At 38.6% G+C, this 57,671-nt stretch carries 52 protein-coding genes (2 of these 52 cut by a window edge); all 52 read left to right on the forward strand.

The genetic code is table 11. The features are described from left to right. Positions 1 to 1,551, forward strand: partial view of a flagellar biosynthesis protein FlhA gene (gene flhA / locus ACQ5H4_RS05235; protein ID WP_430773919.1) — the 3' portion only. The gene continues 486 nt to the left of window position 1, outside the view; 1,551 of the gene's 2,037 nt are visible here — the last part of the coding sequence; the start codon falls outside the window, past its left edge; the stop codon is at positions 1,549 to 1,551. Next, entirely contained in the window at positions 1,548 to 2,762 is a 1,215-nt protein-coding gene (gene flhF, locus ACQ5H4_RS05240) for a flagellar biosynthesis GTPase FlhF (RefSeq protein WP_430773920.1), read from the forward strand. The genes flhA and flhF overlap by 4 nt, the downstream gene beginning before the upstream one ends. A gap of 3 nt (positions 2,763 to 2,765) precedes the next feature. Further along, positions 2,766 to 3,629 (forward strand): MinD/ParA family protein, encoded by an 864-nt coding sequence (locus tag ACQ5H4_RS05245; RefSeq protein WP_430773921.1) that lies wholly within the window; start codon positions 2,766 to 2,768, stop codon positions 3,627 to 3,629. A gap of 9 nt (positions 3,630 to 3,638) precedes the next feature. After that, positions 3,639 to 4,718, forward strand: a complete 1,080-nt coding sequence (locus ACQ5H4_RS05250; RefSeq protein WP_430773922.1) for a protein-glutamate methylesterase/protein-glutamine glutaminase — start codon at positions 3,639 to 3,641, stop codon at positions 4,716 to 4,718. A 19-nt stretch (positions 4,719 to 4,737) separates the two neighbouring features. Beyond that, complete coding sequence (locus tag ACQ5H4_RS05255) at positions 4,738 to 6,783, forward strand: chemotaxis protein CheW (protein ID WP_430773923.1); 2,046 nt, start codon at positions 4,738 to 4,740, stop codon at positions 6,781 to 6,783. A gap of 45 nt (positions 6,784 to 6,828) precedes the next feature. Further along, positions 6,829 to 7,299: a chemotaxis protein CheW gene (locus ACQ5H4_RS05260; RefSeq protein WP_430773924.1), complete on the forward strand. Its 471-nt coding sequence runs from the start codon at positions 6,829 to 6,831 to the stop codon at positions 7,297 to 7,299. Between the two features lie 4 nt (positions 7,300 to 7,303). Beyond that, positions 7,304 to 7,945, forward strand: a complete 642-nt coding sequence (locus ACQ5H4_RS05265) for a chemotaxis protein CheC (RefSeq protein ID WP_430773925.1) — start codon at positions 7,304 to 7,306, stop codon at positions 7,943 to 7,945. Continuing rightward, positions 7,938 to 8,435, forward strand: a complete 498-nt coding sequence (locus ACQ5H4_RS05270; protein ID WP_430773926.1) for a chemotaxis protein CheD — start codon at positions 7,938 to 7,940, stop codon at positions 8,433 to 8,435. The genes ACQ5H4_RS05265 and ACQ5H4_RS05270 overlap by 8 nt, the downstream gene beginning before the upstream one ends. A gap of 157 nt (positions 8,436 to 8,592) precedes the next feature. Next, entirely contained in the window at positions 8,593 to 9,354 is a 762-nt protein-coding gene (locus ACQ5H4_RS05275) for a FliA/WhiG family RNA polymerase sigma factor (RefSeq protein ID WP_430773927.1), read from the forward strand. 51 nt (positions 9,355 to 9,405) lie between these two features. Next, positions 9,406 to 9,714, forward strand: a complete 309-nt coding sequence (locus ACQ5H4_RS05280; protein WP_430773928.1) for a hypothetical protein — start codon at positions 9,406 to 9,408, stop codon at positions 9,712 to 9,714. Positions 9,715 to 9,723: 9 nt separating this feature from the next. Continuing rightward, positions 9,724 to 10,341, forward strand: a complete 618-nt coding sequence (locus ACQ5H4_RS05285) for an RNA polymerase sigma factor (RefSeq protein ID WP_430773929.1) — start codon at positions 9,724 to 9,726, stop codon at positions 10,339 to 10,341. Between the two features lie 146 nt (positions 10,342 to 10,487). Beyond that, positions 10,488 to 11,186 carry a 30S ribosomal protein S2 gene (gene rpsB / locus ACQ5H4_RS05290; RefSeq protein WP_430773930.1) on the forward strand — a complete coding sequence of 233 codons (699 nt, stop codon included), beginning with the start codon at positions 10,488 to 10,490 and terminating at the stop codon, positions 11,184 to 11,186. A 150-nt stretch (positions 11,187 to 11,336) separates the two neighbouring features. Continuing rightward, positions 11,337 to 12,221 (forward strand): translation elongation factor Ts, encoded by an 885-nt coding sequence (tsf, locus tag ACQ5H4_RS05295; protein ID WP_430773931.1) that lies wholly within the window; start codon positions 11,337 to 11,339, stop codon positions 12,219 to 12,221. 80 nt (positions 12,222 to 12,301) lie between these two features. Further along, the gene (gene pyrH, locus ACQ5H4_RS05300; RefSeq protein ID WP_251515674.1) at positions 12,302 to 13,027 is read left to right on the forward strand and encodes a UMP kinase; all 726 of its coding nucleotides are present in this window, start codon (positions 12,302 to 12,304) and stop codon (positions 13,025 to 13,027) included. Continuing rightward, positions 13,027 to 13,584, forward strand: coding sequence for a ribosome recycling factor (frr, locus tag ACQ5H4_RS05305; RefSeq protein ID WP_430773932.1), 558 nt, complete (start codon positions 13,027 to 13,029; stop codon positions 13,582 to 13,584). The genes pyrH and frr overlap by 1 nt, the downstream gene beginning before the upstream one ends. Before the next feature lie 282 nt (positions 13,585 to 13,866). Further along, complete coding sequence (gene uppS / locus ACQ5H4_RS05310) at positions 13,867 to 14,640, forward strand: undecaprenyl pyrophosphate synthase (protein WP_430773933.1); 774 nt, start codon at positions 13,867 to 13,869, stop codon at positions 14,638 to 14,640. A gap of 21 nt (positions 14,641 to 14,661) precedes the next feature. After that, positions 14,662 to 15,453 (forward strand): phosphatidate cytidylyltransferase, encoded by a 792-nt coding sequence (locus ACQ5H4_RS05315; RefSeq protein WP_430773934.1) that lies wholly within the window; start codon positions 14,662 to 14,664, stop codon positions 15,451 to 15,453. Positions 15,454 to 15,509: 56 nt separating this feature from the next. Continuing rightward, positions 15,510 to 16,652 carry a 1-deoxy-D-xylulose-5-phosphate reductoisomerase gene (gene dxr, locus ACQ5H4_RS05320; protein WP_430773935.1) on the forward strand — a complete coding sequence of 381 codons (1,143 nt, stop codon included), beginning with the start codon at positions 15,510 to 15,512 and terminating at the stop codon, positions 16,650 to 16,652. A gap of 16 nt (positions 16,653 to 16,668) precedes the next feature. Then, positions 16,669 to 17,928, forward strand: coding sequence for an RIP metalloprotease RseP (gene rseP, locus ACQ5H4_RS05325; protein WP_430773936.1), 1,260 nt, complete (start codon positions 16,669 to 16,671; stop codon positions 17,926 to 17,928). A 100-nt stretch (positions 17,929 to 18,028) separates the two neighbouring features. Then, positions 18,029 to 19,726: a proline--tRNA ligase gene (locus tag ACQ5H4_RS05330; RefSeq protein WP_430773937.1), complete on the forward strand. Its 1,698-nt coding sequence runs from the start codon at positions 18,029 to 18,031 to the stop codon at positions 19,724 to 19,726. A 142-nt stretch (positions 19,727 to 19,868) separates the two neighbouring features. Further along, positions 19,869 to 24,185, forward strand: a complete 4,317-nt coding sequence (locus tag ACQ5H4_RS05335; RefSeq protein WP_430773938.1) for a PolC-type DNA polymerase III — start codon at positions 19,869 to 19,871, stop codon at positions 24,183 to 24,185. A 194-nt stretch (positions 24,186 to 24,379) separates the two neighbouring features. Then, positions 24,380 to 24,850, forward strand: coding sequence for a ribosome maturation factor RimP (rimP, locus tag ACQ5H4_RS05340; RefSeq protein WP_430773939.1), 471 nt, complete (start codon positions 24,380 to 24,382; stop codon positions 24,848 to 24,850). A 56-nt stretch (positions 24,851 to 24,906) separates the two neighbouring features. Beyond that, on the forward strand, positions 24,907 to 26,049 hold the full coding sequence (gene nusA, locus ACQ5H4_RS05345) for a transcription termination factor NusA (RefSeq protein WP_430773940.1): 1,143 nt from the start codon (positions 24,907 to 24,909) through the stop codon (positions 26,047 to 26,049). Between the two features lie 11 nt (positions 26,050 to 26,060). Next, positions 26,061 to 26,339 carry an RNase P modulator RnpM gene (rnpM, locus tag ACQ5H4_RS05350; RefSeq protein ID WP_430773941.1) on the forward strand — a complete coding sequence of 93 codons (279 nt, stop codon included), beginning with the start codon at positions 26,061 to 26,063 and terminating at the stop codon, positions 26,337 to 26,339. Positions 26,340 to 26,347: 8 nt separating this feature from the next. After that, a complete protein-coding gene (locus ACQ5H4_RS05355; RefSeq protein ID WP_119707577.1) occupies positions 26,348 to 26,650 on the forward strand; it encodes a YlxQ family RNA-binding protein in 303 nt (100 codons plus the stop codon). Between the two features lie 19 nt (positions 26,651 to 26,669). Next, entirely contained in the window at positions 26,670 to 28,880 is a 2,211-nt protein-coding gene (gene infB, locus ACQ5H4_RS05360; RefSeq protein ID WP_430773942.1) for a translation initiation factor IF-2, read from the forward strand. Further along, complete coding sequence (locus tag ACQ5H4_RS05365) at positions 28,877 to 29,158, forward strand: DUF503 domain-containing protein (protein WP_430773943.1); 282 nt, start codon at positions 28,877 to 28,879, stop codon at positions 29,156 to 29,158. The genes infB and ACQ5H4_RS05365 overlap by 4 nt, the downstream gene beginning before the upstream one ends. A 135-nt stretch (positions 29,159 to 29,293) precedes the next feature. After that, positions 29,294 to 29,665, forward strand: a complete 372-nt coding sequence (gene rbfA, locus ACQ5H4_RS05370) for a 30S ribosome-binding factor RbfA (protein ID WP_119707580.1) — start codon at positions 29,294 to 29,296, stop codon at positions 29,663 to 29,665. Between the two features lie 62 nt (positions 29,666 to 29,727). Then, positions 29,728 to 30,645: a tRNA pseudouridine(55) synthase TruB gene (gene truB, locus ACQ5H4_RS05375; protein ID WP_430773945.1), complete on the forward strand. Its 918-nt coding sequence runs from the start codon at positions 29,728 to 29,730 to the stop codon at positions 30,643 to 30,645. Positions 30,646 to 30,670: 25 nt separating this feature from the next. After that, complete coding sequence (gene ribF / locus ACQ5H4_RS05380; protein WP_430773946.1) at positions 30,671 to 31,636, forward strand: bifunctional riboflavin kinase/FAD synthetase; 966 nt, start codon at positions 30,671 to 30,673, stop codon at positions 31,634 to 31,636. Positions 31,637 to 31,740: 104 nt separating this feature from the next. Then, the gene (rpsO, locus tag ACQ5H4_RS05385; RefSeq protein ID WP_160545560.1) at positions 31,741 to 32,010 is read left to right on the forward strand and encodes a 30S ribosomal protein S15; all 270 of its coding nucleotides are present in this window, start codon (positions 31,741 to 31,743) and stop codon (positions 32,008 to 32,010) included. Between the two features lie 201 nt (positions 32,011 to 32,211). Then, positions 32,212 to 34,338 carry a polyribonucleotide nucleotidyltransferase gene (gene pnp, locus ACQ5H4_RS05390; protein WP_430773947.1) on the forward strand — a complete coding sequence of 709 codons (2,127 nt, stop codon included), beginning with the start codon at positions 32,212 to 32,214 and terminating at the stop codon, positions 34,336 to 34,338. 152 nt (positions 34,339 to 34,490) lie between these two features. Then, the gene (locus ACQ5H4_RS05395) at positions 34,491 to 35,459 is read left to right on the forward strand and encodes a polysaccharide deacetylase family protein (RefSeq protein ID WP_430773948.1); all 969 of its coding nucleotides are present in this window, start codon (positions 34,491 to 34,493) and stop codon (positions 35,457 to 35,459) included. Between the two features lie 68 nt (positions 35,460 to 35,527). Next, the gene (locus tag ACQ5H4_RS05400) at positions 35,528 to 36,763 is read left to right on the forward strand and encodes a M16 family metallopeptidase (RefSeq protein ID WP_430773949.1); all 1,236 of its coding nucleotides are present in this window, start codon (positions 35,528 to 35,530) and stop codon (positions 36,761 to 36,763) included. 118 nt (positions 36,764 to 36,881) lie between these two features. Beyond that, positions 36,882 to 37,121 (forward strand): YlmC/YmxH family sporulation protein, encoded by a 240-nt coding sequence (locus ACQ5H4_RS05405; protein WP_430774056.1) that lies wholly within the window; start codon positions 36,882 to 36,884, stop codon positions 37,119 to 37,121. Positions 37,122 to 37,263: 142 nt separating this feature from the next. Beyond that, complete coding sequence (gene dpaA / locus ACQ5H4_RS05410) at positions 37,264 to 38,160, forward strand: dipicolinic acid synthetase subunit A (protein ID WP_430773950.1); 897 nt, start codon at positions 37,264 to 37,266, stop codon at positions 38,158 to 38,160. Between the two features lies 1 nt (position 38,161). After that, complete coding sequence (gene dpaB, locus ACQ5H4_RS05415; protein WP_430773951.1) at positions 38,162 to 38,761, forward strand: dipicolinate synthase subunit B; 600 nt, start codon at positions 38,162 to 38,164, stop codon at positions 38,759 to 38,761. Between the two features lie 264 nt (positions 38,762 to 39,025). Further along, positions 39,026 to 40,078, forward strand: coding sequence for an aspartate-semialdehyde dehydrogenase (asd, locus tag ACQ5H4_RS05420; RefSeq protein ID WP_430773952.1), 1,053 nt, complete (start codon positions 39,026 to 39,028; stop codon positions 40,076 to 40,078). Positions 40,079 to 40,110: 32 nt separating this feature from the next. Further along, positions 40,111 to 41,331: an aspartate kinase gene (gene dapG / locus ACQ5H4_RS05425; RefSeq protein WP_430773953.1), complete on the forward strand. Its 1,221-nt coding sequence runs from the start codon at positions 40,111 to 40,113 to the stop codon at positions 41,329 to 41,331. A gap of 40 nt (positions 41,332 to 41,371) precedes the next feature. Continuing rightward, the gene (gene dapA, locus ACQ5H4_RS05430) at positions 41,372 to 42,238 is read left to right on the forward strand and encodes a 4-hydroxy-tetrahydrodipicolinate synthase (RefSeq protein ID WP_430773954.1); all 867 of its coding nucleotides are present in this window, start codon (positions 41,372 to 41,374) and stop codon (positions 42,236 to 42,238) included. Positions 42,239 to 42,452: 214 nt separating this feature from the next. After that, positions 42,453 to 44,120, forward strand: a complete 1,668-nt coding sequence (locus ACQ5H4_RS05435) for a ribonuclease J (RefSeq protein ID WP_430773955.1) — start codon at positions 42,453 to 42,455, stop codon at positions 44,118 to 44,120. Between the two features lie 565 nt (positions 44,121 to 44,685). Next, entirely contained in the window at positions 44,686 to 45,441 is a 756-nt protein-coding gene (locus ACQ5H4_RS05440; RefSeq protein WP_430773956.1) for a ClpP family protease, read from the forward strand. Then, positions 45,438 to 45,650, forward strand: a complete 213-nt coding sequence (locus ACQ5H4_RS05445) for a YlzJ-like family protein (protein ID WP_430773957.1) — start codon at positions 45,438 to 45,440, stop codon at positions 45,648 to 45,650. The genes ACQ5H4_RS05440 and ACQ5H4_RS05445 overlap by 4 nt, the downstream gene beginning before the upstream one ends. A gap of 151 nt (positions 45,651 to 45,801) precedes the next feature. After that, on the forward strand, positions 45,802 to 48,141 hold the full coding sequence (locus ACQ5H4_RS05450) for a DNA translocase FtsK (protein ID WP_430773958.1): 2,340 nt from the start codon (positions 45,802 to 45,804) through the stop codon (positions 48,139 to 48,141). 245 nt (positions 48,142 to 48,386) lie between these two features. Then, complete coding sequence (locus ACQ5H4_RS05455; protein WP_251515624.1) at positions 48,387 to 49,112, forward strand: GntR family transcriptional regulator; 726 nt, start codon at positions 48,387 to 48,389, stop codon at positions 49,110 to 49,112. An 89-nt stretch (positions 49,113 to 49,201) separates the two neighbouring features. After that, positions 49,202 to 50,314, forward strand: coding sequence for a BMP family lipoprotein (locus ACQ5H4_RS05460; RefSeq protein WP_430773959.1), 1,113 nt, complete (start codon positions 49,202 to 49,204; stop codon positions 50,312 to 50,314). A gap of 251 nt (positions 50,315 to 50,565) precedes the next feature. Then, positions 50,566 to 52,101: an ABC transporter ATP-binding protein gene (locus ACQ5H4_RS05465; RefSeq protein ID WP_430773960.1), complete on the forward strand. Its 1,536-nt coding sequence runs from the start codon at positions 50,566 to 50,568 to the stop codon at positions 52,099 to 52,101. Beyond that, positions 52,094 to 53,140 (forward strand): ABC transporter permease, encoded by a 1,047-nt coding sequence (locus tag ACQ5H4_RS05470; RefSeq protein WP_430774057.1) that lies wholly within the window; start codon positions 52,094 to 52,096, stop codon positions 53,138 to 53,140. Before ACQ5H4_RS05465 ends, ACQ5H4_RS05470 begins: the two co-directional genes overlap by 8 nt. Continuing rightward, entirely contained in the window at positions 53,141 to 54,100 is a 960-nt protein-coding gene (locus ACQ5H4_RS05475) for an ABC transporter permease (protein ID WP_430773961.1), read from the forward strand. Between the two features lie 144 nt (positions 54,101 to 54,244). Next, positions 54,245 to 55,330: a GGDEF domain-containing protein gene (locus ACQ5H4_RS05480; RefSeq protein WP_430773962.1), complete on the forward strand. Its 1,086-nt coding sequence runs from the start codon at positions 54,245 to 54,247 to the stop codon at positions 55,328 to 55,330. Between the two features lie 157 nt (positions 55,331 to 55,487). Then, a complete protein-coding gene (gene yfmF, locus ACQ5H4_RS05485) occupies positions 55,488 to 56,765 on the forward strand; it encodes an EF-P 5-aminopentanol modification-associated protein YfmF (protein ID WP_430773963.1) in 1,278 nt (425 codons plus the stop codon). Next, positions 56,765 to 57,671 carry the 5' portion of an EF-P 5-aminopentanol modification-associated protein YfmH gene (yfmH, locus tag ACQ5H4_RS05490; protein WP_430773964.1) on the forward strand. The gene runs 386 nt beyond the window's last position, so only the first 907 of its 1,293 coding nucleotides appear in the window; the start codon lies at positions 56,765 to 56,767; the stop codon falls past the right edge of the window. The genes yfmF and yfmH overlap by 1 nt, the downstream gene beginning before the upstream one ends.

Raw genomic sequence — 57,671 nt, forward strand, 5'->3', positions numbered from 1 at the left:
CGTCGTGAAAAAGTTAGTAGGGAAGCAGATTTTTATGGAGCGATGGACGGAGCAAGTAAATTTGTTAAGGGAGATGCCATTGCAGGGATCATTATCGTAATGATCAACTTGATTTTCGGAATTGTTGTTGGTGTAACGCAACTTGGTTTACCAATAGCGGATGCTGCAAAACAATTCTCTTTACTAACGGTGGGAGATGGTATTGTTAGTCAGCTGCCTGCTTTATTAATATCAACTGCGACAGGTATTGTTGTAACAAGAGCCGCATCAGATGGGAATTTAGGAACAGATATTACCGGTCAGTTAATGGCCTATCCAAAAATGCTATATATTACCGGTGGAACAATCTTTATACTTGGCCTTTTTACACCGATAGAAGATATATTAACCATTCCAATCGCAGGACTTTTAATTTTTGGTGGGTATATGTACTCTAGAGTTCCTAAGCAGGACATCACAGAGATTCAAGAAATGGAAGAAGAAATTCAGACAGATGAAATGAAGAAGCCAGAAAGTGTCGTCAGTCTACTTAATGTAGATCCAATAGAATTTGAATTTGGTTATGGGCTTATCCCTTTAGCTGATTCAAATCAGGGCGGAGATTTACTCGACCGAATTGTTATGATCCGTAGACAGCTGGCAATCGAACTTGGTCTTGTGATACCTGTTGTGCGAATACGAGACAATATACAGCTTCAACCGAATGAGTATCGTTTAAAGATTAAGGGGAGCGAAATGGCAAGAGGTGAGCTGTTATTGGATCATTACTTGGCAATGAGCCCTGGCATTGATGACGATAGTATTGAGGGAATTGATACAGTAGAGCCTTCGTTCGGCTTACCTGCTAAATGGATTACTGAGGAAGTAAAAGAGAAAGCGGAAATTTTCGGATATACCGTCGTCGATCCCCCTTCTGTAGTATCTACTCATATTACCGAAGTAATAAAGAACAACGCACATGAATTACTGGGTCGTCAGGAAACGAAGCAGTTAATCGATCATTTAAAAGAAAGCTATCCGATTTTAGTAGAAGAGGTTACACCTAATCCTCTAACAGTTGGTGAAATCCAAAAAGTACTTGGAAAGCTTCTTCGTGAAAATGTATCGGTCAGAAACTTACCAATTATATTTGAAACACTTGCCGACTTTGGAAAGGTAACTACCGATACCGATTTATTAACTGAATACGTTCGACAAGCACTAGCGCGACAAATTACCAATCAATATCGTGCCGGTGGTCAAACGATTCGAGTGGTGACGGTATCGGGGAAAATTGAAAAGCTGATTGTCGATAACATTCAACAAACAGAGCATGGGAACTACTTAGCACTTGACCCTTCTGTATCACAATCTATTTTAGAATCACTGGCTACTCAGGTAGAACAATTATCTATTATAGAACAATCGCCAATTGTGTTATGTTCACCAGCTGTAAGAATGTACGTTAGACAATTAACAGAACGATATTTTCCACAGATACCGATTCTCTCATACAACGAGCTTGAAGCGAATGTAGAAGTACAAAGCGTTGGGGTGGTGAATATAGATTGAAAGTAAAAAAATATACAGCTCCAAATATGCCTGAGGCAATGAAGCAAATTCGAGCGGAGCTTGGAAACGATGCAGTTATATTAAATTCTAAGATTGTCACGACCGGGGGATTCTTAGGTTTTTTTACAAAGGAAAATATTGAAGTCATTGCGGCCATTGATGAAGTGATACAAGCCGAAAGAAAAATGCAATTTGAACAGCCAAAGGTAAAGGTAAAGCCTATTGTGAAGCCAGTGCCTACAATGATAAATAGAGAAGAGGTACATTTACCGAGCAGGACTGTAGAACCCTCTATCCCTAAGCCCTTACCTAACCAACCGACAAGTGAAGGGAATAAAAAGCTTGAACAGGATATGCTTGCAGAAATTGCAGGATTAAAAAAGATGCTACAAACAGTTACAGAGCAGCAACCGGATCTTCCTCTTCCTGAGCCTATTCAGAAATGTGGGCAGTTGTTGCTTGATCAGGATGTTCCAAAAGACATAAGAGATGAACTCATGTCTTCCCTTCTCCAAAAATGGTATTCAAATGGTTCGGGTGCAAACGAAAGAGAAGTAAATAAGTGGTTGCGTCAAGAATTATACGAACGTTTAAGTACTCTTTCCTTTGGTGGGATTACCTTTACAAAAAAATATATAAACCTTGTTGGACCAACGGGTGTTGGAAAGACGACAACATTAGCGAAAATTGCTGCCGAGTGCGCATTGAAGTATAAAAAAAGGGTGGCGTTAATCACTACTGATACGTATCGAATTGCAGCCATTGATCAGTTAAAAACCTATGCAAAAATTCTAAATGTCCCATTAGAGGTTTGCTATAGCCTAGAAGATTACAAGCAAGCGTGTGAAGCATTTAAGGATTACGATATTGTGTTGATTGATACCGCAGGCAGAAATTTTCGGAACCAACAATATGTTGAGGACTTAAAAAAAGTTGTTGATTTTGAACAGGATATGGAAACATTTCTTGTGTTAGCTTTAACAGCTAAACAAAAAGACATGATTGATATTTACAAACAATTTTCGTTGATAAAAATCAATAAATTTATTTTTACGAAAGCTGATGAAACTTCTACATATGGTGCCATGCTCCATATGATGAAAACGAGTCATATCGGTGTGGCCTACATTACAAACGGACAAAATGTACCTGATGATATGATTTCAGCAAATCGTGAGCAAGTAACGAATTTGATACTTGGGGTCGAATAAGCCATGAAAGATCAAGCAGAAATGTTAAGACAAAGAATTCAACAAATGAGTGGAAAGCCATCACCAAAAACCCTGGCAGTCGTTAGTGGAAAGGGTGGAGTTGGGAAATCAAATTTCTCATTAAACTTTTCCATTTCTTTAGCGAGTCGAGGATACAAGGTCCTCCTTTTTGATATGGATGTTGGAATGGGGAATATAGATATTTTGATTGGCCAATCTGCATCCAACTCGATAGTCGACTATTTTGAAGGACGTAAAACACTGTCCGAAATTGTTTCTACTGGTCCACATGGGTTACATTATGTTGCTGGTGGAACAGGTTTATCCCATTTTGTTAATATGGACAAGCTAGTTCACATGAAGTTTACAGAAGATTTGTCGAGTCTTCTTTCAGATTATGAATACATCCTTTTTGATATGGGTGCAGGTGCCACAAAAGAAACGGTGCCTTTTATCCTCGCAGTTGATGAAATTCTAGTGGTTACAACTCCAGAACCAACGTCAATTACAGATGCATATGCGATGATGAAACATATTCATTTACATGATTCGAGTCTTCCATTTTTGCTTATCGTAAATAGAGTACATTCTGAAAGTGAAGGAATGGAAACATTTAAACGATTACGAACTGTAGTCAATCGATTTTTAAACCGTGATATTATCGAGTTCGGTATGATACCGGATGATCGGCAAGTCCATCAAGCGGTAACGAAACAGACGCCATTTATTTTTAACGAGAAAGCACCAGCTGCTAAAGCGTTACAACAAATGACCAGTCGTTTTGAGGCTAGACAATTTGAAACAATTTCTGATAAGCCTAAGACGCATTTTGTTTCAAAACTAAAGCGATTTTTGTTTGAAAGGTAGTGCTTGTTCATGAGCAAAATTAAAGTGCTTATAGTGGATGATTCGGCATTTATGAGAAAGCTCATTCAAGACTTTTTAACCGAGGATCCAAGAATGACTGTTGTCGGTTCAGCAAGAAATGGTGAAGACGCAATAAAAAAAGTAATAGAACTTGAACCTGATGTAGTAACATTGGACGTTGAAATGCCGATATTAAATGGGATTGAAGCATTAAAACGAATTATGACTGAGAAACCAACTCCAGTCGTCATGCTCTCGAGTACAACAAAACAGGGAGCCGAAAACACGATACTAGCGATTCAATATGGAGCAACTGATTTTATTACAAAGCCATCAGGTGCCATTTCTCTAGACTTGCATAAAGTGAAGGAAGAATTGGTAGAAAAGGTAGTGTCTGCAAGTAAAGCCAATATAAAGCAGCTTGTGAAGGCGGATAGTCAGGAAAAAAACACTGTAAAAAAGCATATTGATTATAGTAAAATAGAACCAAGTAAAAAGCATCAATTCAATGTTTTATCAGGAAAAAAAATAGTGTGTATAGGTACATCTACGGGTGGACCACGTGCGCTACAACAAGTGATAACGAAGCTACCGAAGACGATTGATGCCCCTGTTTTAGTAGTCCAGCATATGCCAGCTGGATTTACGAAGAGTCTGGCTGTAAGATTAGACTCCCTTTCAGAGGTTCATGTTAAAGAAGCTGAAGAAGGAGACATTATTCAAAAAGGAACAGTCTATATTGCACCAGGTGGATTTCATTTGAAACTTAAATGGGTAGGAGCAAACTTAGCTATTCATTTAGATCAATCCCCTCCAAGAAATGGTCATCGTCCCGCTGTGGATGTGATGTTTGAGTCCTGTAGTGAGCTATCTTCCCATGCGAAAATTTCCGTTATCATGACTGGGATGGGATCGGATGGTACAAAAGGACTAATCAAGTTAAAAGAGTCAGGAAATGTAGTTGCTATCGCGGAATCAGAGGAAACATCCATCGTTTTTGGAATGCCGAAAGCAGCTATAGCAACAAAGTTAGTAGATGAAATCAAAAACGTTGATAATATTGCAGAAACAATAATGAAATACGTATAACTCCAAGGAGCTGTTGGGCATGGAAATGAGCCAATATTTAGAGGTTTTTATCGAGGAAAGTAAAGAGCATCTTCAAAACTGTAATGAACGATTACTTGATCTTGAGAAAAATCCAAGTGATCTTAGCATTGTTAATGATATTTTTCGCTCAGCACACACGTTAAAAGGAATGTCAGCAACAATGGGGTATGAAGACTTAGCTAGTCTAACTCATCAAATGGAAAACGTGTTGGACGCCATCCGAAACCAAAAAATTTCTGTTACACCTGAAATTCTTGATGTTGTGTTTGAAGCTACAGATGATTTAGAGGCGATGGTATTTTCGATTGCTGATGGAGGCGACGGAAAACGTGATGTAGCTATCGTAGTGGACAAGCTTAAGTTGATTGAAAAGGGAGAAAGTCCTGCTATGTCTCAAGGGGCAAAGGAGGTAGCTGCAACATTAGCTCCAGATGCTCCTCGTGCATTAAAAGGCGAATACGATGAGTTTGAGTATACAGTACTACAACAATCAATCGAACAAGGGTTTCAAACATATGAAATAACTATTGCACTGAGAGAAGACTGCTTGTTGAAAGCTGCAAGAGTTTTTATGGTATTCGAAGTGATTGAGAAGCTAGGAGAAGTAATTAAATCGACTCCTTCGGTTGACCAGCTAGAAGAGGAACAATTTGATCAAGAGTTTACGGTAACGATTGTATCAAAAGAACCAATGTCAGATATTCAAAGCAAGGTAATGAAAGTATCAGAGGTTGATAGAGTAGATATTCACCCTATCTCCATTGAACAACTCCGTCCAACTGCGGAAACAATTTCTGAACCAATCAAACAGGAAGTAATCCATACAGAAGAACTGAAAATGGAAGAACCTGCTCAACAAGAGGAACAGAAAAAGCAAACATCGGTGAAACAGGCTAGTAATAAAACAATTCGGGTAAATATTGAAAGACTAGATATTTTAATGAATTTGTTTGAAGAACTTGTCATTGACAGAGGAAGATTAGAGCAAATCTCTAGGGATCTGAATAATTCAGAACTTCATGAAACCGTGGAGCGTATGAGCCGAATTTCTGGAGATCTTCAAAATATTATCTTAAATATGCGAATGGTACCAGTTGAGACGGTATTTAACCGTTTCCCAAGAATGGTACGACAATTAGCACGGGATTTAGGGAAAAAGATTAATTTAGAAATTATCGGTGCAGAAACGGAACTAGATCGTACCGTAATTGATGAAATCGGTGACCCGCTTGTTCACCTAATTCGAAACGCGTTAGACCATGGGGTGGAAACACCTGAGGTAAGAAGAGCGAAGGGTAAGAATGAAGAAGGAACCGTTATCTTAAAGGCTTTCCACAGTGGGAACCATGTGTTTATTGAATTATCTGATGATGGTGCTGGAATTAACCGTGATAGAGTATTAAATAAAGCATTAAAAAACGGTATTATTACTGAACAAACGGCTGCAACATTAACAGACAAGCAAGTGTATGAACTAATTTTTGCATCAGGTTTCTCAACTGCAGAAAAAATCTCCGATGTATCTGGACGAGGCGTTGGTCTTGATGTTGTGAAAAACACGATTGAAGCACTTGGTGGAACCGTGTCAATTGATTCGAAAGAAGGAGAAGGCTCTGTATTCTCCGTTCAACTTCCTCTTACTCTTTCTATTATTTCTGTAATGTTAGTAGAAATTCAGAAGGAAAAATACGCAATTCCGCTTTCTTCAATTATTGAGACAGCAATTGTTAAAAAGGAAGATATTCTGAACGCGCACAATCAAAAGGTGATTGATTTCAGAGGGAAAGTAGTCCCACTTCTATATTTAAAGGATATTTTTGAAGTTCCTGTTTTTGAAGAAGAGGATGAGTTTTTCTCCGTGATTATCGTAAGAAAAGGCGACAAAATGGCAGGGCTTGTGGTTGATTCATTTATTGGACAGCAAGAAGTAGTGTTAAAGTCGCTAGGAAACTATTTAACAAATGTATTTGCTATTTCAGGAGCAACAATTCTTGGAGACGGACAAGTGGCACTCATTGTAGATTGCAATGCACTAATTAAATAACAATTACTAGTGTGTCTAGCATGTTAGGAAAGAGGGGGAAGTCTCATGAGTGAGACATCAGTAGCAGATTTAAAGCTTATTATCTTCCAATTAAAAGGAAAAGAATATGCGATTCCAGTAAGCAAGGTTCGTTCCATTGAAAAGGTACAGCATATTACTAGAGTCCCTAGTAGCTCGCACTTTGTAAAGGGTGTGATCAATTTAAGAGGAGTTGTCACTCCTATTATAGATTTAAGAAGCCGCTTTGGAATCGAAGAGGAAGCCTATTCGGATAGTACAAGAGTTATTATTGTTACTTTAGAGGATATGGAGGTTGGCTTAATCGTAGATGCAGCCAACGACGTTCTAGATATCCAAACAGAATCCATCGAACCTCAGCCAGATGTGGTCGGAACAGAAGAGGCGAACTATATTAGTGGTGTGGTAAAGGTCGACAAGCGCTTAATGATCTTACTTGACCTTGAAATGGTCTTAAAACCAGAAGAAGTTAATGCAACTCAAGGGATTGAAGGATAATCAAATGGGGTTTATTAGCAATCTTTCTTCTATTCATTTGGACATATTAAAAGAAATAGGCAATATTGGTGCAGGCCACGCAGCGACTGCTCTTTCTAAACTATTAAATAAAAAGATAGATATGCAGGTTCCTAATGTTAAAATTGTAACTTTTGATGAAATGATGGAGCTCTCGGGTGGAGCAGATCATGTGGTTGCAGCGGTGTTTCTCCGTATTGAAGGAGAAGCACCTGGCAGTATGTTTTTTGTCCTACCTCCTGAGCAGGCAACTGTCTTCATTAAGCAGATGATTGGTGATGAAGAATTTACCTTTGATCAATTAGAAGACAATGAAATTGCTACCTCTGCCTTGCAGGAGCTTGGAAATATCTTATCTGGTTCCTATTTGTCTTCACTATCCGATTTTACTGGCCTGGCTTTGTATCCATCCGTTCCTGCATTAAGCGTTGATATGGTTGGGGCTATTATAAGCTTTGGATTGATTGAACTATCACAGGTAAGTGATTATGCGATAGTTATTGATACAGCACTTAATGAAGATGATGTTGAAATAAGTGAAAGTGTACGAGGCCACTTCTTCCTGTTGCCTGACCCGGATTCCTTTCACATTATCTTTGAATCTTTAGGAGTTAGGGATAATGGATGAAAAAGTAGAGATTATTAAGGTTGGCATAGCAGATATGAATATAGTATCTGCTCCTAACCGAATTAGAACATCTGGTCTTGGATCATGCGTGGGTGTCGTCATATATGATCAAGTTAAAGAAATTGCAGGCCTTGTTCATATTATGCTCCCCGACTCATCCCTTTCTAAAGCTGGTACAATGAATGTTGCAAAATACGGCGATACAGGGGTGAAGGAGCTGGTGAAAAGGCTCGTTCAATCAGGCGCAAGACCTTCTATGCTTAAAGCAAAAATCGCAGGTGGAGCGCAAATGTTTCAATTTAGCAACACAAGTGACATGATGAGAATTGGTCCGAGAAATGTAGAAGCGGTAAAAAGAGAGTTGGCTGAGTTAAAAATTGCTATCATGGCAGAGGATGTTGGAGGAAATAGTGGACGAACAATTGAGTTTTGTCCAAAGTCAAAAATCTTACACATTCGAACGGTTAACAAAGGCACTCAGGAATGGTAGAATGGAAAACAATGAACGATCAGCCTTTTATTGGAATGGCTGATTTTTTTTGCAACTAAAAAATCGATTATTGTTTGAAAGAAATAAGGACTGTTTATATTAAGAAAGTATTTAAACTAACGATTGATTTGAACAATGTCGTTTGGAGGAGGAAACCATGGGACAGGCACCTTCGATCGAGGAACAAAACATATGGGAAAAATGGACTTCCAAAAGAGACAGTGATGCAGGTGATTATTTAGTAAGAAAATATATGCCGCTCGTTAGCTATCATGTCCAAAGGATTTCCGTTGGTTTACCGAAGAATGTTTCACGAGATGATTTAAAGAGCTTAGGAATGATTGGTTTATACGATGCACTTGAAAAATTTGATCCAACAAGGGACTTGAAATTTGATACATATGCGTCCTTTCGTATTCGAGGAGCCATCATTGATGGATTAAGAAAGGAAGATTGGCTCTCTAGGAATACAAGAGATAAATCGAAACGAATTGAGCAAACGATTGAAAAGTTAGAACAAAAATTAATGAGAAATGTGACTTCTAAAGAAATTGCAGAAGAGTTAAATATGAGCGAGGACGATGTTCACAATACGATGAACGAGCATTTTTTTGCTAATGTATTATCAATTGATGAGCAACCCGATGGTGAGGAAAAAGACGGTGCTGGATTCTCGTTAAAGGATGAGCGTGCTGAAATACCAGAGGATACAATTATTAAAAATGAGTTAATTTCAGAGCTATCATCTATGATTTCTCATTTAAATGATAAAGAACAGCTTGTATTAAGCCTGTTTTATCAGGAAGAGCTAACATTAACTGAAATTGGCCAAGTGATGGACTTATCGACGTCAAGAATATCGCAAATACATTCCAAAGCTATATTTAAGCTAAGACAAACATTACAAAAAATCGTTTAATAGATGTTATTTTTATCTGTACATAATTAGGTTGGGAGATGGCAACCGGGTATGAGTTTAAAAGCAATAGAAATGCAAATTGCTCTTCCTAGGATGCAAGATGCTAGCAAGCTTCAAGAACAAATACAACAGCGTGGACAACAGCAAAATGAGGTTGCTGCAAACAGCGTCGCAAAAGAAGTAGAAAAAAATAGAATCTCAGTTACTAAGCATGAGCAAAAGGAACAGGTTCGCCTAAAGGATCAACAACGAGATAAGAAAGGGAACCAAGAGGGGAAGAAAAATCGGAAAAATAAAGAGAGTCAGTCAGTGAAAGAAGTTCATCCATATAAAGGAAACTTTTTTGACTTTTCCGGATAGAGGGATGATATGACGAGTGTATTTTTGTTTATCAGTATCGTATTAAATATAATTGCGTTGTTTTCCATTGTAATCTTATACCTCCGTCAGTCAAAGCTGTTTGAAGTGGAGAAGAAGCAACAAAGAATGATTGAGGAAATGGAAGATGTTATTTCAACATATTTGGCTGAAATGAAAGAAGAAAATGAAAGCTTTATTGAGAGAATGACAAAGACAGCTACCAATCAATCCAACAAGAAAGAAAAAAATAAGAAGAGAGAAGTCAGCATAGAACCAATCCTTCCGCCTATAGAGGAAGATAAGGTCCTCTTTCCAATTAAAAGTTCAAAGAGCCACGCTGTTAAAGCTTACAAGACAGGAGCAGTACAACCATTAACAGATGAAGACGTTGAGGTGCTTCTCCCAGGCTTTACTGAGGCAGAAGAGACTCTTATGGATCTCAAAGTGGAAAAGGAAGTAGAGGAAACTCTACAAGAAGTGAATGAACCAAAAGAAAAGAGCATGTTGGAAGAAGTGCTACATTTGCAAGAGCAAGGTCTGACATATGAAGAAATTGCTAAAAAGCTCCATAAAGGTCAGACAGAGATAGAACTTTTACTCAAATTTCGTCAAAATAATCAAGAATAAACTTGATTGTAACATTTGATTATGCTATATTAACACTTGGTGTTAATACACACGCTCGTGGATTTGGACAAAGGGTGCTGTTTCGACAGTTTTGTCTGAAGTTGAAATGGGCGGAGGAAAATAAAAACCATTAGGAGGAAACAAACATGTCAGTAATTTCAATGAAGCAATTACTTGAAGCTGGTGTACACTTCGGACACCAAACTCGCCGCTGGAACCCTAAGATGAAGAAATATATCTTCACTGAGCGTAACGGCATCTACATCATCGATCTTCAAAAAACAGTTAAGAAGGTTGAAGAAGCTTATAACTGGGTAAAAGAACTAGCTGGTAACGGTGGTACAGTTCTTTTCGTTGGTACAAAGAAGCAAGCTCAAGACTCTGTAAAAGAAGAAGCAATCCGTTCAGGTCAGTACTATGTTAACCAACGTTGGTTAGGTGGTACTTTAACAAACTTCGAAACAATCCAAAAGCGTATTGCACGCCTTAAAGATATCGAAAGAATGGCTGAAGATGGTACATTTGATGTACTTCCTAAGAAAGAAGTTGTTCAACTGAAGAAAGAGCAAGAGCGCTTAGAAAAGTTCTTAGGCGGAATTAAAGATATGAAGCAACTTCCTGATGCTTTATTCATTATCGACCCTCGTAAAGAGCGTATTGCAGTTGCTGAAGCACATAAATTAAACATCCCTATCGTTGGTATCGTTGATACAAACTGTGATCCAGACGAAATCGATGTAGTTATCCCTGCAAACGACGACGCTATCCGTGCTGTTAAGCTATTAACTGGTAAAATGGCAGATGCTATTTTAGAAGCGAAGCAAGGCGAAGAAGTTACAGCGTAATACGTTTTGACCTGAGGAAACACTAGTTACTAAAAGGTGATAAGAGGGACCCCCTTTATCACCTTTTTTTAAAGAATGAACACGAATCTTGACTAGCTTACTCATAGCTAGTTAACACTAAAATACATAGCTTTTAAGGAGGAAACTCACATGGCAGTAACGGCTCAAATGGTAAAAGAATTACGTGAAAGAACAGGCGCAGGTATGTTAGATTGTAAAAAAGCACTTCAAGCAACTGAAGGTGATATGGAAAAAGCAATCGACTTCTTACGTGAAAAAGGTATGGCAAGCGCTGCGAAGAAGGCAGACCGTGTAGCTGCAGAAGGAACTACTTATATCCTTACTCAAGGAAACGAAGCAGTTATTCTAGAAGTTAACTCTGAAACAGATTTCGTTGCTAAGAACGAAGGTTTCCAAGTACTAGTTAAGGAACTTGCTGAGCACGTTCTATCTAACAAACCAGCTTCAGTTGAAGAAGTAAGTGCACAAACAATGGCTAACGGTGCAACTGTTGAGTCTCACGTAAATGCAGCTATCGCGAAAATCGGTGAGAAAATTTCTCTTCGTCGTTTTGAAATCAAGACTAAAGGCGACAACGATGCATTCGGTGCTTACCTACACATGGGTGGACGTATTGGGGTGTTGACAGTATTAGAAGGAACAGCTGACGACGCTGCTGCTAAGGATGTTTCAATGCACATCGCGGCATTAAACCCTAAGTATGTATCTCGTGACGAAGTTTCTGCTGAAGAAATTGAGCGTGAGCGTCAAGTTCTTACTCAACAGGCACTTAACGAAGGCAAGCCAGAAAACATCGTAGCGAAAATGGTTGAAGGCCGCCTAAGCAAATACTTCCAAGACGTTTGTGTGAACGACCAAGCATTCGTTAAGGATCCAGATCAAAAAGTAAAAGCATTCGTAGAATCAAAAGGTGGAAAGATTCGCGAATTCGTACGTTACGAAGTAGGAGAAGGTATCGAAAAGCGCGCAGATAACTTCGCTGAAGAAGTAATGAACCAAGTTAAAGGTAACTAATTGTAATTCCTAGGGAACACACCTGTGTTCCCTATTTTTAAAGAAAGCTTAAAAGTAGCAATATACATATGGAGGTTTCTATGACCAGTCCGAAATATAAACGCGTCGTACTAAAACTAAGTGGTGAAGCACTTGCTGGTGAGCAAGGCTTCGGAATTAATCCCAAAGTGATTAAATCTGTTGCCGATCAAGTAAAGGAAATTGCAGATTTAGATGTTGAAGTAGCCGTTGTTGTTGGTGGCGGAAATATCTGGCGAGGTAAAATTGGTGAAGAGATGGGAATGGACCGTGCGAATGCAGACTATATGGGGATGCTAGCAACGGTCATGAACTCATTGGCCCTTCAAGATAGTCTTGAACAATCAGGTGTGGAAACGCGTGTACAAACTTCTATCGAGATGAGACAAGTAGCAGAACCTTATATTCGCAGACGAGCAATTCGTCATCTTGAGAAGAAGCGAGTGGTTATTTTTGCAGCAGGTACTGGAAATCCTTATTTCTCAACCGACACAACAGCTGCATTACGTGCGGCGGAAATTGAAGCAGAAGTCATCTTAATGGCGAAAAATAATGTGGATGGAGTATATTCTGCTGACCCACGTATTGATAAAACAGCGAAGAAGTATGATGAGCTTTCTTATTTAGATGTACTTAAGGAAGGATTAGCTGTCATGGATTCAACGGCTTCTTCTTTATGTATGGACAATGATATACCACTTCTTGTTTTCTCTATTATGGAGCAAGGAAATATCAAGCGTGCCGTAATGGGCGAATCAATTGGGACTATTGTGAGGGGGAAAAAATAATGCCGAAACAAATCGTTGCAAATGCGAAAGAACGTATGAATAAAGCAATCGGTGCTTACACTCGTGAACTTGCTTCAATTCGTGCAGGACGTGCGAATGCATCTATGCTCGATCGAATTACGGTCGACTATTACGGAGCACCAACTCCAATTAACCAACTTGCAGGTGTTTCTGTTCCAGAAGCGCGTATGCTTGTGATTCAACCTTATGATAAATCAATTTTAGGTGATATTGAAAAAGCCATCTTAAAATCAGATATCGGTATTACTCCTTCAAATGATGGAAGCATCATTCGTCTTGCGATACCTCAGTTAACAGAAGAGCGTCGTAAGGAATTGGTGAAGGTGGTAAAGAAAGAATCTGAAGATGCAAAAGTTGCCATCAGAAATATCCGTCGTGATGCAAATGACGACTTAAAAAAGCTTGAAAAGAATGGTGAAATTACTGAAGATGACCAACGTGGTTATTCTGATGACATTCAAAAATTAACGGACGAGTATATTATAAAGGTTGACCAGCTAACAAAAGACAAAGAGAAGGAAATTTTAGAGGTTTAATGAACCGAGAGAATACCCTCTATTTATAGGGGGTATTTCTGTTCTAATAAATTTGATTTCTTTTCCAAGTGGTGCTTTAGTTTTTTAGAGATATCTCTTCTCTTTTTTGGTATGATAAAAGCAGGCAAAATTATGTACCTGCTTTTTTCATTACGCTCATTTCTAGCTGTACAGTGTACAATCATTAAAACAAATAAATATACATTGTGACTAGAGAAGAAGCATTATTACAACTAAATGTAGTCTTTTAGCCACATGATTACATTTTGGAGGAGCCGTCTTATGTTAGAGAAAATAAAGCTTTGGAAGAGTAAACCCTCTTCTGAACTCGAGCGTCGGATAACAACAATAAAAAATCAAACCGTACCCGCTCATATTGCTATTATTATGGATGGAAATGGACGTTGGGCAAAAAAACGGGCGCTGCCTAGAGTCGCAGGTCATCATGAAGGGATGAAGGTTGTCCGTAAGATAACGAAGCTTGCAAATGAATTGGGAGTGTCCACGTTAACTTTATATGCTTTTTCAACAGAAAACTGGAAGCGACCGAAAATGGAAGTTGACTATTTGATGAAATTACCTGAGGAGTTTTTAGGAACATTTCTTCCAGAATTGATAGAGGAAAATGTCCAAGTACGTATGATGGGATATAAGGAAAGCCTTCCTGCTCATACGCTAAATGCAATTAATCGTGCGATTGAAGAGACGAAGGACAATGATGGATTAGTTCTAAATTTTGCTCTTAACTATGGAAGTAGAGCAGAAATCTTAGAAGCAGTAAAGAACGTCTTAAAAGACCACAAAAGTGGTATACTGACAGAGAATAATATAAATGAAGACGTATTTTCTAACTATTTAATGACGAGTGAATTAAGTGATCCGGATTTACTCATTCGTACGAGTGGTGAAATACGGTTAAGTAATTTTATGCTCTGGCAACTAGCTTATACAGAATTTTGGTTTACAGAAGTGCTGTGGCCAGATTTCTCAGAAGAACACTTAGTCGAAGCAATCGAAGTATTCCAAAACCGTCAAAGGCGGTTTGGGGGAGTATAATAAAGGTGTTGACACAATAAGATGAAACAAAGAATTATTTCGGCAATTATATTTGGGGCGATATTTATCCCTTTGGTAATTTTGGGTAAATTCCCCTTTGTTCTATTAGTATATGTTTTAGCAACTGTTGCACTGTATGAATTGCTAAAAATGAGAAATATCCAATTAGCCTCTATTCCGGGGCTCATTTCAATGCTTGTTCTATGGATCTTTCTAATACCGAAGCAGTTGCAAAATATATTTGGACCAATGCACTATACGAAGGTTGAATTTGCCCTTTTAGCGGTTTTACTGCTGTTAACTTACACAGTTGTCACAAAAAATCGCTTTACTTTCGATGATGTTTCCTTTTCGATAATGGCAACCTTATATATAGGAATGGGATTTTTTTATTTTATTGAAATTAGAGAAACAGCAGGGCTGATGTTTATTTTTTATTCCTTATTTATCGTTTGGGCAACAGATTCTGGTGCGTATTTTATCGGGCGAGCGATGGGTAAAAATAAGTTATGGCCTGACATAAGCCCAAATAAAACGGTTGAAGGATTTATCGGTGGCATCGTATGTGCGGTTATTGTATCTATCTTCTTTGCCTTGTTCTCTCTTGAAACAGTATCCACAATAAGGCTCCTTATTGTGACAGTTTTCTTATCTGTTTTTGGACAGGTTGGCGATCTTGTCGAATCTGCATTGAAACGACATTATAACGTTAAAGATTCAGGCAATATCATGCCTGGACATGGTGGCATCCTAGATCGATTTGATAGCTTGCTGTTCGTTTGGCCGGTCTTATATTTTATTTTGCTACCGTAATATCCTATCCGGGAATCTTTTAGAAAGGTTCTCGCTTTTGAATCGGAGTTGGAAAAATGAAATACATAAGTTTATTAGGTGCAACTGGTTCTATCGGAACACAAACTCTTGATATAATAAAAGAGCACCCTACAGAATTCGAATTGGCAGCCATGTCAGTAGGTAGAAATATTAATTTGGCAAGAAAGCTAATAGCTGAATTTCATCCTGAATTAGTATGCGTATTAAATAAAGATGACGCTAAGAGTTTGAAGCTGGAATTTCCGAAAATAAGCTTTACCTATGGGCTCGAAGGGTTAAGTGAAGTAGCGGTATATAAGAAATCTACCATTTTGGTAAATGCAGTAATGGGTAGTGTGGGTCTAGAACCTACATTGCATGCGATTGAAGCAGGAAAAGCAATTGCTTTAGCCAATAAGGAGACACTAGTGACAGCTGGTCATATCGTAATGAATGCTGTTCGTCGAAATCAAGTTGCGATATTGCCAGTAGATAGTGAGCATTCGGCTATTTTTCAAGCGCTCCAAGGAGAATTTGAAAAGAATATTGAGAAGTTGATTTTAACTGCATCGGGTGGCAGCTTCCGTCACCGTACTCGGCGGGAGTTAGAAAATGTAACAGTACAAGATGCGCTCAATCATCCAAACTGGTCCATGGGAGCCAAAATCACGATTGATTCTGCTACTATGATGAACAAAGGGTTAGAAGTTATTGAAGCGCATTGGTTGTTTGATATTCCCTATGAAAAGATTGACGTTGTGTTACATAAGGAGAGTATCATTCACTCTATGATTGAGTTTCATGATAGTAGTGTCATGGCGCAGCTAGGGACTCCAGATATGAGAGTACCGATTCAATATGCTTTAACATATCCAGATCGATTACCATTAAAAACAGCTCAAACATTAAACTTAGCGAAAGTCGGTCAACTCCATTTTGCAGATATGGACTTAGATAGATTTCGCTGCCTAAAATTTGCCTATAATGCAGGAATTGCTGGAGGGACACTTCCGACCGTTCTTAATGCGGCAAATGAAATAGCGGTTGAGGCGTTTCTAAAAGGAAAGATCACCTTTTTGCAAATTGAGGATTTAATTGAAAATGCGTTAACGAACCATCAATCAATAATGGAGCCAAGTTTAGCAGAAATTAAAGCGGTTGACGACGAGACACGCAAGTATGTGAATTCACTTCTATAAAAAAGGTGGTTATAATTTGAACACAGTCATAGCCTTTATCATTATTTTTGGGGCGCTCGTATTTTTCCATGAATTAGGGCATTTTATCTTTGCAAAACGAGCAGGTATTCTTTGTCGTGAATTTGCAATTGGTATGGGTCCAAAAGTCTTTTCTTATAAAAAAGGAGAGACACTCTATACGATTCGTTTATTGCCGATTGGCGGATATGTTCGCATGGCTGGAGAAGATCCCGAGATGGCTGAAATTAAACCAGGCTATCGTGTAGGACTAATACTGGACAAGAATGAAGTGATCGAGAAGATCATACTAAACAACAAAGAAAAGTATCCGGATGCTAGGATCATTGAAGTGGAATATGCTGATATTGAACAAAAATTACAAATAAAAGGCTATGAAGAGGGAGAAGAAGATGTTTTAAAGACCTTCTCTATTAGTCGAAATGCATATTTAGTTGAAAATGGTGCAGAAACATTGATCGCTCCATACGATCGCCAATTTGTTTCTAAAACATTGGGTCAAAGAACAATGGCCATTTTCGCTGGACCGATGATGAACTTTGTATTAGCCTTTCTTATTTTTGTTGTTATTGCTTTATGGCAAGGAGTACCGACGAATGAGCCCATCTTAGGAAAGTTAACTCCAGATGGAATGGCTATGCAATCCGGTTTACAAGAAGGGGATGTTGTTCAAAGTATCGATGGCGGTGAAATTTCTACTTGGGAAGATGTTGTAGAAATTATTCGTCAAAACCCTGAAAATGAATTAGAGTTTTTGGTTTCTAGAAACGGCGAAGAGCTTGACATTCCAGTTACACCAAAAGCCCAAGACATGGATGGAACAGAAATCGGAATCATTGGTGTATATAACCCAATGGAAAAATCTCCTGTAAAGTCTGTTACGTACGGGTTTAAAGAAGTATACTATTGGACAGTTGAAATTTTCTCTATGCTTGGAAAATTAATCGTTGGACAATTTTCAATTGATGCCCTGTCTGGTCCAGTTGGTATATATGAATCAACTGCCACTGTTGCTAAATCTGGAGTTATGTACCTAATGAAATGGGCGGGAATCTTAAGTATTAATCTTGGTATTATGAACTTGCTTCCAATTCCTGCTTTAGACGGTGGAAGATTGATGTTCTTTGCAGTAGAAGCACTGAGAGGAAAGCCGATTGATCGTCAAAAAGAAGGCATGGTTCATTTCATTGGATTTGCTCTTTTGATGCTCCTAATGCTAGTAGTTACATGGAATGATATACAAAGGATATTCCTTTAAACTGACATGAGGCTGTCCCATAAAGAGGTGTCAGACACTTCAAGGGGCAGCCTCAAAATATAAATTTATTAAAATGAATTGGTCGAAGAGGTGCTAGTAGATGAAACAGAGTATGACGCTAATCCCAACTTTAAGGGAAGTTCCAGCAGATGCCGAAATTAAAAGTCATCAGCTACTATTAAGAGCTGGTTTTGTTAGACAAAATGCTAGTGGAATTTATAGTTATTTACCAATGGCTCAGCGAGTGCTAAAAAAAATCGAGACGATTGTTCGTGAAGAGATGGACAACGCAGGTGCTGTTGAACTGCTTATGCCTGCTTTGCAACAAGCAGAGCTTTGGCAGGAATCAGGTCGCTGGTACACTTATGGACCTGAATTGATGAGATTACATGACCGCCATACAAGAGAGTTTGCTCTTGGGGCAACTCATGAGGAAGTGATTACTAGCTTAGTAAGAGACGAAGTAAAATCTTATAAGCGATTGCCGTTAACTCTATATCAAATTCAAACGAAGTTTAGAGATGAGAAAAGACCACGTTTTGGTTTACTGCGTGGAAGAGAGTTTATCATGAAGGATGCTTACTCATTCCACTCTTCTCAAGAAAGTCTTGATGAAGTATATGATCGTTTATTTACTGCATACTCTAATATTTTTAGTCGTTGTGGTTTAGACTTCCGTGCAGTTATTGCGGATTCAGGAGCAATGGGTGGAAAGGATACGCATGAGTTTATGGTGCTATCTGATGTTGGGGAAGATACCATTGCGTACTCTGACACTTCAAATTATGCGGCTAATATTGAAATGGCCCCAGTAGTGAATACGTATGAAAAATCAGATGAGTCACAAAAAGAGATGGAAAAGGTTCTGACTGAAAATAAGAAGTCAATTGAAGAAGTGGTTGGATTTTTAAATGTTGATTCATCCAAATGCATTAAATCACTCCTGTTTAAAGTAGATGACCAATATGTACTTGTGCTTGTTCGTGGCGACCACGAAGTAAACGATATTAAGTTAAAGAATTTGTATGCTGCAAGTGTCGTTGAACTAGCAACTCCAGAAGAAACGAAAGAAATCCTTGGGTGTTCTATTGGTTCATTAGGACCAGTTGGGGTAAATAAGGTAGAGATCGTTGCTGACCCAGCCGTTCAAGCAATTGTTAACGGAGTATGCGGAGCAAACGAAGAAAACCATCACTTCATCAACGTTAATGCAGAAAAAGATTTTTCGGTAACAAAGTATGCTGATATTCGCTTTATTCAAGAAGGGGATCTATCTCCAGACGGTCAAGGCAAAATTGTTTTTGCAAAGGGAATTGAAGTAGGACATGTGTTTAAGCTTGGAACTCGCTATAGTGAAGCGATGAATGCTACCTATTTAGATGAAAATGGAAAATCACAGCCAATGATTATGGGTTGCTATGGTATTGGTGTATCTAGAACGTTAGCTGCTGTGGCTGAGCAATTTAATGATGATAATGGTCTTGTATGGCCAGCTCAAATTGCACCTTTTAAAGTACATTTGATTCCAATCAACTTGAAAGATGAAGCTCAAGCGAAACTAGCTTCAGATTTATATGAACAATTAAAAGCTCAAGGCTTAGAAGTTCTTATGGACGACCGTGCTGAAAGACCAGGAGTTAAGTTCGCCGATTCAGACTTAATTGGTTTACCTGTACGTGTAACCGTTGGAAAAAAAGCAGCTGAAGGAATTGTAGAACTAAAAGTTCGCAAAACTGGTGAAATGCTAGAAGTTCACAAAGACGACCTACTACAAACAATTGCTGGCTTATTAAAATAAATGATTAATTATTCGGATCCGCTCAACACGGATCCGATTTTTTTCCCATTGATTGGTTATCTGTTAAAAGGGCTTTCAATAATTTCTTTATGATATAATAACTACTAGTTTGACTAGAGATAAAATGGAGAGGAGAGAGTTGATGAACGGATCATCTGGTAAGGAACGATTCCAACTATTGCTCCAGCAGCTACAACTAACGGATGACAGAATCATACCGTATTTTCAAGATGCTATGATTGACAAAGTATTAATTGAAAAATCTAAAAGACATTGGAGTTTTTATTTTTCGTTTGAGAAGATCTTACCTATTAACGTCTATCAAACGTTCACAAATAAATTACAAACAACCTTTTCACATATTGCCTCAATCTCCTACAACATTCAGGTAAGAGATCAGCAAGTGACTGAGGATTTGATACTAGAATATTGGAACAGTTGCATACAGCAAATTGATGGCATATCACCACCATTAATTAAGCTACTAAATGAACAAAAACCAAAAGTCCAAGGTTCAAAAATCACGATCTTTGTTGGCAATGATCTCGAAGGGTTAGCCATAAAAAGGAAATATGCAAGCTTTATTTCTGATGCTTACGGCTTTTTCGGATTTCCTCAAGTAATGATTGATACCGAGATTAACACAGAAGCCTCTACTGAACAATATGAACAATTTGTCGAGGCGAAAATGAGGGAAGACAAAGAGAGAGGTATGCAAGCAGCGATTGAGATGGATAAGCAAGAAGCAGAGAAAGAAGCTGCCGGCGGTACGGGTGAATATACCGGTCCATTAACCATTGGATTGACGATCAAAGATGATGCTGATTTTAGAAAAATCCAAGATATTATTGATGAAGAACGTAGAGTCGTTGTGGAAGGGTATATTTTTGCCGCTGAAACAAGAGAGCTACGCAGTGGGAGAACTCTACTAACCTTTAAAGTTACTGATTATACAAGCTCAATCATGGTAAAAATGTTTTCTCGTGATAAAGAGGACGCCGCTCTATTCCAAAACGTAAAAAAAGGCATGTGGGTAAAAGTAAGAGGAAGTATTCAAAACGATACATTTGTACGTGATCTAGTTATGATTGGAAACGATATTAATGAAATTAAGCCAATTGAGCGTCAGGACACTTCTTCCGAAAAGCGTGTTGAGCTTCATCTTCACACACCAATGAGTCAGATGGATGCTGTTTCACCAGTTAGTGCATTAGTATCACAAGCAAAAAAATGGGGACATAAAGCCATTGCCATAACAGACCATGCGGTAGCACAATCCTTTCCGGAAGCGTTTGGAGCAGGGAAAAAGAACGATATTAAGATTCTTTACGGAGTGGAAGTAAATCTAGTAAATGATGGTGTTCCGATTGCGTATAACGAAGCGGAGAGACTGTTGGCAGAAGACACGTATGTAGTATTTGACGTTGAAACAACTGGTTTATCAGCCGTATACAATACAATAATTGAACTTGCAGCGGTTAAGATAAAAGATGGAGAAATCATCGACCGATTTGAAGCATTCGCTAACCCGCACCATCCATTGTCTGCAACAATTATGAATTTAACGGGAATTACCGATGATATGCTAAAGGATGCTCCAGAGGTAGAAGAGGTTCTCGGAAAATTTAAAGAGTGGACAGGCGATGACATACTTGTTGCCCACAATGCATCATTTGATATGGGATTTTTGAATGTTGGTTACAAGAAGTACGGTCTTGGGCGAGCTGAAAACCCGGTCATAGATACATTAGAGCTTGCTCGTTTCTTATATCCTGACATGAAGAATCACCGTTTAAATACGTTAGCTAAGAAATTTAATATTGAGTTAACACAGCATCACCGTGCGATATACGACACAGAAGCAACTGGTTATCTGCTCTTAACGATGCTGAAGGATATAATGGAAAAAGGAATACAGTATCATAACCAACTGAATAACAATATGGGTCAAGGAAATGCCTATCAGCGAGCACGACCGTATCACTGTACGCTTTTAGCACAAAATGATGTGGGGTTAAAGAACTTATTTAAGCTTATTTCTATTTCCCATTTAAACTATTTTTATCGAGTGCCGAGAATTCCGCGCTCTGTATTACAGAAGCATCGCGAAGGAATTTTGATTGGTTCAGGCTGTGACAAAGGTGAAGTATTCGAGGGTATGATGCAAAAGGCTCCTGAAGAAGTAGAAGAGCCAGCGCGTTTCTACGATTACATCGAGGTACATCCAAAAGCGGTATATGCTCATTTATTGGAGTTAGAGCTAGTTAATGATGAAAAATCATTGGAGGATATTATATCTAATATCGTAAAACTTGGTGAAAAGCTAGAGATCCCTGTTGTTGCTACTGGAAATGTACATTACCTAAACCCAAATGATAAAATATACCGAAAAATATTAGTGAACTCACAAGGGGGAGCAAATCCGCTTAATCGTCACAATCTTCCTGATGTCCATTTCCGAACGACGAATGAAATGCTAGATGCATTTTCATTCTTAGGAAAAGAAAAAGCGCGTGAGATTGTTATTACGAATACCAACAAAATTGCTGATATGATAGATACGATCAAGCCGATTAAGGACGACTTATATACTCCAAAAATTGAAGGCGCCGATGAAGAAATGCGTAAAATGAGCTATGATATGGCAAGAAGCATTTACGGTGATGAACTTCCAGAAATTGTGGAAGCAAGACTTGAAAAAGAACTGAAGAGTATTATTGGTCACGGGTTTGCCGTTATCTATTTGATTTCACATAAACTTGTGAAAAAATCGCTTGATGATGGGTACCTAGTAGGTTCGCGTGGATCGGTTGGTTCGTCTCTTGTTGCCACGATGACTGAGATAACAGAAGTGAACCCATTACCGCCCCATTATGTTTGTCCTACATGTAAACATTCGGAATTTTTTAATGACGGTTCCGTTGGTTCAGGCTTTGACTTGGCAGATAAGGACTGTCCAAATTGCGGTAGCAAGTACAAAAAAGATGGACACGATATCCCGTTCGAGACTTTCCTAGGTTTTAAAGGTGATAAAGTTCCCGATATCGATTTGAACTTCTCGGGAGAATACCAACCACGTGCACATAACTATACGAAGGTTTTGTTTGGTGAGGATTATGTATATCGTGCTGGTACGATTGGTACGGTAGCTGATAAGACTGCGTTCGGTTATGTAAAGGCCTATCAGCAAGATAATAATCTTCAAATTCGTGGAGCCGAAATTGAGAGATTAGCCATGGGGTGTACTGGTGTAAAAAGAACAACTGGTCAGCATCCAGGCGGAATTATCGTTGTACCAGATTATATGGAAATTTATGATTTCTCGCCAATACAATTTCCAGCGGATGATAAGACCTCTGAATGGAAAACAACCCATTTCGACTTCCACTCGATTCACGATAACTTATTAAAGCTTGATATTCTAGGGCACGATGATCCTACCGTGATACGTATGCTTCAGGACTTAAGTGGAATTGATCCGAAGACCATTCCGACCGATGATCCTGAAGTAATGAAGATATTCAGTGGAACGGAAGCGCTGGGAGTCACAGAAGAACAGATTATGTGTAAAACGGGAACGCTTGGTATACCAGAGTTCGGAACGCGTTTCGTAAGACAAATGCTTGAGGATACAAAGCCGACCACTTTTTCAGAGTTGGTCCAAATTTCAGGACTTTCTCACGGGACGGACGTATGGTTAGGAAATGCGCAAGAGCTGATCCACAACAGTATCTGTAACCTGAGTGAAGTTATCGGCTGTCGTGACGACATCATGGTTTATCTAATCTATCAAGGGTTAGAGCCATCCTTTGCCTTTAAGATTATGGAGTCCGTTCGTAAAGGAAAAGGCTTAAGTGATGATATGGAAGAAGAGATGCGGAAGAATGAAGTGCCAGAATGGTATATTGATTCTTGTAAAAAGATCAAATACATGTTCCCGAAGGCCCACGCCGCTGCTTACGTTCTAATGGCCGTAAGGATTGCTTACTTCAAAGTGCATCATCCAATCCTTTATTACGCAGCTTATTTTACCGTTAGAGCGGAGGATTTTGATATTGATGCAATGGTGAAAGGTTCTTCAGCAATCCGAGCAGTAATTGAAGAAATCAATGCAAAAGGATTAGATGCATCAACCAAGGAAAAAAATACCTTAACGGTCCTTGAATTGGCATTAGAGATGAACGAGCGAGGGTTTTCTTTTGCAAAGGTCGATTTGTACCGTTCAAGTGCAACAGAATTCATCATTGATGGAAATAAGCTGATTCCTCCATTTAATTCCATTCCAGGGCTAGGTACGAATGCTGCACTTAACATCGTAAAAGCTCGTGAAGATGGAGAATTCTTATCTAAAGAAGATCTGCAGCAAAGAGGGAAGGTTTCAAAGACTATTATTGAGTATCTCGATAACCACGGATGTCTTGAAGCATTGCCTGATCAAAACCAACTTTCTTTATTTTAGAAATGGAATGAACGAAGTGGTAATCCTACCAAAACCGGTATTGCATTTGCATAAACGGTATGGTTATGGTATAGTTTTATTGGAAATACTAAGAATAACTCTCGTTTACAAGAGTGGGGCCTTCCCCGCTCTTTCGTGTTGTATGGACTCTATTTTAGGAGATTAGCTACTTTAGGTTGGTTAGGAGGAATAATATGAGCAAGGTAATTGAAGTAGTTGAACAAATCGTAGAACCAATTGTTAATGACCTCAACCTTGAATTAGTTGATATTGAATATGTAAAGGAAGGAAAAAGCTGGTTTCTTCGCATATTTATAGATAAAGAACAAGGCATTGACATTGAAGAGTGTGGAATGGTAAGTGAAAAATTAAGCGAAAAGCTTGATGAACTTGATCCTATTCCTTATAACTATTTCCTTGAAGTTTCTTCTCCTGGTGCAGAGCGTCCATTGAAGAAACAGAAGGACTATGAAAAAGCGGTTGGGAAAAATGTACATATTAAGACGTACGAGCCTATCGATGGTGAAAAGACATTTGAAGGCGTGTTAACTAACTTTACGGGAGACACCGTAACAGTCGAATTAAAGATTAAGACGAGAAAGAAAACGATTGAAATACCTTTTGAAAAGGTAGCAAGTGCTCGCCTAGCGGTTACTTTCTCATAATTCATATAACAAATTTACATGAGAGACATTTAGAGTGTTAAAGGGGGACCATTTTCATGAGCAGTGAACTATTAGATGCTCTTATTTTGCTTGAAAAGGAAAAAGGAATTTCACGTGATGTAATTATTGACGCGATTGAAGCGGCGCTTATCTCTGCCTATCGTAGAAATTTCAATCAAGCACAAAACGTTCGAATTGATCTGAATTTAGGTGTTGGAACGATGCGTGTTTTTGCTCGTAAAGAAGTCGTTGATGAAGTATTCGACCCAAGACTTGAAATTTCTTTAGAAGAAGCTAGACGAATCAATCCAAATTACGTGATTGAAGATGTGGTAGAACTTGAGGTAACACCAAAGGATTTTGGACGTATTGCTGCACAAACAGCAAAGCAAGTGGTTACACAACGTGTGCGTGAAGCAGAACGAGGAATTATTTACTCTGAATTTATCGACCGCGAAGAAGATATTATGACGGGTATTGTCCAACGTTTGGACTCGAAGTTTATCTATGTGAGCTTAGGGAAAATTGAAGCGATTCTCCCAGCCAACGAACAAATGCCTAACGAGCGTTATAAGCCACATGATCGTATCAAGGTGTTTATTACGAAAGTAGAAAAAACTACTAAAGGCCCGCAAATTTTTGTTTCAAGAACCCATCCAGGTCTTTTAAAGAGATTATTTGAGATTGAAGTTCCAGAAATTTATGATGGGACAGTTGAAATTAAATCTGTTTCTCGTGAAGCAGGTGACCGCTCAAAAATCTCTGTTCATTCTGATAATCCAGAAGTTGATCCAGTAGGTGCATGCGTAGGACCAAAAGGTGCTCGGGTTCAAGCAATTGTCAACGAGTTAAAGGGAGAAAAGATCGATATTGTTAAATGGTCGGATGATCCTTTTGTATTTGTAGCAAATGCGCTCAGCCCATCTAAGGTACTTGATGTAATCGTCAATGAACAAGACAAGGCAACAACAGTAGTTGTCCCAGATTATCAACTGTCACTTGCGATTGGTAAAAGAGGCCAAAATGCACGACTAGCGGCAAAGTTGACCGGTTGGAAAATTGATATTAAATCTGAAACAGATGCAAGAGAAGCTGGTATCTTCCCTCGTGAAGAAGGAATTCTATCGTTCGATGATGAAGAGGAAGACGCTCACGCAGATACAGATTTGCATTTAGAGTACGTAGAAGAGCAGGAGTAAGAAAGGGGTGGATGATGGTGAACACGAATAGGAAGATTCCATTAAGAAAATGTGTTGCTACCGGAGAAATGCGACCGAAGAAAGAACTTGTTCGCATCGTTCGCTCGAAGGAAGGCGAGGTCTCCATCGACTTAACCGGTAAAAAGTCGGGTCGAGGTGCCTACCTTACGAAAGAAAAAGAAGCTATTCTTTTAGCGAAGAAAAAAAATATATTATCGAATCAATTGCAAGTTCAAGTAACCGATTCTGTGTACGAAGAATTATTGGAGCTTGTTGAGAAGGAGAATTGACAATCCGAATGAAGCAAAATCAATGGATGTCATTGCTTGGCTTAGCCAATCGAGCGCGTAAAGTGATTTCTGGGGAGGAACTTTCCATTAAGGAGGTTCGCAGCAATAAAGCAAAATTAGTTTTGCTTTCAGCAGATGCATCCCAAAACACACAGAAAAAAGTGACAGATAAATGCAAATCCTATAACATTCCTTGTAAAATAGTTGAGAACCGCTTTTTACTCGGTCAAGCGATCGGAAAAGAAGCCCGTGTAGTCGTGGCCGTTCTAGATGAAGGATTTGCCAAGAAGCTAAAAACGTTGCTCGATTAATTCTAGCGGGGGTGTAAACATGAGTAAAATGCGAGTGTATGAATATGCAAAAAAACATAATGTTTCTAGTAAAGAACTCATTACAAAATTAAAAGATATGAATATCGAGGTTTCTAACCATATGACAATGATTGAAGATGATACAGTTAAAAAGCTAGATGAACAATATGCTAAGGGTGGTAAAGGAGAAAAGAAGGAAGCTCCAAAGCAGTCTCAAGAACAACAACAAAAGCCTGCTTCCGCTCAAGTACAATCAAAAACAAAGGCTAGTGCTTTTGATGAGGACGACGACCGAAATGTAGCTCCTACAAAAGTAAAAGTCAAAACAGCTCCAAAGGCAATTCAAGGGAAAAAAGGCGCCCAAGATAACCAATCAAAAGAAACAAAAGCTTTTAATGGTAAAAAGGGTAAAAACCAACAAAAAGGTCGTGTACAGCACCAGTCACAGCCACCACAGCCTCCTAAAAAGAAAGAATTACCTGCAAAAATCACCTTTACAGAATCACTTACAGTGGCTGAATTAGCTAAAAAGCTTCACCGTGAACCATCTGAAATCATTAAGAAATTGTTCTTATTAGGTGTAATGGCTACCATTAACCAATCACTTGACAAGGATGCAATTGAACTAATTGCAGCTGAATATGGTGTGGAAGTTGAAGAAGAAATCAAGATCGATGTTACTGATCTTGAAGTTTACTTCACAGAAGATGATGACGCAGAATTAGTGGAAAGACCTTCTGTTGTAACCATTATGGGTCACGTTGACCACGGAAAAACAACTTTACTTGATTCAATCCGTAACACTAAGGTAACTGCTGGAGAAGCGGGTGGTATCACTCAGCATATTGGTGCTTACCAAGTAGAAGAAAACGGAAAGAAAATTACGTTCCTTGATACGCCAGGTCACGCTGCTTTCACAACGATGCGTGCGCGTGGAGCAAAGATTACGGATATTACGATTTTAGTAGTTGCAGCAGATGACGGGGTTATGCCACAAACAATTGAAGCAATTAACCACGCAAAAGCCGCAGAGGTTCCGATTATTGTTGCTGTGAACAAAATGGATAAAGAGAGTGCAAACCCTGATCGTGTTATGCAGGAGTTAACAGAATATGGTTTAGTTCCTGAAGCATGGGGTGGAGACACGATTTTCGTTCCACTATCAGCCTTAAAAGGAGAAGGAATCGACAATTTATTAGAAATGATTCTTCTTGTTGGTGAAGTAGAAGAATATAAAGCAAATCCAGATCGTAAGGCAATCGGTACAGTTATTGAAGCCCAGCTAGATAAAGGTAGAGGTTCAGTTGCTACCCTTCTAGTTCAAAACGGTACATTACGAATTGGAGATCCGATTGTGGTAGGTACAACTTTTGGACGTGTTCGTGCAATGGTTAATGACCTTGGTCGTCGTGTGAAAGAAGCTGGCCCATCTACTCCTGTGGAAATTACAGGTTTAAATGATGTACCGCATGCAGGAGATCGCTTTGTTGTCTTTGAAGATGAGAAGACAGCTCGTCAAGTCGGTGAAGCACGTTCACAACTTGCGATTCAAGCGTCACGTTCTGAGAAAACACGAGTAAGTCTAGATAACTTATTTGAACATATGAAGCAAGGCGAAATGAAGGATATTAACCTTATTGTTAAAGCTGACGTTCAAGGTTCGGTTGAAGCACTTGCTGCTGCTCTTCAAAAGATTGAAGTTGAGGGTATAAATGTAAAGATCATCCACACAGGTGTTGGTGCGATCAATGAATCAGATATTACTTTAGCAGCTGCATCAAATGCGATCGTTATTGGATTTAACGTTCGTCCAGATAATAATGCGAAGCGCGCGGCAGAAGCGGAAGAAGTAGATGTTCGCTTGCACCGTATCATTTATAAAGTAATTGAGGAAATTGAAGCAGCGATGAAAGGGATGCTTGATCCTGAATTCGAAGAGAAGATCACCGGGCAAGCAGAAGTTCGTCAAACATTCAAAGTATCGAAGGTTGGTACGATTGCAGGATCTTATGTTACGGATGGAAAAATCGCTCGTGGCAGTGGAATTCGTGTTATTCGTGATGGGATCGTTGTATTTGAAGGTGAAATCGACGCACTTAAGCGTTTCAAGGATGATGCGAAGGAAGTATCTCAAGGGTATGAGTGCGGAATTACCATCAAAAACTACAATGATGTAAAAGAAGGGGACGTAATCGAAGCCTTCGTTATGCAAGAAGTGGAACGTAAATGATCGTTGGCTTAGCCGCCTGTGAATGCCTCATTTATGATGCCCATTCTTTAAAAGACAAAAGAGCTGTTCTTCAACGGATTATTACAAGACTGAGACAACGATATAATCTGTCTGTAGCAGAGGTTGATTATCAAGATACATGGCAGCGTACCAAAATTGCTATTGTATCAGTAGCATCCTCAAAAGTAGCCGTTGAAAGAGAACTGCAGCATGCATTAAAGTTAATTGATTCATTTCCAGAAATCGAACGCACAATATCGGACTTGGAATGGATATAATAACATAAACGAGGAGGATTTCACTCCTCCTCATATGCATGTGAATCATGCGTAAAACAAATAGATAAATCGTTCCCTATAGACAGTGCTATTTTAAAAGCATTGTTTTCTAAGGATGACAAAGAGGTGACTACCATGAGCCTTAGATCTAATCGAGTTGGAGAACAGATGAAGAAGGAACTTGGGGAAATTATTGGACGTAAAATAAAGGACCCACGTATTGGCTTTGTGACTGTTACAGATGTACAAGTAACAGGTGATCTTCAACAAGCAAAGGTGTTTATTTCTGTGTTAGGTGATGACCTTCAAAGAGAGAATACACTGAAGGGGTTAGCTAAAGCAAAAGGATTTATCCGTTCGGAAATCGGACAGAGAATTCGTCTTAGAAAAACTCCTGAAATTACATTTGAATTCGATGAATCGATTGACTATGGAAATCGAATTGAGAATCTTCTGTATCAAATTAAGGAAGAGACGAAGGAAGAACGGACCGAACGAGAAGATTGATCAAAGAGGATAGACATCATGTCTATCCTTTTTTTCTAATTGAAAGACCAGGAGGAACAGAAATGGAAGGGATTTTGCCATTATTTAAACCTAAAGGTATGACATCTCATGATTGTGTCTTTAAGCTTAGAAAAATACTGCGAATGAAGCGGATAGGACATACGGGTACTCTAGACCCTGAGGTAGATGGAGTGTTACCAATTTGCCTTGGAAGAGCAACGAAGGTTGCTGAATACATAACAGATGCAGGAAAAGTATACGAGGGGGAAGTAACGCTTGGCTTTGCTACAACCACCGAGGATGCGACGGGTGAAGTGGTTGAAAGGAAAGTCATCGATACTTTGATTACTCGCGAGCAAGTGAAAGCTGTGTTATTGGAACTAACAGGTGAGATTTCTCAAACCCCACCTATGTACTCGGCGGTCAAGGTAAATGGAAAACGTTTGTATGAGTATGCAAGAAAAGGAATTGAAGTGGAACGCCCTACAAGAAAGGTGACAATCTATTCGATTGAGCTTTTAGATGACCGTGAAGTGTTTGAAGGAGAAACTATTTCTTTTCGATTTCAGGTTGCATGTAGCAAGGGGACATATATTAGGACATTAGCCGTTATGATCGGCGAACGACTAGGTTTCCCTGCCCATATGTCTGAGTTAAGACGCACCGAGTCAGCATCCTTTTCTCTCAACGACTGTAAGACACTTTCAGAAGTAGAGGAATTGGTAAATAACGGAACAATTATTAATGCTTTATATCCCATTGAAAGAGCGCTTATTCATTTGCCGAAATATCAAATAAATGATAAATTAGTTGAGAAAGTGAAAAATGGAGCTATTCTCGAAATACCTGAAATATTACAAGATATTAAACAACCCATAGTTCTTGAAACGATGGATCATAAGGCCCTAGCTATATACATGCACCATCCTCATAAGCCTAATCTAATGAAACCAACAAAGGTACTACATATAGAGAATTAGGTTGGTAAAGAAAGGGAGAAAGCTTGTGGAAGTTTTAAATATTACACATCCTCATCAATTCTCAAAGGATATGTTTCAACCAATGGTCGTTGCTCTTGGTTATTTTGATGGGGTACATTTAGGACATAAGAGAGTTATTGATACGGCTTTGAAAAAAGCCAAGGAAAAGGGAATAAAAAGCGCAGTAATGACATTTACACCTCATCCATCAGTTGTCCTTAAAAAGGTAGATAAGGTTGAGTATATTACTCCGTTAGAAGAAAAGATCAAAATTATTTCTGAACAACAAATTGATTACTTATTTGTTGTCAATTTTACAAACGAATTTGCTAACCTACTACCACAGGAGTTTGTCGACCAATATTTAATTGAACTAGGCGCTGTTCACGTTGTTGCTGGTTTTGATTATTCTTATGGAAAGCTTGGTAAAGGGACAATGGAAACTCTACCGTTTCATTCAAGACAAGCATTCACCTTTACGGTTGTACCTAAACTCGAAAGCCATGATGAAAAAATTAGTTCAACTTTAATCAGAAATAAAATAAAAAATGGTCAACTGGACACTCTCATGGAGCTACTCGGTCGTTACTATACGACAACAGGAGTCGTTGTTCACGGTGACAAAAGAGGAAGAACGATTGGATTCCCGACAGCAAATATTGACTTAAATGAGGAATATATTATGCCACCACTAGGTGTTCACGCTGTACGTATGCATGTAAAGGGAAAATGGTACGAAGGTGTGTGTAACATCGGGTTTAAACCGACTTTTAATAAGGAAAAATCGAATAGGCCAAGTGTCGAAGTTCATATATTTGACTTTGATGATCAAATATATGGAGAGTATGTAACGATAGAATGGCATAAATACCTTCGTTCGGAACAAAAATTTTCTGGAATTGATGAACTTGTGGCGCAAATCGAGCAAGATAAACAAAATTCACTGCTTTACTTTGAAAATTCAAAGACTAAGCCTTGCAATTTGTCATAAAAAAGTGTATTCTAAGAAACGTACGAAATGAACCTTTGCTTGGCTAGTCGAGTCACCGACGCTGGCTCAGTAACAGGGGATTGAAATTATAGGAGGTGAAACGGATGGCAATCACTAAAGAACGTAAAAATGAACTTATTAATGAGTACAAAACTCATGAAAGCGACACTGGATCTCCAGAAGTTCAAATCGCTGTCCTTACTGAGGAAATCAACAACTTAAATGACCACTTACGTACTCATAAGAAGGACCACCACTCACGTCGCGGTCTTTTAAAAATGGTAGGTAGACGTCGTAACTTATTAACATACCTTCGTAACAAGGATGTTACTCGTTACCGTGAACTAATCACGAAGCTTGGCTTACGTCGCTAATCTTTAAAGCGGGATTCTTTCCCGCTTTTTTGTTAGCAATAAATTTCTATCAAAGTGCTTTTTAAGGATTTATAATTATGTACATACTATAGAATATTCGCCTATATTCTTATATTTGTTCTCCATTACGGGATAGAACAATTTATATACATGTAAATACACGTTAACATACCAAAGAGAATTGGTAGAGAGGGGTAAAAAATGGGACAAGACAAGAAAATCTATTCAATAGATTGGGCTGGTCGTAAGCTTTCTGTCGAAATTGGACAGCTTGCTAAACAAGCAAACGGTGCTGTGCTCGTTCGCTATGGCGATACAGCAGTACTTAGTACGGCTACAGCATCAAAGGAACCGAAGAAACTCGATTTCTTTCCATTAACAGTAAACTATGAGGAGCGTCTATACGCGGTAGGGAAAATTCCAGGTGGATTTATTAAACGTGAAGGACGTCCAAGTGAAAAAGCAATACTAGCTAGCCGCTTAATTGACAGACCGATTCGTCCATTGTTTGCTGATGGATTCCGTAATGAAGTTCAAGTAGTTAGTATGGTAATGAGTGTGGATCAAGACTGCTCATCTGAAATGGCAGCTATGTTTGGTTCATCACTGGCACTTTCTGTATCAGATATTCCTTTTGAAGGTCCAATTGCAGGTGTAACTGTTGGTCGTATTGAGGGTCAATTTGTTATCAATCCTTCTGTTGCAGAAACAGAAAAGAGCGACATGCACTTAGTTGTTGCTGGAACAAAAGATGCCATTAACATGGTTGAAGCTGGTGCAGAAGAAGTACCAGAAGAAACGATGCTTGAAGCGATTATGTTTGGACATGAAGAAATAAAAAGATTAATTGCATTCCAAGAAGAAATTGCTTCTGAAATTGGTAAAGAAAAAACAGAAGTTGTCTTATATCAACTCGATGCTGAACTTGAAGCGGAAATTCGTGGAATATGTGAAGCAGACATGATTAAAGCCATTCAAGTTCAAGAAAAGCACGCTCGTGAAGATGCTATCCGTGCCGTAAAGGATACGGTTATTGCAAGATATGAGGAAGAAGCAGCAGCAGACGATGATTTAAAACAAGTAAAACAAATTTTAGATAAGATGGTTAAAGGCGAAGTTCGCCGTTTAATTACAGAAGAAAAGGTTAGACCCGATGGCCGTAATCCAGAGGAAATTCGTCCACTATCATCAGAGGTTGCTTTGCTTCCTCGTACACATGGCTCTGGTCTGTTCACGCGTGGACAAACTCAAGCATTGAGTATTTGTACACTTGGTGCTTTAGGAGATGTACAAATCCTAGACGGACTAGGTATTGAAGAAGAAAAGCGTTTCATGCACCACTATAACTTCCCGAATTTCTCTGTTGGAGAAACTGGACCTATGCGTGGGCCTGGTCGTCGTGAAATTGGCCATGGTGCGTTAGGTGAGCGTGCATTAGAACCAATTATTCCTTCTGAAAAGGATTTCCCATACACGATTCGTCTTGTATCAGAAGTATTAGAATCAAACGGTTCTACCTCTCAAGCAAGTATTTGTGCAAGTACCTTGGCAATGATGGATGCTGGAGTTCCAATTAAAGCTCCAGTAGCTGGTATTGCGATGGGTCTTGTAAAATCTGGTGAGCATTACACGATCTTAACTGATATCCAAGGCATGGAAGACCATTTGGGTGATATGGACTTTAAAGTGGCTGGAACGTCAAAAGGTGTAACAGCATTACAAATGGATATAAAAATCGAAGGTTTATCAAGACAAATTCTTGAAGAAGCATTACAGCAAGCAAAGAAAGGCCGTATGCAAATTCTTGATTCCATGCTTTCGACGATTTCAACTCCGAAAGAGCAGCTTTCTATGTATGCACCAAAGATTATTACAATCTATATCAACCCTGATAAGATTCGTGATGTAATTGGACCAAGTGGAAAGCAAATCAATAAGATTATTGAAGAAACTGGTGTGAAAATTGATATCGAGCAGGATGGTACAGTCTTCATCTCATCTACTAATGAAGAAATGAACCAGAAAGCTAAGAAAATCATTGAAGACATCGTCCGTGAAGTTGAAGTTGGACAAATGTATTTAGGGAAAGTAAAACGAATTGAGAAATTCGGAGCATTTGTTGAGCTATTTAGCGGAAAAGATGGGTTAGTTCACATTTCTGAACTTGCTGAAGAAAGAGTAGGCAAAGTAGAAGATGTGTTAGCTATTGGTGATGAAATCTTAGTGAGAGTTATGGAAATTGATAAGCAAGGGCGTGTAAACTTGTCACGTAAAGTCATTCTTAAAGAACAACGTGAACAAAAAGAACAAGCCCAAAATAAAGAATAACAATGAAAAGCCAGGTCCTCCTGGCTTTTTCCATACAACACAATGGTATCGCTTACATTTAATAAGTTTCTAGCGCATAGAAAGAATTGTCTTTTGCGTGTTCTACCTTGTCCTTTCTTTACATAATGTACAAGTGAAGGAGGAGAGAAAGAATGAAGAAACTAATTACTATTTCTATAATTGGTATGCTCTCTATTATGTTGGTTAACAATCCACTTACGGATCGATACGTCCTTGGATTAAAGGTGATAAATATTCCTGCTTCGGGTCAAAAAAACGCATTGTATTTGGAGATTGAAGAAATAGCAAAAGAATACGAAAAACCAGCTCAAGATGCAAAGATTGACCCTGTTTGGAAGGCCATTCCTGGATATAATGGCTTAAAAGTCGACATTTCTGCTAGTTATGCTAAGATGAAAAAGGACGGGAAATTCGATGCGTCCAAACTCGTATACATACAGACAACACCAGCAGTTCATTTAAAGGATTTGCCCCCTACCGCCATTTATAAGGGCCACCCTGATAAGCCGATGGTTTCATTTATTATAAATGTCGCATGGGGAAATGAGTACCTTGGACCAATTTTGGAAACGTTAAAAAAGAATAATGTTCATGCAAGCTTTTTTCTTGAAGGAAGATGGGTAAAAGAAAATCCAGAACTTGCAAAAATGATTGTTGAGGCTGGTCATGAAGTTGGGAACCATTCTTATACTCATCCAGATATGAAGCAAATTTCTTCAGCTAAAATTCTAGAAGAAATTGTAAAAACAAACGAAGTGATAAAAGCTACAACGGGAGAGGAAGTTGTTTGGCTCGCTCCGCCAAGCGGAAGCTACCGTGAGGAAGTAGTGAAAATCGCATCAGAGTATAAGCTTGGGACAGTCATGTGGAGTGTTGATACAATTGATTGGCAAAAGCCAACACCAGAGCAACTTATCAACCGTGTGATGGGTAAAGTGCATAAAGGAGCTATGATTCTCATGCATCCAACCGATTCAACGGCAAAAGCTCTTGATGAGCTTATTAAACAAATTAAGCTTGAAAAATATGAAATTAATACGGTGTCTGAGTTATTGAGTGAAGAACGTATCATGAAGAAATCTGTTTTAAATGAGCAATAATAATTGATAGTCACAACAGAAACCGTATAATTATCGTAGCAATACGCTGTAGAACAGGAGGAGTTCACGTGATAAAGAGATATACATGCCAAAATGGGGTTAGAATTGTTCTAGAAAATATCCCTACAGTTCGTTCCGTCGCGATCGGAGTTTGGATCGGAACTGGCTCTCGAAATGAAACACCTGAAAATAACGGAATTTCGCATTTTCTTGAGCATATGTTCTTTAAAGGTACAAAAACAAGAACTGCTAGGGAAATTGCAGAGAGTTTTGATAGCATCGGTGGACAAGTGAACGCCTTTACATCCAAGGAATATACTTGCTATTATGCGAAGGTTCTTGATACCCATGCTAGCTTCGCTCTTGATGTATTATCTGATATGTTTTTCCACTCGACATTCGTTGCTGAGGAATTAGATAAAGAAAAGAATGTGGTATATGAAGAAATTAAAATGTATGATGACACACCTGATGACATCGTGCACGATCTTTTAAGTAAAGCAATTTATGAAAACCATTCTCTTGGGTTTCCGATACTTGGAACAGAGGATACGTTAGCAACCTTTACAGGAGACACGCTAAATCAATATATGCATGATACATACACTCCTGAAAATGTGGTAATTTCTGTTGCAGGAAATATTTCTGAAGCCTTTATTCAAGAAGTGGAGAAGTTGTTTGGTTCGTACGAAGCAGGAAAATCGAACAATCAATTCGAAAAACCTCAGTTTCATACAAACCGACTTTCAAGAAAGAAAGAAACGGAACAAGCCCATTTATGTATTGGATATGAAGGGTTACAGGTTGGAGATGAGGAAATCTATAACTTGATCACTCTAAATAATATCTTAGGTGGAAGTATGAGTAGTAGATTGTTCCAAGAAGTTCGTGAACAGCGTGGCCTTGCATATTCTGTATACTCTTATCATTCTTCGTTCCAAGATTCTGGTGTAATTACGATTTATGGTGGTACAGGTGCAAAACAGTTGGATGTATTATTTGATACGATTCAAGAAACCTTGTCAAAACTAAAGGCTGAAGGTATTACAGATAAAGAACTTCGAAATAGTAAGGAGCAGCTAAAGGGTAGCTTAATGCTTAGCCTTGAAAGCACCAATAGTCGTATGAGCCGTAACGGGAAAAACGAGCTTCTATTAGGAAGACATCGCACCCTTGATGAAATTGTTGAGCAAATAGATGCCGTTTCAAAAGATGGTGTAGATGCTATGGCTAATAAAATCTTCAATGACAAATATTCTGTGTCCTTAATTAGTCCAGACGGAGTTCTTCCAAAAAATATTTAGTTTTTAAAGCCTGAGATTTTTCTGCTCAGGCTTTTTGCTATTTTCTTTTTAAATCCTACGTATATATTTAGCTTCCCTATACTAGGATATAGAGAGGACAAAAGGGGGAGAGATGAAATTGAGACTAAGTGAATTGAGCGGAAAGGAAATTGTAGATGTCAAAAAAGCAGAAAGGCTAGGCATACTTGGTCAGACGGATTTAGAGATAAATGAAAGCAATGGCCAAATACAGGCTCTTTTAATTCCCTCGGTGAAATGGTTTGGTTTTAAAAGGCAAGGCGGAGAGGTTAGAGTTCCATGGAAGCATATAAAGACTATTGGAATGGATATGATTATCATTGATATTCAAGAAGAGTAAAGAACTGTGCGTAGGCATCAGTTCTTTTTTTATTTAGGCTTTTTCCTAGGAAAACTCACCGATTACGGAGTAAATACATAGTATGTTGGAGTAATGCAGTAAGATTTGGATTTGGATCATTTAAAAAGAAGGTGAGTGTTTCATGCTAACAGGGATGCAAATAGCAGTCATAGGCGGAGACGCAAGACAGCTCGAAATCGTCCGGAAGCTAACAGAGCTCGATGCGAAGCTCTCTTTGATTGGCTTTGAGCAACTCGACCATGCCTTTACTGGTGCAGTAAAGGAGAAATTGGATGAAGTAGTATTTTCAGATATAGATGCGATCATTTTGCCGGTAGCTGGAACGAATATGGAAGGTCAAGTAGAGACGATCTTCTCGAATGAAAAAGTAGTTTTAACTGCAGAGCATTTACAACAAACACCAGAACACTGTACGATTTATTCCGGAATTTCAAATGCATACATGAATAAAATTACGGGTGACTCCAAACGAAGACTCGTGAAATTGTTCGAACGGGATGATGTTGCTATCTATAATTCCATACCAACAGTCGAAGGTACGATTATGATGGCAATTCAGCACACCGACTTTACTATACATGGATCAACGATTATGGTGCTTGGCTTAGGGAGAGTAGGGATGAGTGTGGCACGCACATTCTCTGCTTTAGGTGCAAAAGTGAAAGTGGGAGCGAGAAAAGGAGAGCATATTGCTCGTATTATTGAAATGGCTTTAACACCATTTCACCTTGACGAACTATCTCAACAGGTGAAGGATGTTGATATTTGCATCAATACGATTCCTGATTTAATCGTCACGGCTTCCGTTATCTCAAGAATGCCTACTCATACACTGATCATTGATTTAGCATCAAAGCCTGGTGGAACCGATTTTCGATATGCTGAAAAAAGAGGAATAAAAGCTCTTTTGGCCCCAGGGCTTCCAGGTATCGTTGCTCCAAAAACAGCAGGTCAAATTTTAGCAAACGTTCTTTCTCAACTGCTGTTAGAAGATATGCAATCAAGAAAGGGGAAGTAACATGAGCTTAAAAGGAAAAAAAATCGGCTTCGGTTTAACGGGTTCTCACTGTACGTATGATGCAGTATATCCAGAAATCGAGAATCTTATCAATTCTGGTGCAGAAGTATTACCCGTGGTAACGAATACCGTGAAAAATACAACTACTCGCTTTGGAAAAGGTGAGGATTGGATTGAAAGAATTGAAAAGTTAACTGGAAATAAAGCGATTGATTCGATTGTTGGTGCCGAGCCACTAGGACCAAAGATTCCATTAGATTGTATGATCATCGCTCCACTAACTGGAAATTCAATGAGTAAATTTGCAAATGCGATGACTGATTCTCCTGTGTTAATGGCTGCAAAAGCGACGTTGCGAAATGGAAAACCGGTCGTATTAGGGATTTCCACAAATGATGCTCTTGGATTAAATGGAGTCAATTTGATGAGATTGATGGCGACAAAGAATATATATTTTATTCCGTATGGCCAAGATGACCCAGTTAAAAAACCAAATTCATTAGTCGCGCGTATGACCATGCTAGCGGATACAGTGGAAGCTGCTCTTTCTGGCCGACAAATTCAACCAGTACTCGTCGAAAGGTATAAAGATGCACAATAGGCAATAGAAGTAATATGCCCTCATCCATCTCTAGCAATAGTCTAAAAGCCGTGTTACTAGGAAAAATAGGTTCCTATGCACGGCTTAAATAAAAAATGTACTTCATTAATGCATGAATATGTTAAAATAGATGTTATTATATAGCCATGGAACAGAATGGCGGTACAAAGGACATTTATTACATGTTGATGTTTTTAATAATGCGATAAATGTTTTACTAGAATTCATATCGATCATTAGAGATATTGGAAGGGGAATAATGAAATGGCATTATCAGAAAAAGGATTTCATGTAGCTGTTGTGGGAGCAACAGGAGCAGTAGGTCAACAAATGATTCAAACTCTTGAAAATAGAGAATTCCCAATCTCAAAATTAACGTTATTATCATCACCACGTTCAGCTGGTAGTAAAGTCCTTTTTAAAGGGGTAGAACATACGGTTCAAGTAGCAAAGCCAGAGAGCTTTGAAGGGGTCGATATTGCGTTATTTAGTGCAGGTGGAAGCGTATCACTTGAACTAGCACCAGAAGCAGTTAAGCATGGTGCTATTGTTGTGGATAACACAAGTGCTTTCCGCATGGATGAAAATGTACCACTAGTTGTACCTGAAGTAAATGAAATGGACTTACATGAACATAAAGGAATTATTGCTAATCCGAATTGCTCTACGATCCAAATGGTTGTAGCATTAGAACCAATTCGTAAGCAATATGGTTTAAATAAAATTATCGTTTCAACATATCAAGCGGTTTCTGGATCTGGTGCGGCTGCGGTGGAAGAGTTGTACGAGCAAACTAAGGCAATCGTAGCTAATGAGAGTTATGAGCCAAAAATTTTGCCAGTAAAATCTGATAAAAAACATTATCAAATTGCTTTTAATGCGATTCCACAAATTGATAAGTTCCAAGAAAACGGATTTACGTATGAAGAAATGAAAATGATCAATGAAACAAAGAAAATTATGCACTTACCAGAAATCCAAGTAGCAGCTACTTGCGTTCGTTTACCAGTTGCGACAGGACACTCTGAGTCACTGTTTGTTGAAGTAGAGCAGGTGGGTGTATCTGCACAGGATGTGAAGACCTTACTAGAGAATGCACCAGGAGTCGTACTTCAAGATGACCCGGAAAATCAACTTTACCCAATGCCTGCAAATTGTGTTGGTAAAAATGATGTATTTGTTGGTCGTATTCGTAAAGATTTGGACAATGAAAAAGGTTTCCATATGTGGGTTGTTTCAGATAATCTACTTAAAGGAGCTGCGTGGAACTCTGTTCAAATCGCAGAAAGTTTAGTGAAGTTAGGTATTGTAAAATAGAAATTTAAAGCTGTAAAACTAGAGGTGTAACAATGAGAATGATTGTTCAAAAATTCGGTGGCACTTCAGTAAAAGATGAAAAAAGTCGAAATCTTGCAATTGGACATATTAAAAATGCATTAGCTGAAGGGTATAAAGTGGTGGTCGTTGTATCCGCTATGGGTAGAAAAGGGGATCCATATGCAACAGACACTCTGCTTTCCCTTATCGGCGGTGCACAAAGTCTAATTTCTAAACGTGAACAGGACTTGTTACTGTCTTGTGGGGAAGCCATTTCGAGTGTGGTCTTCTCTAACTTACTACTTGAAGCAGGTGTTAACGCAACATCGTTAACTGGTGCGCAAGCAGGTTTTCTAACTACTGATGACCATACAAATGCGAAGATTATTAAGATGAATTGTGAGCGAGTGATTGAAGAGCTCGAACAACACGATGTAGTGGTTGTTGCAGGATTTCAAGGTGCCGCTCAAAATGGTGACATTACTACGATAGGACGTGGAGGAAGTGACACGTCAGCTGCAGCACTTGGGGCAGCTTTAAAAGCAGAGGTTATCGACATATTTACAGATGTCGAAGGAATTATGACAGCAGACCCTAGAATTGCTGAAAATGCTAGACCTCTTGGGGTTGTTACGTATACTGAAGTGTGTAATCTGGCATACCAAGGTGCGAAAGTTATTCACCCAAGAGCGGTTGAAATTGCTATGCAAGCGAAGGTGCCGATTCGTATTCGTTCTACGTATTCGGATGGAGAAGGAACCCTAGTTACTTCTACTTCGAATGATCACCGCGGAAGTGATATTAAGGAACGGACAGTAACGGGAATTGCACATTTGTCACCTGTCACTCAAATTAAAGTACTGGCTAAAAAAGGTCAATATAACCTTCAGGCTGAAGTATTCAAATCAATGGCCAATGAGAAGATTAGTGTTGATTTTATTAACATTTCACCTAATGGGGTGGTTTACACCGTATCCAGTGAAATGACGGATAAGGCACTTACCGTTCTGCGTGATTTAGGTCATGAGCCTGAGTTTGAGAAAAATTGTGCCAAGGTATCTGTTGTGGGTGCAGGAATCGCAGGTGTTCCGGGAGTTACTTCAAAAATTGTATCAGCTCTTTCTGAAAATGGAATTCGTATCCTTCAATCGGCTGATAGTCATACAACGATATGGGTTCTTGTTAAGGAAGATGATTTGGTAACAGCCGTTAATTCGTTGCATGATGCCTTTAACCTTGATAAAGAGAACTAAAGATTTTTTCTAAGTGGATTAGATTTAAAGGAGTGGCAATATGGTTTTATTTGGTCGAGTCTCTACGGCGATGGTTACGCCTTTTGATAGCAAAGGGCATATTGATTTTGCAAAAACAACATTATTAATCAATCACCTGATTGAAAACGGTTCGGATTCACTAGTTATCGCTGGAACAACTGGTGAGTCTCCAACGTTATCGAAGGAAGAAAAAATCGCTTTATTTCAACATGTGGTAAAGGTTGTAGATAAGCGTGTTCCTGTTATTGCAGGAACAGGAAGCAATAACACATATGCGACCATTGAGCTAACAAAAAAAGCAGAGGAAATTGGCGTAGACGCTGTGATGATTGTTGCTCCTTATTATAATAAACCAAATCAAGAAGGATTGTATCAGCATTTTAAGGCAGCTGCTGAAGCAACCACTCTTCCTGTTATGGTGTATAATATCCCGGGTAGATCTGTTGTAAATATCTTACCAGAAACAATCATTCGCTTATCTAAAATCGATAATATTGTAGCGGTTAAAGAGGCTAGTGGTAATTTAAATGCTATGACGGCAATTATTGCTGGTACAGATGATGACTTTTTGTTATACAGTGGTGATGATGGGTTAACGATTCCAGTGCTATCTATTGGTGGGGTAGGGATTGTGTCAGTAGCATCACATGTGATCGGGAATGAGATGCAAGAAATGGTGTCAGCCTTTATAAATGGAGATATTCAAGAGGCTGCAAAGAAGCATCAACAGCTTCTGCCATTAATGGAAGGATTATTTAAAGCACCGAGCCCAACTCCTGTAAAAACAGCTCTCCAAATTAAAGGTCTTGATGTGGGGTCTGTAAGACTTCCTTTAGTCCCATTGAATGAACAAGAGAGAGCGCAGATTATCACGTTATTTAGCTAATATAAATACTAATTAGGTCAACCTCGTTGTGTGGGTTGGCCTTTTATTATGTGGGAATTTGACCGAATTTGTCGAAGTAGAGGATGTAAATACAGATTTATCCACTTCCTAATCAAACAAGTTTAATTTTGGTTGTAAAGGATTTCATCATTCAAGTATAATAATCATAACTGATCTTGGGTCGGATGAATTGACAGCATAGGAGGATTCTACTTTGAATAAGAGAAAGAATGAAAGTATTAAGCTTGTGGCTCTGGGGGGAGTCGGGGAATTCGGGAAAAACATGTATGTTATTGACGTGGACGGTGATTTATTTGTTTTAGACGCTGGGTTAATGTTTCCTGAAAATGAAATGCTAGGAATTGATATTGTTATTCCAGACATTACATATTTAATTCAAAACAAGGATCGAGTAAAAGCTATTTTTCTAACGCATGGACATGAGGACCATATTGGGGCATTATCTTATACATTAAGAGAATTACATGTTCCTGTATATGGAACGAAGCTGACACTTGCACTGGCAAAAGCAAAGTTGGACGAGCAGGAATACAGAGGGAAAACGGATTTCCGAATCATCACTTCAGATTCAATTGTGAATTTTGATACGTGTGAGGTGTCTTTCTTCAAAACAAACCATAGCATTCCTGATTCTGTCGGTATTTGTCTTCATACATCTGAAGGTGCAATTGTATATACAGGAGATTTTAAATTTGACCAGGCAGCTACAGAACTTTATAAACCTGAAATTGGAAAGATGGCCCAAATTGGGGAAGAAGGGGTTCTTTGCTTACTCTCTGATAGCACGGAAGCCGAAAAGCCAGGCTATACACCATCTGAATCAATCGTTGTAAGGGAAATGTCTGATGCTTTTTATAATGCTAAAGGTAGAATTATCGCAGCATCATTTGCATCTGACATTAATCGAATTCAACATGTGTTTGATGCTGCATATGAAAGCAGAAGAAAGATAGCTGTAGTAGGAAAAAGTCTTGAGAAGATTTTTCACATTGCCTTGGATTTACATTACTTGCAAGTTCACGACGAGCTAATTATTCCAATTGAAGAAATTGATAATTATCCTGATGATGAAATTGTGGTGTTAACAACTGGAACACAAGGTGAACCGATTGAAGCACTTCAAAAAATGGCAAAACAAATTCACCGACAAGTTAACATCAAAAAAGGCGATACGGTTCTTATTGCTGCCTCTCCTCTCAGAGGGAGTGAAGTGTTTATTTATAAAACCATTGATATGTTGTATCGTGCAGGAGCACATGTGATCTCTGGAAAGAGAATCGTGAATACCTCTAGTCATGGTAGCCAGGAAGAGTTGAAGTTTATGATCAACTTAATGAAGCCTAAGCTGTTTATTCCTGTTCATGGGGAATATCGAATGCTGAAGGCGCACAGCAAAGTGGCTGCCCAATGTGGGATTACAACAGATCGTATTTTCATTCCTGAAAGAGGAGAAGTATTAGAAATAAAAAATGAGCGATTTAAACCTGCTGGAAAAGTACCTGCTGGCAATGTACTTATCGATGGTAGCGGTGTAGGAGATGTCGGTAACATCGTCCTGAGGGATCGACGATTATTATCTCAGGATGGAATTTTAATTGTTGTTGTTACATTAAGCAGAGCAGAGAAGAAAATTACTGCAGGTCCAGAAATCATATCACGTGGCTTTGTTTATGTGAGAGAGTCAGAAAAGCTAATGGATGAATCCACACAGCTCGTTAGAAGTATTGTAGAAAGAAACACAACAAGAGAATCATTTGATTGGGGAACAATGAAGCAAAGCATGAGAGATGAACTAAATCAATTTTTATATGATAAAACAAAACGTCGACCTATGATTCTACCGATTATTATGGAAATATAAGATGAAAAAATCTAAAGGGTTCTGTTTTCGAGTACTTTCTAATTAAAATAAACAAGAAAAGACGTATGATTTGTGACATACGTCTTTTCTATATTTATTTTCCGCATCTAGGTTCAAGAGGATCCGGACTTATAGGTTGGGGATCAAGTTAAGTACCCGAGCTGATAAATAGACGGAGAATTTCCGCTTAATTAGTAATTTTAATTAAAAAAGGCTTAAATAGGCGGAGGGATTCAACTATTGGCTCTGAAAATTCGAAAATAGGCTATTTTACTTTGCATAAGCGGAAAAACTCCCCTTATAACAGTCAAACGAGGTTTCATTTTGCATCTAACAGGAAATTCTCCGCTTATCTTACTTTTAATCGATTAAGGACAAAACACCTTATTTATAAAGGAGTGAGTTTTATCTCAAAAATCCAAGAAACCCTCATTTTGATACATAAAGCTCTTCAAAAGAGAACTCTTTAGAAAAATTCGTGAGCTTTTTTCAAATTTCCATTTCTCGCATGAAAAACCATCATGGGTTTCATACTAACAATATCATGTCTGAAGGGAGATTTGGTATGGAACCAATTAAATATAATAAACCGGATGATGGAGGGGGGAACGAACAAGAAACCCCAAAGGAAGAAAAACCATCGAGTTTAATTGAAAAAATTCAACAGCTAGGACAAACGAATGTCCCACAGTTAGCACAGGATTCAAAAATACACTGCTTAACAATTGTCGGACAGATTGAAGGACATATGACCCTGCCTCCACAAAACAAAACGACAAAATACGAGCATCTCATTCCACAACTCGTAGCCATCGAGCAAAACCCTAAGATTGAGGGTCTGCTTGTTGTCCTAAATACCGTAGGTGGGGATGTGGAAGCAGGGTTAGCAATATCTGAGATGCTGGCCTCTCTGTCTAAGCCAACTGTGTCCATTGTATTAGGGGGTGGCCACTCAATTGGAGTACCGATAGCGGTCTCTTGTGATTACTCATATATTGCAGAAACAGCAACAATGACAATACATCCGATCCGTTTGACCGGTCTATTTATCGGTGTGCCTCAAACGTTTGAGTATTTAGATAAGATGCAGGATCGAGTGGTGACTTTTGTGACAAAGCACTCTAAGATTACAGAAGAGAAGTTTAAAGAATTAATGTTTGAAAAAGGAAACCTCACAAGAGACATCGGAACAAATGTCGTGGGTACGGATGCTGTAAAATACGGTTTAATTGATGAAGTTGGCGGGATTGGTCAAGCAATGAAGAAGTTAAATGAATTGATTGCGATTAACAGTGAAGGAACAGAGGGGATGGTTCAATGATCCTTTATACACTCACCCCACCAGAAATGATTTTTCCGAATGACAGTCAGGAGGTTGCCAACCAGAAAATGTACCATCTTGATGGAATTCCCTTATTGGTTGAATCTGACCCAGAAGGCGCATATCGAGTGGTTCGTGTAATGAGTAGCGACCCTGCTCATTACTTAGATGGGAGATGTACACCAGGATCAAAAATATCTTTCTTGTAATGTGTGTCTTCAGGATGGATTTATTATGCTATAATAAAGTTGTATCAGGTAGGCAGCCAACTGAGGCTGCTTTTCTTGTCTTTATCAAAGGGTTTAATACATAAAACAAACGACTAAGATAGTAGTAATAATTCAACAGTAAGGTGATAAAATGGCAAAGAAAAAAAGACGACAAACAAGAAGTAAGGATGGTTTTAAGCGAACGGTAAAATTCGAACTTATTGGACTTATACTAATTGCGTTAGCGACTATTTCCATTGCCAGACTTGGTGCAGTGGGACAAGCAGTTGTTATGTTTTTTCGTTTCTTTTCAGGTGAGTGGTATATGGTGAATTTAATTAGTTTGGCTGTTATCGGTGCGTATTTTATGTGGAAACGTGAAATTCCATCCTTTTTCCAAAGTAAATGGATAGGAATGTATTTTATTGTTTCTGCTCTATTACTTCTGAGCCATGTTACATTGTTTGAACTTCTTGCAAATGATGGGAGAACAGATAGCCCAAGTGTAATAAAAAATACTTTCGAGCTTTATTGGATGGAAGTTAGAGAGGAAACGAGTACAACCGATTTAGGCGGGGGAATGATTGGTGCACTTTTATTTGCCATGTCCTATTATTTGTTTGCGGAGGCAGGAACAAAAATTATTGCTGCTCTGTTCTTTATTATTGGATTCATTTTGCTCACCGGTAGAACATTAGGTGAGCCCCTAGGAAAAGCCATCATTGCATTTGGTCAATTTTTAAAGAATCAGCTTCATGCTTTTGGAGATGATATGAAAACTTGGAGAAAAGAACGTACAGAAAAGACTAAGAAAAAGAAGGAAGAAAAACGAAAAGATATAGAAAAAAAGGAACAAGAAGAGAGAGTCATTCCTATCTCTAGTGCAATGACACCGCCAGAAGAAGAAAGAGTCATTGAACCTATTATTTCTAGCTTCACAGAGAGAGCCTATTCTGAACCGCCCGTAGAACAACCGGCAAAAAAAGGGAAGGTACAGTCACAAACGGAAGACGATAGTGTACCGCCAATTACCTTTACGGAAGTTGAAAATAAAGATTATGAGCTTCCATCGATTCAGTTGTTAAAAGCACCTCGTCATACCGATCAAAGTGGCGAATATGAGCTAATACATGCAAATGCAGCAAAGCTTGAACGAACGTTCTTAAGCTTTGGAGTAAAAGCAAAAGTAACACAAGTTCATTTAGGTCCCGCTGTTACAAAGTATGAAGTTCATCCTGACGTTGGTGTGAAAGTTAGTAAAATTGTTAATTTAAGTGATGATTTAGCACTTGCCTTAGCGGCTAAGGATATCCGAATGGAAGCACCGATCCCGGGTAAATCAGCGATTGGGATTGAAGTACCTAACTCCGAGGTTGCTATGGTATCTCTGCGTGAAGTATTAGAGTCTAAGAAAAACGATCGACCAGAATCAAAGCTTATGATTGGACTTGGTCGTGATATTACGGGCGAAGCAGTTTTAGCTGAGTTAAACAAAATGCCTCACTTACTTGTTGCTGGGGCAACAGGAAGTGGTAAAAGTGTATGTATTAATGGGATTATTACTAGTATCTTAATGAGAGCCAAGCCTCATGAAGTGAAATTAATGATGATCGACCCGAAGATGGTTGAGCTGAATGTTTATAATGGAGTCCCACATCTATTAGCACCTGTTGTAACCGATCCAAAGAAGGCATCTCAGGCATTAAAAAAAGTAGTTAGTGAGATGGAAAGAAGATATGAGCTCTTTTCTCATACAGGAACACGTAATATTGAAGGATATAATGATTACATTCGCCGAATCAATATGGAGGAAGATACGAAGCAACCACTTCTGCCGTATATTGTTGTTATTGTGGACGAGCTTGCAGATTTAATGATGGTGGCTTCATCAGATGTAGAAGATGCTATTACAAGATTAGCTCAAATGGCTCGTGCCGCTGGTATTCACTTAATTATTGCTACTCAGCGTCCATCAGTTGATGTTATTACAGGAGTTATTAAAGCAAATATACCGTCAAGAATTGCTTTTGCCGTTTCCTCTCAAATCGACTCACGGACAATCTTGGATTCCGGAGGAGCAGAAAAACTGCTTGGCCGTGGGGATATGCTCTTTATGCCAGTAGGAGCGTCAAAGCCTATTCGCGTACAGGGTGCATTTTTATCGGACGAAGAAGTAGAAGAGATAGTCGATTTTGTCATTGGTCAACAAAAGGCTCAATATCAACAGGAAATGATTCCCGATGATATTCCTGAGCCTACCTCTGAAGTGGATGATGATTTATATGACGACGCTGTTGATCTCATTCTTGAAATGCAAACGGCCTCCGTCTCTATGCTACAGCGAAGATTTCGCATTGGTTATTCTCGTGCAGCACGTCTTATTGATGAAATGGAGCTAAGAGGAGTGGTAGGACCATATGAGGGAAGTAAACCTCGTACGGTGCTTTTGACAAAGTCTGCTGATAATTCTTCAGCAGGAAAAATAGACTAGGAAGGGCGATTCATATCGCCTTTCTAATTAGAACATATTGGAAACGTTTTCAATATGTTTAGTGTGACATAATTTATCGTAGAGTGCTGTTAGGGGAACGTGTAAAATAAGTTAACACGTTTTTTCGACAAAATTTCTAAACTCTATTTATTTATACCTAAAAAAGTGTTATAGTATTTTCGATTAGTAGGAATGATTGAACATCAGAGGTCTGATGTCTTTAGAAATGGTTGGAGGATGCTTGCATGTCTATTAAGTCAGATAACCGACATTTGTATTTACAGGTCATTGATCGGCTAAAAAAGGATATTGAGTCGGGGATATACAAAGAGAAAGAAAAGCTCCCGTCTGAATTTGACCTTGCAAAGCAGCTTGGTGTGAGCAGGGCGACGCTTCGAGAAGCACTGAGAATTCTTGAAGAGGAAAACGTCATCATTCGCCGTCATGGAGTAGGGACGTTTGTCCATGCTAAGCCTTTATTTACGTCGGGAATTGAACAACTAAATAGTGTAACGAACATGATTGTTCAAGCAGGTATGAAACCAGGTACCATTTTCTTGAGCTCATCAACTCAAGGAGCTACCGAAGAGGACATCCGTCGTTTCTCATGTTCTGTAGATGACGAAATTGTGGTAATGGAGAGAGTTCGAACAGCCAATGGAGAACCTGTGGTTTATTGTATCGACAAAGTTCCCAACAAAATTCTGCCTGAGACCTTTTCACATGGAGAGGAATCCATCTTCAACATACTAGAAGAGGAAGCAAAACGAAATATTACATACGCAGTGGCTCAAATCGAACCGATCGGTTATCATGAAAAAGTTTCTCCCATCTTAGAGTGTGACCCTGAAACTGCTTTGCTTGTTTTAAAGCAAATGCATTTTGACGAAATGGATGAACCAATCCTTTTTTCGGTAAACTACTTTAGAGCCGATAAATTTAGTTTTCATGTACTTAGAAAAAGAATATAATGTTCTTTAAAAAGAATGAGACTAATGTTTCATCGGATTGCTAAGCATTCTTGCTAAATCCAACAAAAATTCATAGGGGGTTTCAAACCATGAAAAAGCGTAAATTCGGTTTAGCTCTATCATTGGTTCTTGCTGCTGGAACAATTTTAGGTGCATGTGGAAAAGCAGAAGAAGAAAACAATGCAGCTGAAGGTGGCAACACAGAAACAACAGAAGACGCATTCACAGTAGCAATGGTTACTGACGTAGGTGGAGTGGATGACAAGTCATTCAACCAATCTGCATGGGAAGGTCTTCAAGCATATGGTGAAGAAGTGGGCCTTGAAAAAGGTAAAGATGGTTTTGACTACCTGCAATCACAGTCAGATGCTGACTATTCTACAAACTTAAACACTCTTGCTCGTCAAGATTTTGATCTAGTATTCGGTATTGGTTTCCTTATGGAAGGTGCAATTAAAGAAATTGCTGCACAACAAACAGAAAGCAACTTCGCAATCGTTGATGCTCTTGTTGAGGAGCCAAATGTTGTAAGCATTATGTTTAAAGAACAAGAAGCAGCTTTCTTAGCTGGTGTTGCTGCTGCAAAAGCAACTACTTCTAATAAAATCGGATTCCTTGGCGGAATGGAAATTCCTGTTATTGAGCGTTTTGAAACTGGATTTAAAGCTGGTGTTGCGGCTGTAAACCCTGATATCACAGTTGACGTACAATATGCTGGTGCATTCGATAAAGCGGAAGTTGGTCAAACAATCGCTTCTAGTATGTATTCTAAAGGTATTGACGTAATCTTCCATGCAGCTGGTGGAACGGGTAACGGTCTTTTCAAAGAAGCTCGTGACCTTAAGAAGAAAGAACCTGAAAGACAAGTTTGGGCAATCGGTGTTGACTCTGACCAAACAGCTGAGGGTGTAGTTGATATCGATGGAAAAGAGCATAACGTAATCATTACTTCTGCACTTAAGCGTGTTGACAACGCAGTTAAAGACCTTTCTTTAAAAGCTAAAGATGGAGACTTCCCAGGTGGTGAAACAATCACTTACGGATTAGCTGAAGATGGTGTTGGTCTAGCTCCAATTAACGGAGAAGTAGCAGCTAAAGCTGACATTGAAACAGCAGTTGCTGATTTCTCTGAGAAGATTAAGAACGGTGATCTTGTGATCCCATCTACTTTAGAAGAGTTAAAGTCTTTCTCTGTACAATAATGTTTGGACAAAGGAATAAGAGGATCTTTCCTACCTCTTATTCCTTTTTTAAGGATAAAACTAGAAATGGAACTGAAGGGTAGAAATGGTTCTACGTTTCATTTGCATTTTTATTATTAGGGGAATTTACCCAAAAATAATAGGTCATACTACATGCTTGGAATACCAAGTTTTTTAAAAATTGCTAAAGGTCTGACCTCTTACTTTTACGAATAATTTGCTTAAACTATGAGCAAGGAGTGAGAAGAGAAATGGAATATGTTATTGAAATGCTAGGTATCCGTAAAGAATTCCCTGGAATCGTCGCAAACGATAATATTACCTTGCAACTAAAACAAGGGGAAATTCATGCATTGCTTGGTGAGAACGGTGCAGGAAAATCAACATTAATGAATGTGCTGTTTGGTTTATATCAGCCAGAACAAGGGGAGATACGTGTTCGAGGCAAAGAGGTAAAAATTACGAATCCGAATATTGCTAATGATTTAGGAATTGGAATGGTTCATCAGCATTTTATGTTAGTAGACAAGTTTACGGTAACAGAAAACATTATCCTTGGTAAGGAAACGAAATCAGGTTTAAAAATTGATTTGAAAAAGGCTGAGCAGGAAGTAAGAGATATCTCCGAGCGCTATGGACTTGCCGTTGATCCCCAAGCAAAAATCGCTGATATTTCTGTTGGGATGCAACAAAGAGTAGAAATCTTGAAAACGCTCTATAGAGGCGCCGAAATTTTGATATTTGATGAGCCGACTGCTGTTTTGACTCCACAGGAAATCAAAGAACTTATACAAATTATGAAAACGCTTATTAAAGAGGGTAAGTCAATCATTCTAATTACTCATAAGCTTAAAGAAATCATGGAAGTATGTGACCGTTGTACTGTTATCCGTAAGGGTGTTGGGATTGGTACAGTAAATGTTAGTGAAACGAATCCAAATGAACTTGCAAGCTTGATGGTTGGACGTGAAGTTACCTTTAAAACAGAGAAGGCAGATGCAAAGCCTGCGCAAAAAGTTCTTGAGATAAATGGTTTGGTTGTGAAAGACTCTAGAGGACTAACAGCTGTAAATAACCTGAATCTTGATGTTAAGGCAGGAGAAATCCTTGGTATTGCAGGTGTTGATGGAAATGGTCAAACGGAGTTAATCGAAGCGATTTCTGGATTGCGAAAATCAGAAAGTGGTTCAATTCAGCTGAACGGGAAAGAGATCCGAAATCTTCCACCTCGTAAAATAACGGAGGCTGGTACTGGGCATATACCTCAGGACCGTCATAAGCACGGACTTGTTTTAGATTTTCCAATTGGGGAAAACATGGTGCTGCAAACATACTATAAATCACCATTTTCAAAAGCTGGTGTTTTAAACTTTAACAAAATCTATCAAAAAGCAAAATCACTTATTCAAGAGTTTGATGTTCGTACACCAAGTGAATTTACGCTTGCAAGAGCTTTATCTGGGGGGAACCAACAAAAGGCGATCATCGGGCGTGAAGTGGATCGAAATCCGGACTTGCTCATCGCGGCTCAGCCAACACGTGGACTTGACGTTGGGGCAATTGAGTTTATTCATAAGAGACTAATTGAACAGCGAGACAATGGAAAAGCTGTATTATTACTATCCTTTGAACTTGATGAAATTCTTAATGTTAGTGACCGAATCGCGGTTATTTACGAAGGGGAAATTGTTGCTATTGTAAATCCAAAGGAAACAACAGAACAAGAACTTGGATTATTAATGGCTGGTTCCAAACAGAAGGAAGTAGGTGAACAAACAAATGTCTAATCGTGTGAAAAATATTATTGTTCCTATCATGGCTGTAATATTAGGGATGTTAGTAGGAACCATTATTATGATTGTGACAGGCTACGATGCAGTAGCTGCCTTTACAGCCCTTTGGAATGGTGCATTTGGTGAGATTTATTACACTGGAGAAGTAATCCGACAGGTTACACCGCTTATTTTAGCCGGGTTATCCGTCGCATTTGCCTTCCGAACTGGTCTATTCAATATTGGAGTTGAGGGACAGTTAATCGTAGGTTGGTTGGCAGCTGTTTGGGTGGGAGTTGCGTTTGAACTTCCTGCCGTTATTCATACACTCGTTGCAGTTATTGCAGCAGGAGTTGCAGGTGCATTATGGGCATTTATTCCGGGCCTACTAAAAGCAAAATTCCGTGTACACGAAGTAATCGTAACGATCATGTTAAATTATACGGCACTTCATGTGACAAACTATATTATCCGTACGGTTCTATCTGAAAAAAGCGATCGTACGGAAATGATTAAGGAAACAGCAACATTACGTTCTTCTTTCTTAGAAGGGTTAACCGACTTTTCACGTTTGCATTGGGGAATTGTAATTGCATTAATAGGTGTATTTATTATGTGGTTCCTACTTGAAAAGACAACACGTGGATATGAATTACGTTCAGTTGGATTCAACCAGCATGCTTCTCACTACGCTGGTATGAATGTTGATAAAAATATTATTCTTTCTATGGTTATCTCAGGTGCTTTTGCTGGACTAGCCGGAGCTATGGAAGGTTTAGGAACATTTGGTTATGCATCCATAAAAGGTGGTTTCACGGGAGTTGGATTCGATGGAATTGCAGTTGCACTTCTAGGTGGAAATGGACCTATAGGCGTTATTTTAGCAGCATTACTTTTCGGAGCATTAAAAGTTGGGGCTTTAAATATGCCACTTGAGGCAGGAGTTCCAAATGAACTTGTTGATATTATTATTGCATTAATCGTGTTCTTTGTTGCAGCAAGTTATATGATTCGTCTGTTTATTGATCGTATTAGTAAAAAGGGGGTGAAGTAAGTGGGATTCATGGATATTTTATATATCGTAGTACCTTCTACTTTACTTTGGGCAGCTCCACTTATTTTCACTGCTTTAGGCGGTAACTTTTCAGAGCGTTCAGGTATCGTTAACATTGGACTAGAAGGTTTAATGGTAATCGGTGCATTTACAGCTATCGTATTTAATCTTGCCTTTGACCAGACACTCGGAAACTTAACTCCTTGGATTTCGTTATTAGTGGCAATGGTTGTAGGCGCACTATTATCCGTTTTACATGCTGTTGCATCAATTACATTCCGAGCTGACCAGACCGTTTCTGGGGTGGCTATTAACCTTTTGGCAGTTGGTGTAGCACTTTTCCTTGTTAAGCTTTTTTACGGAAAAGGTCAAACAGACATCATCCAAAAGGGCTTTAGTAAAATAGATATTCCTGTCTTAAGCGATATCCCTGTTTTAGGAAAACTATTTTTTTCCAATACGTATTACACCTCATTTGTGGCGATTATCGTTGCGTTTATCGCATGGTTTGTAATGTTTAAAACACCGTTCGGTCTTCGCCTTCGCGCAGTAGGTGAGCATCCAATGGCAGCAGATACGATGGGGATTAACGTGACAAGAATGAGATATATTGGTGTTATCATCTCCGGAGCACTTGGAGGGATTGGTGGTGGAGTATATGCTCAGTCCATTTCATCTGATTTCAGCCACGCGACGATATCCGGACAAGGGTTCATGGCACTTGCGGCATTAATTTTTGGAAAATGGCATCCACTTGGAGCGATGGGAGCAGCGTTATTCTTCGGATTCGCACAAAGCTTAAGTATCATTGGCTCTAGCTTGCCATTATTAGAAAATATCCCGAATGTATACTTGTTAATTGCACCATACATCTTAACGATCCTAGCGTTAACAGGATTCATCGGAAGAGCAGAAGGACCAAAAGCACTCGGAACACCATATATTAAAGGAAATAGATAAATCTCCGTTCTTACGGAGATTTTTTTTTGTCTTTGTTATTCTACTAACTTTTGTTAAATTTTAGAACATTTGTATAATTTTAATGTTCAGTCTACAAGAATATGGTAAAATAGGGGTAATCCATTCGATAGAAGAGGTTTGATTATGAGGTTGTCATTATACTTAGACGATTATGAGACGGAAAAGATTTTTTCTTACTTACGTTGGATTTTTTTAGTTGTAGCTGTAGTATTATTTTATTCGCCATTTTTTTCAGAAATACTAGAGCTCGAACATCGTACATTCCCGATCTTACTGACAATTGGGATCATCTATATGACTTGTACTCAAATAGCATTTTTGAAACTTAAACCTCAGAATCCATATTTTCATTTAATAACAAAAGCAGGTATTATCTTTGACTACGTAGCTGTGATTTGGCTCCTAGCCTTATCTGGTGGAGTAACGAGTCCATTATTTCCTATATTTTATTTAATCATCATGCACGCGACCATCTATTGGTACACAAAAGGAGCGTTTATTTCATCAGCTAGTTCAACCATAGGATATACGATTATTTTGTTAACTGAACAAAATATAACGCCGCTTATTTTGACTATTTTTGCACTTAATATCGCATTTATTTGGATTGTTGGTTTATTTGGATCAATGTTAGTTTTACGTGAAAGAAAACATTTGAAACAAAAGGAAATATATTACGAGTTAATGATTACCGATTACTTAACGGGTTTATATAATCATCGTAGTTTTCAGGAAGAAATAAAAAATCAGATAAAAGAAAAGGAACCATTTATATTATTGATGTCAGATATTGATCATTTTAAAAGAATTAATGACCGATACGGCCATATAGCTGGAGATGAAGTTTTAGCAGAAATCGGAAAACTTTTCAAAGAGTGTTCAAATCAAGCTGGTGGAGAGGCCTTCCGCTATGGCGGAGAGGAATTCGCTATAATTCTACCAAATCTTAGTGATCATGATATGAATGCGTTTTTTAAAGATATCTATGGCAAAATGAATACCTTAACATTTAATAGCTGTATGAGCAATGTAACTATGAGCTTTGGCGTTGCATATTCTGAGCATCACAATAAGGATGAAGATTTACTAGCAGTGGCAGATTGCCTCTTGTATGAAGCCAAGAGAAAAGGGAAGAACCAAGCAATATTTGATACGGGATTTGTCTATAGAAATACCTATCCGCCTCGCCAAATTTCTTCACTGATTTAAACCTCCAATTTCTGGAGGTTTTTTTTTACATATGTTTTCCTTCAATACCAAAAGTTGATAACACTTTGTCCAAAAGGGTATAGTATATCTAAATACATTGCGAATCACAAGATGGGAAAGCTATTTACGAGCACATGATGTAAAGGAGGATGGAAATATGGCAGTGGTTTCCGAAACGATTAAAGAAATGAGCGGTATCAAGTTACATATGGTGAAAACAGATAAATTCAAGACAAATACCATTATTTTTAAGATGAAGGCACCTTTACAAAAAGAGAACGTAACGAAACGTGCATTGCTACCTAATGTACTTCAAAGCAATTCGAAGAAATTTCCAACTACTGGACAGCTTCGAGGGTATTTAGATGAATTGTATGGAGCGACTTTTTATATTGATTTAGGAAAAAAAGGTGAATATCATACAATTAGTTTTGCGATGGAAGTAGCCAATGAGCGCTTCCTTTCTGATCCAACTCCACTTTTAAAAACGGCAATTGATTTTCTTGTGGAAGTTTTAACCAATCCGAATGTAGTAGATGGTGAATTTCATAAGGAAACTTTGGAGAAGGAAAAACGCAGCTTAAAGCAAAGGATTCAATCCATCTATGATGATAAAATGAAGTATTCCAATAATAGGTTAATTGAAGAAATGTGTAAGGAGGAACCCTACTCTCTGCATGTTCACGGAAAAGAATCTGAAGTGGATTCTATTAGCGGTAAAGATCTTTATGATTATTACAAAAAAGCATTAGCTGAAGATGAGCTTAGTTTATATATTATCGGTGATATAGAAGAACAAGAAGTAGAACAAATGGTGAATGAAAAATTCACCTTTTCATCAAGAACTCCCCAAGCTGTGGAGAAAAAACTGCCCGTGCAGGTAGAGGAAAATGTCATTAAGGAAGAACAAGATGTTAAGCAAGGGAAATTAAATATCGGGTATCGAACAAATGTAACATATGGAGATCCAGATTATTTTGCCCTTCAAGTATTTAATGGTGTGTACGGCGGGTTTTCGCATTCCAAGTTATTTATTAATGTTCGTGAAAAAGCGAGTCTTGCTTACTATGCTGCTAGTCGGGTAGAAAGTCATAAAGGGTTACTGATGGTAATGTCCGGAATTGATAATAGCAATTTTGAAAAAGCAGTCACAATTATTAAAGAACAAATGCAAGCCATGAAAAATGGTGATTTTTCAGATGACGATTTGATTCAAACAAAGGCAGTGATTAAAAATCAACTACTTGAAACGCTTGATACAGCACGTGGTATTGTTGAAATACTTTATCATAATGTAGTGGCAGGACAACAAATTCAGCTAGACGAATGGTTACAGAGAATCGAGACGGTGACGAAGGAAGAGGTCGTAAAGGTTGCAAATAAAATCCAACTCGATACGATTTATTTCTTAACGGGAACGGGGGCGACGAAGTAATGGAAAAGATCTCATTTGATCAGCTTCAAGAGGAACTTTACCACGAGAAGCTAGAAAATGGTTTAGAGGTATACATTCTTCCGAAAAAAGGGTTTAACAAAACCTATGCGACTTTTACAACCAAATATGGTTCCATTGATAACCATTTTGTACCTGCAGGGAAAAAAGAGCTTGTAAAGGTTCCAGATGGGATTGCCCACTTTTTAGAGCACAAGCTTTTTGAAAAAGAAGATGGCGACGTGTTCCAGCAATTTAGTCGTCAAGGGGCTTCTGCGAATGCATTTACATCTTTTACAAGAACAGCCTATCTTTTTTCTAGTACGTCAGACGTGGAGAAAAATCTAGAAACATTAATCGATTTTGTCCAGTATCCTTATTTCTCTGAAAAAACGGTTGAAAAAGAAAAAGGTATTATTGGTCAAGAAATTGATATGTATGATGATAATCCAGACTGGCGCTTATATTTTGGAGCGATTCAAAACCTATTTGAAAACCACCCAGTGAAGATTGACATCGCTGGGACAAAAGAATCAATAGCTGAAATCACAAAGGATATGTTGTATGAGTGCTATCATACCTTCTATCACCCAAGCAATATGCTGTTGTTTATCGTTGGTCCTGTTCAGGTTGAGGAAATCATGCAGCAGATTAAAGATAACCAAGCGAAGAAGACATTCTCTTCACAAGTAGAAATTGAACGTAAATTTGATAGTGAAAAGGAAGGTGTATCCGAAAAGAAATTAGTCCTGCCTATGAATGTGCATTCTTCTAAGTGCTTAGTTAGTATAAAAGCTACTAACACGGAAAAGCAAGGCGAGGAAATGCTTAAACAGGAACTAACAACAAATGTCTTGTTGGAATTATTGTTTGGAAGAAGTAGTGAAAATTATGATAAGCTGTACAGCA

The sequence above is a fragment of the Bacillus coreaensis genome, assembly GCF_050586445.1.
Taxonomy (GTDB): Bacteria; Bacillota; Bacilli; order Bacillales; family Cytobacillaceae; genus Robertmurraya_A; species Robertmurraya_A coreaensis.

Bases quoted from the DNA above. Each gene is read 5' to 3' on its own strand.
- ACQ5H4_RS05245 (WP_430773921.1), top strand. From the start codon at position 2,766: ATGAAAGATCAAGCAGAAATGTTAAGACAAAGAATTCAACAAATGAGT.
- ACQ5H4_RS05250 (WP_430773922.1), top strand. From the start codon at position 3,639: ATGAGCAAAATTAAAGTGCTTATAGTGGATGATTCGGCATTTATGAGA.
- ACQ5H4_RS05255 (WP_430773923.1), top strand. From the start codon at position 4,738: ATGGAAATGAGCCAATATTTAGAGGTTTTTATCGAGGAAAGTAAAGAG.
- ACQ5H4_RS05260 (WP_430773924.1), top strand. From the start codon at position 6,829: ATGAGTGAGACATCAGTAGCAGATTTAAAGCTTATTATCTTCCAATTA.
- ACQ5H4_RS05265 (WP_430773925.1), top strand. From the start codon at position 7,304: ATGGGGTTTATTAGCAATCTTTCTTCTATTCATTTGGACATATTAAAA.
- ACQ5H4_RS05270 (WP_430773926.1), top strand. From the start codon at position 7,938: ATGGATGAAAAAGTAGAGATTATTAAGGTTGGCATAGCAGATATGAAT.
- ACQ5H4_RS05275 (WP_430773927.1), top strand. From the start codon at position 8,593: ATGGGACAGGCACCTTCGATCGAGGAACAAAACATATGGGAAAAATGG.
- ACQ5H4_RS05280 (WP_430773928.1), top strand. From the start codon at position 9,406: ATGAGTTTAAAAGCAATAGAAATGCAAATTGCTCTTCCTAGGATGCAA.
- ACQ5H4_RS05285 (WP_430773929.1), top strand. From the start codon at position 9,724: ATGACGAGTGTATTTTTGTTTATCAGTATCGTATTAAATATAATTGCG.
- rpsB (WP_430773930.1), top strand. From the start codon at position 10,488: ATGTCAGTAATTTCAATGAAGCAATTACTTGAAGCTGGTGTACACTTC.
- tsf (WP_430773931.1), top strand. From the start codon at position 11,337: ATGGCAGTAACGGCTCAAATGGTAAAAGAATTACGTGAAAGAACAGGC.
- pyrH (WP_251515674.1), top strand. From the start codon at position 12,302: ATGACCAGTCCGAAATATAAACGCGTCGTACTAAAACTAAGTGGTGAA.
- frr (WP_430773932.1), top strand. From the start codon at position 13,027: ATGCCGAAACAAATCGTTGCAAATGCGAAAGAACGTATGAATAAAGCA.
- uppS (WP_430773933.1), top strand. From the start codon at position 13,867: ATGTTAGAGAAAATAAAGCTTTGGAAGAGTAAACCCTCTTCTGAACTC.
- ACQ5H4_RS05315 (WP_430773934.1), top strand. From the start codon at position 14,662: ATGAAACAAAGAATTATTTCGGCAATTATATTTGGGGCGATATTTATC.
- dxr (WP_430773935.1), top strand. From the start codon at position 15,510: ATGAAATACATAAGTTTATTAGGTGCAACTGGTTCTATCGGAACACAA.
- ACQ5H4_RS05330 (WP_430773937.1), top strand. From the start codon at position 18,029: ATGAAACAGAGTATGACGCTAATCCCAACTTTAAGGGAAGTTCCAGCA.
- ACQ5H4_RS05335 (WP_430773938.1), top strand. From the start codon at position 19,869: ATGAACGGATCATCTGGTAAGGAACGATTCCAACTATTGCTCCAGCAG.
- rimP (WP_430773939.1), top strand. From the start codon at position 24,380: ATGAGCAAGGTAATTGAAGTAGTTGAACAAATCGTAGAACCAATTGTT.
- nusA (WP_430773940.1), top strand. From the start codon at position 24,907: ATGAGCAGTGAACTATTAGATGCTCTTATTTTGCTTGAAAAGGAAAAA.
- rnpM (WP_430773941.1), top strand. From the start codon at position 26,061: ATGATGGTGAACACGAATAGGAAGATTCCATTAAGAAAATGTGTTGCT.
- ACQ5H4_RS05355 (WP_119707577.1), top strand. From the start codon at position 26,348: ATGAAGCAAAATCAATGGATGTCATTGCTTGGCTTAGCCAATCGAGCG.
- infB (WP_430773942.1), top strand. From the start codon at position 26,670: ATGAGTAAAATGCGAGTGTATGAATATGCAAAAAAACATAATGTTTCT.
- ACQ5H4_RS05365 (WP_430773943.1), top strand. From the start codon at position 28,877: ATGATCGTTGGCTTAGCCGCCTGTGAATGCCTCATTTATGATGCCCAT.
- rbfA (WP_119707580.1), top strand. From the start codon at position 29,294: ATGAGCCTTAGATCTAATCGAGTTGGAGAACAGATGAAGAAGGAACTT.
- truB (WP_430773945.1), top strand. From the start codon at position 29,728: ATGGAAGGGATTTTGCCATTATTTAAACCTAAAGGTATGACATCTCAT.
- rpsO (WP_160545560.1), top strand. From the start codon at position 31,741: ATGGCAATCACTAAAGAACGTAAAAATGAACTTATTAATGAGTACAAA.
- pnp (WP_430773947.1), top strand. From the start codon at position 32,212: ATGGGACAAGACAAGAAAATCTATTCAATAGATTGGGCTGGTCGTAAG.
- ACQ5H4_RS05395 (WP_430773948.1), top strand. From the start codon at position 34,491: ATGAAGAAACTAATTACTATTTCTATAATTGGTATGCTCTCTATTATG.
- dpaA (WP_430773950.1), top strand. From the start codon at position 37,264: ATGCTAACAGGGATGCAAATAGCAGTCATAGGCGGAGACGCAAGACAG.
- dpaB (WP_430773951.1), top strand. From the start codon at position 38,162: ATGAGCTTAAAAGGAAAAAAAATCGGCTTCGGTTTAACGGGTTCTCAC.
- asd (WP_430773952.1), top strand. From the start codon at position 39,026: ATGGCATTATCAGAAAAAGGATTTCATGTAGCTGTTGTGGGAGCAACA.
- dapG (WP_430773953.1), top strand. From the start codon at position 40,111: ATGAGAATGATTGTTCAAAAATTCGGTGGCACTTCAGTAAAAGATGAA.
- dapA (WP_430773954.1), top strand. From the start codon at position 41,372: ATGGTTTTATTTGGTCGAGTCTCTACGGCGATGGTTACGCCTTTTGAT.
- ACQ5H4_RS05440 (WP_430773956.1), top strand. From the start codon at position 44,686: ATGGAACCAATTAAATATAATAAACCGGATGATGGAGGGGGGAACGAA.
- ACQ5H4_RS05445 (WP_430773957.1), top strand. From the start codon at position 45,438: ATGATCCTTTATACACTCACCCCACCAGAAATGATTTTTCCGAATGAC.
- ACQ5H4_RS05450 (WP_430773958.1), top strand. From the start codon at position 45,802: ATGGCAAAGAAAAAAAGACGACAAACAAGAAGTAAGGATGGTTTTAAG.
- ACQ5H4_RS05455 (WP_251515624.1), top strand. From the start codon at position 48,387: ATGTCTATTAAGTCAGATAACCGACATTTGTATTTACAGGTCATTGAT.
- ACQ5H4_RS05460 (WP_430773959.1), top strand. From the start codon at position 49,202: ATGAAAAAGCGTAAATTCGGTTTAGCTCTATCATTGGTTCTTGCTGCT.
- ACQ5H4_RS05465 (WP_430773960.1), top strand. From the start codon at position 50,566: ATGGAATATGTTATTGAAATGCTAGGTATCCGTAAAGAATTCCCTGGA.
- ACQ5H4_RS05470 (WP_430774057.1), top strand. From the start codon at position 52,094: ATGTCTAATCGTGTGAAAAATATTATTGTTCCTATCATGGCTGTAATA.
- ACQ5H4_RS05480 (WP_430773962.1), top strand. From the start codon at position 54,245: ATGAGGTTGTCATTATACTTAGACGATTATGAGACGGAAAAGATTTTT.
- yfmF (WP_430773963.1), top strand. From the start codon at position 55,488: ATGGCAGTGGTTTCCGAAACGATTAAAGAAATGAGCGGTATCAAGTTA.